We start from the raw sequence: 56,955 nt of genomic DNA, 5'->3' as shown, positions 1-56,955 counted from the left end.
GCAGCGGCAACAAGGGACGCGGCGCGCGCGCTTCGACGGCAAGAAAGGCGATGAAGGCCAGCAGTGCCACGGCCAGCGACGGCCAGGCCTGCATGCCGCCCTGCTCACCCAGGGCAATCAAGCCATACGTGAGCGCGCCCAGCCAGACGATGCTGAGCACCTGCCCGGCACGGTCCAGCGCCGCCTGGTCACGGTAGCGGCGTTCCGCGATGCCCCAGGCGCCCAGCAGCATGGCCAGCACTCCCAGCGGCAGGTTGATCAGGAAGATGCTTTGCCAGCCCGTGACCTCCAGCAGCATGCCGCCCAGCAGCGGCCCCAGGATCAGCGCCAGCGCGCTGAAGGCCGACCAGCCGCCGATCACGTGCGCCCGTTCGCGCGGGTCGGGAAACGCATGGCTGAGTATTGGCATGGCGCCTGGAATCAGCAAGGCTCCCGCCACGCCCTGCACGGCACGCCCGGCCAGCAGCAGCGGCAGGCTGGCGGCCAGCGCGCACAGCAGCGAACCGGCCGTAAACAGGGCCACGCCCAGCAGCCAGATGCGCTTGTGCCCATGCCGGTCGCCCAGCGGACCGGCCGAAAGCATGCAGGCCGACAGGCACAGCGCATACGCGTTGATCACCCACTGCAAACCCGCCATATCCGTCGCCAGCGCCGTTTGCAGGGTGGGCAAAGCCACGTTGACGATGCTGATGTCGAGCGAGGCGAGAAAAGTGCCCAGGTAGGCGGCGGCCACCAGGGCCGCGCGGCGATAGCGCTGCATGGCGTGTCTCCAATTCATGAGTTCGCCTTCATCATAACTATCGACTGACCGTCAGTCAATTAAAACTATAGCCTTGCATGGCGGGTGCTTGGGCGACGCCCGCGCTTCACTTATACTGGGTGCATGACCACGACACGACACGCCAACCTCGCCCTGCCCGATGCCGCCGCCGCGCCGGCCCCCGTTCGCCCGCGCACCAAGCCTGCCGAAGTGCGCCTCGATGAATTGATGGCCGCCGCCGAGCGCCTGTTTCTCGACAAGGGTGTGGAAGCGACCACCGTCAGCGACATCACCACCCTGGCCGGCGTGGCGAAAGGCACGTTCTATCACTATTTTCCGTCCAAGCACGAGATGCTGGCGGCGCTGGCCGGACGCTATACGCAGCACTTCCTGGCCAGTCTGGAAACGGCCGTCGACCTGTGCATGCCCGGCGACTGGGAAGGCCGGCTGCGCGCGTGGGTGCAGGCGAATGTGGCCACTTACCTGCGCACCTGGCAATTGCACGACATCGTCTACACGAGCCACCGGCGCAGCATCGGCATCGATTCTGCGGACAATCCCGACAAGAATGCCATCCTGGCCCAGCTGGGCGCCATCCTGGCGGGCGGCGCGGCGGCCGGCACCTGGCCTTTGCCGCAGCCGCGCCTGGCGGCGCTGATGATTTACTCGGCCGTGCATGGCGTGACGGACGACGCCATCGCCGCGCAGTTACAGGACAGCAGCGCCTTCGCCGCCGACGTGGCCGACGCCTGCCTGCGCATGCTGGGCCGCTGACGGCGCCCAGCGATGTGAACCACTCCTGCGCGGCATCAAGCCACGGCGCCTGGCGTCATCCATACTGTATCGATTGGAGACACAGGCAATGAACCGGATTCTTTCCCGCATCCCCGCCCTGCTGCTGGCCCTGGCCTGCCTTGCAGCCTTCCTGCCGCCGGCACTGGCCCGCGATGCTGCCGTCGCGCCCGCCCTCAGTGCGCGCCAGCAGGCGCTGATGGCGACCGTCACCGGCAGCGCCGCCCATCCGCGCATCCTGCAGGTGCGCCTCGATGAACTGCATCCGACCCAGCCGGCCATCGGCTACGACCAGGTGTACTACAAGCTGGGACGCTATGCGGCCGAAGAAAAACATATCGCCGACATCGCCAAACCGAAGAAATTCGCCGACCTGTGCGAAGCCAATGGCCAGGGCGACGTCTTGCCCGGCACGGCCAATGTGGCCGGCGCCACGCTGGCCACGCCACCGCCCGGCTACCGCTGCAAGGCGGCCGTGGGCAGCCGTCCCGACGACATGAAGACTGTCGTCATCGGCCCGCGCGGCACCTTGTACCTGACCGATGGCCACCACACGTTTTCCAATTTCTGGGATGCCGATGGCGGGCGCAACCACCAACTCAAGGTGTGGGTCAAGGTCAGCGATAATTTCAGCGCGCTGGGCGAAACGGCCTTCTGGGCCCGCATGCGCGCGGAAAACAAGGTATGGCTGAAAAACGGCCGGAACCAGGCCATCACGCCGCAGCAGTTGCCGTCCGCCATCGGCCTCGCATCCCTGGGCGACGATCCCTACCGCTCGCTCGTGTACTTTACGCGCGAGATCGGCTACAAGCCGCCCGGCCAGGCCACGGAATTTCTCGAATTCTACTGGGCCGACTGGCTGCGCCGCAAACCGGCGCTGGACCTGGCGCGTGTCGACTTGCTTGATCCCGCCGCGTATGCCAGCACCATCCTGCTGGCGGCGCAGGCGATGGTGGCGCTGCAACCGGCGGAGCCCGTCAGCGGCGGCAAGCGCGCGGCGGACCTTGGCGCGCTGCGCGAAATCGACCATGCAGCGTTCGACGAACTGACCGAAGACAAGGGCAAGCTGGGCTACGCCATCGACTACCGCAAGTCGCTGCTGCGTCAGTAACATCCAGGCGTGTCATCATCCTGACATCTGCGCCCGCTAGCATGTCGGCACTTTTCAGGCCGACATCACGGGACACCATGTACAAGCACAGCATCCGCCGCAGCACCATATCGATTGCCATCGCCCTCGCACTGGGCGCCAGCCTGGCCGCCTGTGGCGGCACAGACTATCGCGGCACCACGGCGCCCGTCGTCCCGGTGGACCCCGTCACCCCGGCACGCATCCTGAACGTGGTAGCGGCCACCGGCAAGGCCGTGGCGAATGCTTCCGTCTCCGTGCTCGACGCCGGCAAGAATGTCGTCGGCAGCGGCACCACGGACGCGACAGGCAAAGTGGCCATCACCCTGGCTGCCGCGGCGAAGGCGCCCTTCCTCGTCTCCGTCACGCCGGCAGGCGGCACCACCCTGTACGCGCTGTCGCTGAAGGAAAGCGCCGTCAACCTGACGCCGCTCACCTCCGTCATCGCCATGCAGCTGCTGGGCAGCATCCCCTCGAGCGCGTCTCCCGCCAGCCTGGCCGCCATCGATGCGGCCAGGCTGCAAACGGCGCAGACGCAGCTGGGCACGGCCCTGGCGGCGCCCCTGCAAACCCTGGGCATGGCGGCCAACTACGACTTCGTCAATGGCGCCCTGACGCCGAACAGCAAGGACCCGGCCGACGTCCTGCTCGACAACCTGCAGGTAAAACAGAGCGGCACGGATATCGACATCGTCAATGCCAGCGGCAGCATCGTCGCGCAAATCATCGATGGCGGCGCGCCGCTCGCCACCGGCAAGAGTGTGCTGGAAACGCCGCCCGTGCTCAGCGCGCGCCAGCAAGTGCTGGCCGCCACGGTTGCCGGCACCGATGCGGCGCCCGTCTTCCTGCAAGTGTCGCTCGACGAACTGCATCCCACGCAGCCAGCCGTCGGCTACGACCAGATCTACTACAAGCTGGGCCGCTACGGCGCGGAAGACCTGGTCATGGCCAAGACCAACAAGCCGAAGAAATTCGCCGAACTGTGCGAAGCCAACGGCCAGGACGACGTGGTGAGCAAGACGGCCAACGTGGCCGGCGCCACCCTGAGCAATCCACCGGCCACGTTCCAGTGCAAGTCCGCCGTGGGCACCAAGCCGGGCGACATGAAGACCGTCGTCATCGGCCCGAACGGCACGCTGTACCTGACGGACGGCCACCACACGTTCAGCGCCTTCCGGGATGCCGACAATGGCCAGAACCTGCAGTTGAAAGTGTGGGTCAAGGTGACGGACAATTTCAGCAAGCTCAGTGAATACGATTTCTGGGCGCAGATGAAGAAGGTCAACAAGGTCTGGCTGAAGGATGGCGGCAACAAGGCCATCGCCACCAGCCAGCTGCCCGCGTCCATCGGTTTGAAGTCGCTGGGCAACGACCCGTACCGCTCGCTCGTCTACTTCACGCGCGACGCCGGCTACGTGGTGCCATCGACGGCCACGGAATTCCTCGAATTCTACTGGGCCGACTGGCTGCGCACGCAGCCCGGCATCGACCTGACCAAGACCGACACGCGCGACGTTGCCAGCTACATGGCCACCATCAAGAGCGCATCGACGGCGATGGCGGGCCTGAAGGCGAACGATATCGTCAGCCGCGGCGTGACGGCGCAAACCCTGGGCTGGACGGGCGTCTTCAGCCAGGCCGCGCTGGACGACCTGGTCACGCCGACGGGCAAGCTGAGCTATGCCGTCGCGTATAAAAAATCGCTGGCCAAGTAAGCGCGGCGCAAACGACAACGGCCCGCCTGTCAGCTGACAGGCGGGCCGTTTTTATGGACAACGTCGCTTACGCGATGCGTTCACCATTCTCCGGATCGAACAGGGCCGCTTTCGACAGGTTGAACGACAGCTGCATCGTCTGTCCTGGCAGCACGGCTTCGCGCGGATGCGTGCGGCAAGTCACGGCGGCGCCGTTCAGGCGCGTCGTCAGCAGGGTATCCGGGCCGGTCGGCTCAACCAGGTCGATCAGGCAACCCAGTTCCTGGCCCACGTCGCCGTGCGCGCTGCTCATGTCCGTGATCTGCTCCGGGCGCACGCCCAGGATCACGTCGCGGCCCGCATAGCTGCGCAGCTTGTCGGTGGCGAACGGCAGGGCCAGGCGCATGCTCTTGCCTGCGTTCTCGATGGCGACAAACACCTCATTGCCTTCGACGACGGGCTTGACGGTGATGAAGTTCATCGATGGCGAGCCGATAAAGCCGGCCACGAACAGATTCGCCGGATTGTCGTAGATTTCCTGCGGCGTGCCCAGTTGCTGCACCACTCCATCCTTCATGACGGCGATCAAATCGCCCATGGTCATCGCTTCGATCTGGTCATGCGTGACGTAGACGATGGTGGCCTTCAGGCGCTGGTGCAGCAGCTTGATCTCGGCGCGCATTTCCACGCGCAGCTTGGCGTCCAGGTTCGACAGCGGTTCGTCGAACAGGAACAGCGACGGCTTGCGCGAAATGGCGCGGCCCATGGCGACCCGTTGGCGCTGGCCACCGGACAGCTGCGCCGGGCGGCGGTCCAGCAAATGCGTGATCTGCAGGGTTTCGGCGACGCGGGCGACGATTTCTTCCTGCTCCGCCTTCGGCACTTTTTTCACGTTCAAGCCGAACGCGATGTTTTCGCGCACCGTCATCGACGGGTACAGCGCATACGACTGGAACACCATGGCGATGTCGCGGTCCTTCGGCGGCAGGTCGTTGACCACCTTGCCGTCGATGAGGATTTCGCCGGAAGTGACGCTTTCCAGGCCGGCCACCATGTTGAGCAAGGTCGACTTGCCGGAGCCGGAGCCGCCGACGAGGATCAGGAACTGGCCATCCTTGATCTCGATGTCGATGCCCTTGAGGACTTCGACGCCATTCGTGTACACCTTGCGGATGCTGCGTATCGATAAACTGGACATATTCTTTCCTTAACCTTTGACTGCGCCTGCGGTCAGACCGCGCACAAAATAACGGCCTGCGACCAGATAGACCAGCAGGGTCGGCAGCGCGGCAATCACCGCGGCCGCCATGTTGACGTTGTATTCCTTCACGCCCGTGGACGTGTTGACCAGGTTGTTCAAGCCCACCGTGATCGGCTGCGAATCGCCGCTGGCGAAGACGATACCGAACAGGAAGTCGTTCCAGATCTGCGTGAATTGCCAGATGATGCAGACGACGAAAATCGGACCCGAAATCGGCAGCACGATCTTGCGGAAGATCAAGAAGAAGCCGGCGCCGTCGATGCGGGCCGCCTTGATCAATTCTTCCGGCACGCCGATATAGTAGTTACGGAAGAACAGGGTCGTGAACGCCGTGCCATACACCACGTGCACGAAGACCAGGCCGGTAGTCGTATTGGCCAGGCCGAATTCGCCCAGCAGGCGCGCCATCGGCAGGATCACCACCTGGAACGGAATGAAGCAGCCCACCAGCAAGGCGGCAAACAGGATTTCCGAACCGCGGAAGCGCCAGTGCGCGAACACGTAGCCGTTGAAGGCGCCCAGGAAGGTCGAGATCAGCACGGCGGGAATCACCATCTTGATCGAGTTCCAGAAGAACGGCTGCATGCCGTCGCAGGTGACGCCCGTGCAGGCCGAGGACCAGGCCTTGGACCAGGAATCGAACTGCCACACGTGCGGCAGTGCCAGCAGGTTGCCGCTGCGGATCTCGTCGAGCGACTTGAACGACGTCGACAGGGTCACGTACAGGGGCACGATGTAGTACACCGCAAACAGGATCAGCAGCAGATATACAACCACCCGTCCGAGGGTGAGGCGATTATTGCGTGTAGGTGTCATCTCATCGCCTTTGCGCTGCGCGTTTCCAGGTACATCAGCGGCACGAGCACGGCCACGATGGTGGCCAGCATCATCATTGCCGATGCCGAGCCCAGGCCCAGCTGGCCGCGGGTGAAGGAAAACTGGTACATGAAGATGGCCGGCACGGACGACGAATTGCCAGGTCCGCCAGCCGTCAGTGCGATGACCAGGTCGAAGCTCTTGATGGCGATATGCGCGAGGATCAGCAGCACGCTGAAGAACACGGGACGCATGGCGGGAATCACGATGCGCCAGTAGATCGTCGGCAGGGATGCGCCATCGACTTGCGCCGCCTTGATGATTTCATCATCGATGCCGCGCAGGCCCGCCAGGAACAGCGCCATGACGAAGCCCGACGATTGCCACACGCCGGCGATCACCACCGTGTAGATGGCCATGTCGGAATTGACCAGCCAGTCGAAGGTAAACGAGGTCCAGCCCCAGTCGTGCATGACTTTTTCCAGGCCCAGGCTGGGATTGAGCATCCATTTCCACGCCGTGCCGGTGACGATGAAGGACAGCGCCATCGGATACAGGTAGATGGCGCGCAGCGCGCCTTCGGCGCGGATTTTCTGGTCCAGCAGGATGGCCAGGAACAGGCCGATGGCGATGCTGCAACCGATGAACAGGACACCGAAGATGCCGAGGTTCTTGAGCGAGGTCCACCAGCGCTCGTTGTCGAACAGCTCGACGTATTGCACCAGGCCGGCGAACTCGTAGTTCGGCATCAGCCGCGATTCGGTCAGCGACAGCCAACCGGTCAAAAAGATAAAACCATAGACGAATACCAAGCTGGCGATGAGCGTGGGGCCCAGCACCATCTGCGGTATCCATCGGTCGAATTGCTTGCGTATGGACATAGGACAGCCGTAGAAGTAGAACTGCGTGTGGCGCCGGCCTGGACGAACGCCAGGGCGGGCGCCTGCGATGCATGCGATGCAGCGGGCGCCGGCGGGAGTGCCGGCGCCGTCGTGATTACTTCACTTTTGCCGCTTTGGCCAGGGCTGCAACCGCGTCTTTCGAACTCATGTTGGTGTTCATGAACTTGGCGATGACGTCGGTCACGGCGCCTTGCGTGGCCGATGGCAGCGCCATGCCGTGGGCGAACGATGGCACCAGCCCGCCGTTCTTGTTGGTGGCGTCCATGTCTTCCATCGATTTCAGGGCGCAAGCGTCAAACTTGTCCTTGGAAACGCCGGAACGCACGGGGATGGAACCCTTGTTCAGGTTGAAGATCGACTGGAATTTCGGATTCATGATGGCGTTGGCCAGGGCGATCTGCCCTTTCTTCGCATTCGCATCCTTTTGCGTGAACATGGCAAACGAATCGATGTTGAAGGTGTAGGCCTTGTCCGTGCCAGGAGCGGCCACGCACAGGTAATCCTTGCCCGGCACCTTGCCTGCAGCCGTGAACTCGCCCTTGGCCCAGTCGCCCATGAACTGGAAGCCGGCCTTGTTGTTGATGACCATGGCGGTCGCCAGGTTCCAGTCGCGGCCTGCCGCATCCTTGTCGATGTAGGTCTTCACCTTGCCCAGGGTGTCGAACACCTTGAGCATGGTCGGGCCGGTCAATTCCTTCTGGTCCAGCTTGAGGATGGCCTTCTTGTAGAATTCCGTGCCGCCCACGCCCAGCGCGACGGATTCAAACACGGTAGCGTCCTGCCATGGCTGGCCGCCGTGGGCGATCGCGATGCCGCCCGATTTCTTGATTTTCTCGGCCGCGTCGAAGAACGCATCCCAGGTGGTCGGGGTGGTGGCCACGCCGGCTTTTTTCAGCACTTCCGGGTTGACCCACATCCAGTTGACGCGGTGGACGTTGACAGGGGCGGCAACGTAGTGGCCCTTGTATTTCATGATGTCGGCGACGACTTTCGGCAGCACGGCATCCCATTTGCCTGGAATGGCGGCATCATCGATATTGGCCAGCACGCCTTCCGCGCCCCACTCCTGGATCGACGGGCCCTTGATCTGGGCGGCCGTTGGCGGGTTGCCGGAAATGACGCGGGTTTTCAGCGCGGTCGCGGCGTTTTCGCCAGCGCCACCGGCCACGGCGAAGTCTTTCCAGCCGAAGCCGCTTTCCTTCACGATTTGCTGCAACTGGCCCACGGATTTCGCTTCGCCGCCGGAGGTCCAGTAGTGCAACACTTCCACGTCGGTCGCAAAGGCGCTGCCGGCAAATGCCAGGGTGGTCAACGCGGCCAGTTGGGTAATCTTGAATTTCAGTTTCATCTCCACATTCCTTTTTTGATCAAGCTTTTAGGGGGCTTCGGCATACGGGGGCCGAAAAAGGTGAAATCTGCGCCTGTACCGGCGCTCTTGTGCTCAGACCCGCTTGCAAACGGGCATCATCTTCAGTGAAAAGACGGCGCCGTGATCCATGAAACGACTACATTGCATTTATATCACGGGACGGCGCCAAAAACGCATCCGCGAAGGATGCGCCAGGTTGATCTGCATTACAAACATCAACACTGAACAAAACCGTCGCGAGCGGCAGTGATTTGTGGCTAAGAAGCGCAACCGTGCTAGAGCACGGTGAGCATCGCAGGCCGCAAAGCGCGCCGCGCAGCAGGTTTGGTTCGGTGTTTAGAACCAGGTTTCTACCTGGAAACCATAGGACGTGCCGCTGGTATTGTTGTTGTAGATCGGGCCACCGTTGTTCGACGCATTGACCGAGGCGGTGGCCGCATCGTTCCATTTGCCGTAGGTCACGAAAGCGCGCAGTTCAGGACGCGACCACAGGCCAGGACCAGCCGAGATCGTCGGCGCGATGGTCAGCTTGGTCAGGCGCTTGGCCGGCAGGCCGCCCGCTTGCGTCACGCGGTCCGTGCCCAGTTCGCCCACCAGCTTGAAGTTGTCGGTGAATGCGTACACAGGGCGCACGCCAACCGAGGTCCAGGTCGAGGAACCGTTGGCGTTCGACTCGTCTTTTTGCCACAGGGCAACGAATTCCATGCCGAAGTTGGCCATCGGCTGGATCGCCATGTCATTGAAGATACGCGTGCGTTTCACGTCCGAACCGAAACTGGTGTCGCCCGAAGCGCCGAACTGCGCGCCCTTGCCCGTGCCGGGACCGACGCCGTACTGCACGCCGAAGGTATTGCCACCGCCAAACACTTTACCTTGGCGGTGGAAGGCCGACAGCTGCCAGCCATTGTGTTTCTTGCCGTACAAGTCGTTGTCCTTGCCTTCACCGATGATGTAGGTCGCGGCCAGGTCCAGCGTGCCGTTTTCATTGACGGGAATCTCGCCGTAGATGAAGTTCTGGCGCACGGCCGAACGGGTGCCGAGCAAGGCGCCCGGCTTGCCGCTGATCGTGCCGAGGCTGTCATCGAACTTGTTGAAATCGTTGTCCTTGAAGAAGGCATACGAGAATTTACCGGGACCAGCAGGAATGCGGTCCAGGCCGGCACCCGTGCCGTTCATATTGATGTATTGCAAGTCCAACATGTGGATGTCAGGACGGTAGTAGAAGCGTTTACCGATCCAGGCCGTGCCGCCGTTCAGGAAGTCGAGTCCCTGCGCTTCGACGTAGGCCTTGACGATGCCCAGCTTGTTGTCGCCGAAATCCGAGTTTGGCGCATAAGCGTTGACCCAGATGGTGGCCAGGTAGTTCACGCCGCCGGACTTGGCGATGGACTTGGTGTAGCCGAATTCCGTGTAGGCGTCGCACTCATTGCCCAGACGGTATTTCATGGTATTGCCACCCAGGCCGAAGCAGCCTTGCGAACCGCCGTCGCCCGACGTATTGCTGCCGGCGCCAGCGCGCAGGTAGCCGTGGAAGCCTTCGGAGTCGGATGGGTACATCGGGTCGGCGGCAGCGGAACCGCTGGCGATGGCTAAGACGATGGCAGCTGGCAGCGTTTTCAACACGGCCTTCAACATGGTGCGATGCAGCATGGTAAGTCTCCTCAGTAATTTATTTTTTATCTAGTCATTCGTGGCCGAATGTACTGGCCAGAATTCTTTCCAGCAGGGACATAGTAACTATACTACGAACAAATATCAACATATTATGTTGTAATCCTACGACTACTCTGCGACACTTTATTTGCGTACCGACAGGCGCGTTGACTGCCCTGTTTTTTCCGCTAGCGCCGCCCGTTTCCGGCACGGCGGACAAGCATTTACGCAGGCGTCCCGCATTTTTCGGCACGCGGCACGTATACGAATTAAAATCCTTGGTTTTTGCCATAACGACAGTGCGCCGCCAAGACAGCGCACGCAGACGAGACTAGGCACCGCCATGAAAATAGATGAAAAAATGGAAGTAGCAGGCAGCGATCCGGCGGAGCGTTTCAGTGAAGGGCCGCGCTTGCTGGCCGACATTGGCGGCACCAACGCCCGCTTCGTGCTCGAAACGCGCCAGGGCCACCTGGAAGCGGTCGCCGTACTGCCCTGCGACGACTACGCTTCGCTGCTCGACGCCATCACCGCCTATATGGATAGCAGCGAGGCGCGCGCCGCCGGTTCGGCGCGCGTGCGCCATGCGGCCATCGCCATCGCCAATCCCATCGACGACGACAATATCCGCATGATGAACCATCACTGGTTCTTCTCGATCGAGGCCATGCGCGCTACGCTGGGCCTCGACACCCTGCTGGTGGTGAATGACTTCACGGCGCTGGCCATGGCCCTGCCCTATCTGCGGCCCGACCAGCGCCTGCAGATCGGCGGCGGCATGGCGCGTGCCGACAGCGTCATCGGCCTGCTCGGTTCGGGCACGGGCCTGGGCGTGTCGGGCATGATCCCCGCCGAAGACCGCTGGATCGCGCTGGGCAGCGAAGGGGGCCACGTCAGCTTCGCGCCCTGCGACCAGCGCGAGATGGACGTGCTGTCCTTCGCCTGGCGCGAACTGTCGCACGTCTCGGCCGAACGCCTCGCTTCCGGGCGCGGCCTGGAACTGATCTACCGCGCCCTGTCCGAGCGCGCCGGCAAGCCCGATGCGCTGCCGCTGCTGGCCGCCGAAATCACCAGCCGCGCCCTGAACAATGAATGCGACGTGTGCCTCGAAGCGGTGGACTGCTTCTGCGCCATCCTCGGCTCCATCGCCGGCAATGTGGCCATGACCCTGGGCGCGCTGGGCGGCATCTATATAGGCGGGGGCATCGTGCCGCGCCTGGGGCCCCTGTTTGAACAGTCGCAGTTCCGCGCCCGCTTCGAGCAAAAGGGCCGCCTGAACGAATACCTCGCGCAGATTCCCACCTTTCTGATCACGGCCGAACTGCCGACTTTCCTCGGCATCGCCGCCATCCTCGCGCAAAAGCTCAAGCGCGCCCACTCCGGCGCGCCCGTGCTCGAATCCGTGCGCCAGGCGCGCGGCAGGATGAGCCCCTCGGAATGCAAGGTGGCCGACTGGGTGTTGAAGGAGCCGAACGCCATGCTGACCCTGCCGATTGCCGAAATCGCCCAGCGCGTCGGCGTGAGCCAGCCGACCGTGATGCGCTTTTGCCGCTCGATCGGCGTGCAGGGCCTGGCCGACTTCAAATTGAAGCTGGCGTCCGGCCTGACGGGCGGCGCCATCACGGTGGCCCACTGCCACGTGGAGATATCGGATTCCGACGCCGAACTGGCGCGCAAGGTGCTGGGCAATAACGCCTCGGCCGCGCTGGCCCTGCGCGACATGCTCGACGTCAAAGCGCTGACGGCCGCCATCGAACTGCTGCGCGGCGCGCAGCGCGTGGAATTGCTGGCCGTGGGCAGCGCCCGCGTGGTGGCCGACGACATGCAGCACAAATTGCTCAACCTGGGCATCGTCAGCAGCTTCTTTGCCGACCCGCAGGCGCAGGAAATGAGCGCCGCCATGCTGAAACCAGGCGACGTGGCGCTGGTCATTTCCCGTTCCGGCGCCCTGCCCGACCTGCTGCGCACCGTCAAGGTGGCGCAGGGCTGCGGCGCGCGCGTGCTGGCGATTACGGCCAGCGGTTCGCCGCTGGCCAAGCTGGCCGACGTGCTGCTGACCTTGAACCACCCGGAAGGCAACCTCAATTTCGTGCCCATGATCGTGCGCCTGCTGCAGCTGATGATGCTCGATATTTTGTCCGTCGGACTGGCGCGGCGCGACACGGCGCAGCGCACCAGCGCCGCCGAACTGGAAGAGGGGCAATTGCACGGCATGCGCATCAGCGGCAAGCTGAAATTCGGTGGCCACCTCGAATAAGGCGGCGCACGCCGCCCCCACCTCCTCCGACGCCGCCAGCGGTGCCACCGTGCACGACGTGGCGCGCGTGGCCGGCGTGTCGGCCATGACGGTGTCGCGCGTGATCAACGGGCGCGCCAGCGTCAGCGCGGCCACGCGCGACAAGGTCGAGGCGGCGATCGCCAGCCTGCACTACCAGCCCAACCTTGCGGCCAGGGCGGCGCGCACGGGCACCCTGCGCATCGGCCTGTTGTACAGCAATCCGAGCGCGGCCTTCCTCAGCGAATTTTTAGTTGGCGCCATGGATCAATGCCGCCAGGGCGGCGGCCAGCTGCTGCTGGAACGCTGCGAAGACCTGGACAGCCAGCGCGCCGGCATCGATTGCCTGGTGGCGGCCGGCGTGGACGGCATCCTCGTGCCGCCGCCCCTGTGCGATTCGCCGGAAGTGCTGGCGCAGCTGAACCGGATGGGCATCCCCGCCATCGCCGTGGCCACGGCGCGCCCCTCGCCCGGCGTTTCGGCCGTACGCATCGACGATTACGAGGGCGCGCTAGCCATGACGCGCCATTTGCTCGCGCTGGGCCACCGCGACATCGGCTTCATCGAGGGCGATCCGGCGCACACGCCCGCCCTGCTGCGCCGCCAGGCTTTCGAGGACGCCATGCGGGAAGCGGGTTTGCGGGTAGCGCCGCACAGAGTGGTGCAAGGTTACTTTACGTATCGTTCGGGTCTCGACGCGGCGCGCCAGCTGCTGGCGCAAGCACCGCACCCCAGCGCCATCTTCGCCAGCAACGACGACATGGCCGCCGCCACCCTGGCCGTGGCGCACGGCATGGGCTTGCAGGTACCGGCGCAATTGAGCGTGTGCGGCTTCGACGACACGCCCGTCGCCACCACGGTCTGGCCCGAGCTGAGCACCATCCACCAGCCCATCGCCGACATGGCCCGCGCCGCCGTCAATCTCGTCATCGACGAAATCCGCCAGCGCCGCGCCGGAGAGACGGTGCCCGCCACGCATCATTTGATGGCGTTTACCTTGATGGCGCGGGCGTCGACGGGGGAATGTGCTCCGGTCGGGCACATTCCGGTCGCAAAGTGACTGCCCCCACCAACCCGTCGAGCGCCCCTTAGCGCACCACCGTGCGCTGCACCAGCGACTCCACCAGTTCCACCGAAGGGGGAGCGCCGCCGGCCGCCAGGCAGGCGCCCGCGCCCGCCGCGACGGCAAAGCGCAAATGCTGGCCGCCATCGGCCTCGGGCCGGTACATCAGGCTGTACAGCAAGCCGCCGATGCTGGCGTCACCCGCCCCCACCGAATCGACCACCTCGATGACGGGCGGCGCCGCCTGCCATGTCTGCTCGCCCCGGTACAGCGCCGCGCCTTGCGCGCCGCGCGTATACAAATACGTGGCTTGCGGATTCCAGCTGCGCAGCATGGCAAACGCGCCATCGATGTCATCATGGCGGAACAGGCCCGCCAGGTCTTCGTCCGACACCTTGATCACGTCGGCCAGCTGCGTCATGCGGCGCAAGGTGGCGTCGTAGCGTTCATCCATCATGATGCGGAAATTCGGGTCGTAGCTGATCTTCACGCCAGCCGCCTTCAATTCCTGAGCCAGCGCCACCAGCTTGCCCGCCAGCGGTTCGCGCGCCAGGCTGATGCCGCCGAAATGCACCCACTGCGCCCCCTGCATCCAGCCGGCCGGCAGGAGCGACGCGTCGAAATGCAGGTCGGCGCTGTCGTCGCCGATGAAGTAATAGGTAGGCGGATGCAGTTCATGCACGATGGCCAGCAGCGGCGACTTCGCATGGCGCTGCAGGAAGCGCATGTCCAGGCCCGCCGCCCCGGTCGCCTGCGCCAGAGCGTCGCCGAAGACGTCCAGGCTGACGCCGCCCGCAAAGGCGCTGGGCACGCCCAGGCGCGCCATCACGCGCGCCACGTTCCAGGTCGAACCGCCCACCTGGCTGTTCCAGGAGTCGGCGCCCGTGCGCAGCATGTCCGTCAGCGCTTCGCCGGCCGACACAAAGCGTGGGAAATTGGCGGCGCTCATACTGCACCGCCGATCACGTTCAGCACTTCATAGCAAGCGCCCATGGTGTGGTAATCGGTCTTGCCGGCCGGGCTTTTCTCGTTGCTGATTTTTTGATTTTCAGGCGTCAGGATGCGGTACCAGGCGCCGTGTTCATGGTCGACGAAGTGCGTCCAGCTGTAGTCCCAGATCTTGTCGTAGCTATGCCAGTAAGCCTCGTCGCCCGTGCGCACGGCCAGCACGGCGGCCGCCGCGAAGCTTTCCGCCTGCACCCAGAAGTATTTGTCGCCGTCGCAGATCTCGTCCTGCGGGCCGAAACCGTAGTGGATGCCGCCATGTTCGCCATCCCAGGCCTTGGCCAGCGCCGTGTCGTACAGGGCGCGCGCACGCGGCAGCAGCCAGTCCGATGGGCCGGCCATGAACCGGCTGTGGCGCTCCATGATCAACAGCAGCTTGGCCCATTCCGTGAAATGGCCGGGCTGGTAGCCCCACGGACGGAAGATATTGCTCTTGTCGTGCAGGTTATAGTCCCAGTCGATCGACCAGTCGGGCTTGTAGTGCTCCCAGATCATGCTGTTCGCCAGACCCGCCTGACGGACCGTGATGTTGTGCGCCAGGGTTTCGGCGCGGTGCAGATATCTCGCTTCGCCCGTCGCCTCGAACGCGGCCAGCATGGCTTCGCAAGCGTGCATATTGGCGTTCTGACCCCGGTAGCCGTCCAGAGTGGACCAGTCGGCACTGGCCACGTCCGCATACAGGCCGTGTCCGGGCAGCCAGAAGCGCTGCTCCATCAATTCGAAGGTCTCGTCCAGATACGCGCGCGCTTCCGTCACGCCAGCTTGCAAGGCATGCGCATAGGCCAGCAGCACGAAAGCCAGGCCGTAGCAGTGATTGGCGCCGTCTTCCACCGTCTTGACGCCGTCTTTCCAGGACAGTTGCCAGGCGTAGCCGCCCGTGGCCGGGTCGCGGTGCACGTCGCGCAGGAAGGCCACGCCGTGGCGCAGGGCCGCCTGGTAAGCGTCATCGCCGAAGTGGCGGTACGCCATGGCGTAATTGAAGATGAAGCGCGTGCTGCTGACCAGGTGACGCGTACTGGCGTCGTACACCGTGCCGTCATCGAGGAAGAAGTGATAAAAGCCGCCGCTCGGGTCAAACGCGCGCGGGTGATAAAAGTGCATCGTGTGCTGGATATGCTTTTCGAGCATGTCCCTGGAGCGGAAATCGGGATTCATGGGTCTCTCATGATATTGTTATCGATAACAATGATGATAGCATGCCGTCCCCGCGCCGTCATGCCCGCTCAGGGAGTCTTGGCCAGCCTGAGTTTTTCGCGCCACAGGGCCGCCTGCGCGGGGTCGGCCGCCTGTTCCAGCTCGCCCCTATCGTACACCTTGACCAGCCGTTCGATGGCTTCCAGGTCGCCCTGCTTCGCCGCCAGCAGGTACAGCGCGAAGGGCTTGGGCGCCGGCCCTTGCCGGGTCGGGCCGCCCCGGCCCTGCTCCAGCAGCCGCGCGAAACCCGTCTGGCCGGGCGGACTTTTGGCGATGGCGGCCATTTCATACCAGCCCAGGGCCGCCTCGTCGCTCTGCGGCGCGCCCTGCCCCACTTCATACGAGTACGCCACATTGTTCAAACCGGAGGGATCGAGCGCCTTGGCCGCCCGCATGTACCAGGTGAATGCCTGCTTGCGCTGCGCCTCGTCCTGCGCCGTCATCATCAGGCGGTAGCCGATTTCATTGTAGGCGGGGATGAAGCCGTTTTCCGCATAGAACTTCAGCCAGTGCAGCGCGTGCGCCTGTTCTTCCGGGTTGCTGCGGATATTTTCATAGTGCATGGCCAGCGTGAAGTTGGCCAGTTCCACGCCTTGCGCGGCACCCTTGCGCGACCAGTATTCGCCCAGCTTGCGGTCGACGGCCATGCCCTGCCCCAGCGTGTAGGCCACGCCCAGGAAAGCCTGCGCCGGGCCATAGCCGCCTGCGGCCGATTTCCGCATCCACGCCAGGCCGGCGTCGACGTCGCGCGGCGTGCCTTCGCCGCCGTGCAGCATCTGCGCCAGCTCCAGCTGGGCAGCCGCATCTCCCCCTTCCGCGGCCAGGCGCGCCTTCCCGAAGGCGGCGACCTTGTCCGGCGACAGGTCGGCAGGACGGTCGACCACGGCCCGCACCCTTGCGCGCATGTCATCGAGGCCGGACATATCGAATTCGACCAGCGCCGGATGCTGGCGCGGTGCGTTGGTGGACGCTGGCTGCGCCAGCACGCTCTGCGCCAGGGCCAAGCTCAATACCAACAGGATGGTCTTCATTTGTTTTCCTTCTCTGCCAGCTTGCCGCGCCATTCGGCCGCGTCTTCGGCATTCGCCTGTTCTCCCAGTTCGCCTTTGACGTACACCTCGATCATGCGCCGCATGGCGGGCACGTCGCCGCTCCATCCGGCCCGCTCGTACCAGACCAGGGCCCACTTGTCCGACTGCGCCACGCCCAAGCCCAGTTCATGTGCGCGGGCCAGGTTGCGCATGCCAGCCGGCTCCTTTTCACGCGCCGATCTGTAATACCAGTGGAAAGCCTCGCCGCGATCTTGTTCATCGACGGCTGCGCGCATCAGGTGCTCGCCCAGCGCATTGTAGGCGGGCACAAAGTGCTGCTCGTTCGCCGCCGCCTTCAGCCAGGTGATGGCCAGCGCCTGCTCTTCAGCACTGCTGTCGCCATCGATGTATTCCATCGCCAGGATGGTTTGCGCCTCTGCATCGCCCTGCGCCACGCCCCGGCGCAGCCAGTATTCGCCCTGCACGCGGTCGATGGGCACCTTGCCGCCCAAGGTGTAGGCCACCCCCATGGCCGCCTGCGCCGGCGCATAGCCGCCTTCGGCCGACTTGCGTATCCAGGCCATCGACTGTGACGTATCTTGCGGCGTGCCGACGCCCAGCTGCAGCATGCGCGCCAGGTCCAGCTGCGCCTCCACGTCGCCCGCTTCGGCCGCGCGCCGTGCCTGCTCAAATTCGGCGATGCTTTCCGGGCTATGGCTAGCCGCATCCGCCCTGACCTTGATGGCGAGCAGCTGCAGGTCGAGCAAGGTAGGAGGGGTCTGGGCCAGGAGCGGCAACGGCAGCAGGAAAGGAATCAGCAAGAGGAGTTTCTTGGGCATGCGAAGGTGTCGGGAAGAAGAAAACACGCATGGTAGCCGATGCCATGCCAGACAGGCGCGCACTGCACAAGAAGTTTGACAGGGCAAGCCGGCAGGCTTACATTGCACGAGCCCACCACTTACACAGGAATGCCATGAACCGCCTCGCCACAACCGCCTTGACCCTGCTGCTCGCCGCAGCCTCCGTGGGCGCCAGCGCCGCCGACACCCAGCTGGCCGGCTGCGCCGCCAAGCGCGAAAGCATCCGCAGCGAATTGCACCAGGCGCAGGAACAGGGCCTGTCCGACAAGGTCGCGGGCCTGACGCGCGCGCTCGACGAAGTCAACGCCCACTGCCGCGACAGTACCCTGATCGAGCGCCACAACAAGAAAATCGTCAAGGCGCAAGCGAAGGTGAACCAGACGGAGCGTTCGCTGCGCCTGGCCCAGGAAGCGAACAAGGAGCCGAAGAAGATCGCCAAGCTGGAAGGCAAGCTGGAAAAAGCCAGGGCCGAGTTGGCGGCCCTGCAGGCGCAACAGCCTTAAGCCTTCTCGCCCAGCAGTTGATAAATGCTGGAAAAATCCAGCGCGCCCGCCCCTGCCTTGCTGTGCAAACTATATAGGTTGCGCGACAAGGCGCCCAGCGGCACGCTCGCTCCGCTGGCCAGCGCGCTTTCCACGGCCAGCCCCAGGTCTTTCAGCATCAAATCGACGCCGAAGCCGCCCGTGTAGCCGCGCGACGCGGGCACGTTCTCGGCCACGCCCGGACATGGGTTGTACACCTCCAGGGTCCAGTTGCGGCCCGAGCTTTTCGCCATCACGTCCGACACCACCTTCGGGTCCAGACCATTGGCCACGCCCAGGCGTATCGCTTCGCTGGTGCCGATCATGAGTATCCCCAGCAGCATGTTGTTACAGATCTTGACCGTCTGGCCGCAACCTGAGCCGCCCGCGTGAAAAATCGCCTTGCCCATGACGTCCAGGTAAGGCCGCGCCGCCGCCAGCGCGGCTTCTTCACCGCCCACCATGAAGGTCAGGGTGCCGTTGGTGGCGCCCGCCGTGCCGCCCGACACGGGCGCGTCCAGCATCGGCATGCCCTTGTCCTGCGCCGCGCGGCCCACCTGGCGCGCCGCTTCGGTGGAAATCGTCGAACAGTCGATCAGCAGGGTGCCGGGCCGCGCCTGCGCCAAAATACCCGCGTCCCCAAGGTAGGCTCCCAGCACGTGGCGGCTGGCCGGCAGCATCGTGATGACGATGTCGGCCTGGCCGATCGCCGCCGCCTGGTCATCGGAGACCAGGCCGCCGCCGTCGGCGAATTGCCGCACGCTGGCCGGCAGCAAGTCGAAACCCGTCACCGCATGGCCGGCCCGCACGAGGTTCTGCGCCATGGGCAAGCCCATGTTGCCCAGGCCGATGAAAACGATATTGGTGCTCATCGCCGCCTCCTTACTTCATCGAAATGGTGGTATTGACGCCGCTGCCGCCGTCGTCCGGGGCGAACCAGCGCGCCGTGACGGTCTTGGTCTGCGTCCAGAAGTACAAGGCTTGCTTGCCGTTCGGCCCCAGATCGCCCAGCTTCGACGCGCGCGACCCCGTGAAGCTGAAGTAGGCGACGGGCACGGGAATGGCCACGTTGATGCCCACCTGCCCTACGTCGATTTCGTTCTGGAACTTGCGCCCCGCCCAGCCGGACGAAGTGAAGATCGAGGTGCCGTTGCCGTTCGGGTTGGCGTTGATGAAGGCGATGGCCTGGTCCAGGGTGTCCGTCTCCACCACGCACATGGCGGGGCCGAAGATTTCCTGCGTGTAGACGGAATTCGACGCTGCCACCTTCGAGAAAATCGTCGGTCCCATGAAATTGCCGCCTTCGTAGCCGGCCACCTTGTGGCCGCGGCCGTCGAGCAGCAGCTGCGCGCCTTCGTCCACGCCCGCCTGGATCAGCTTTTCCGCCCGCTGCATGGCTGCTTTCGACACCATCGGCCCCAGGTCGGCATCGCGGTCGCTGCCCGGCCCCACTTTCAGGGCCTGCGAGCGGGCGACGATTTCCGGCAGCCAGGAGCGCGCCTCGCCCACCAGCACGACGACGGAATTGGCCATGCAGCGCTGGCCGGCCGCGCCGAAGGCGGCGCCGATCAGGTTATTGATCGCCTGTTCCTTGTTGGCGTCGGCCAGCACGACACAATGGTTTTTCGCGCCCATCATCGATTGCGCGCGCTTGCCCGATTCGCTGGCGCGGCGGTACACATGCGTGCCCACGTGGGTGGAACCGATGAAGGAGACGGCCTTGATGTCGGGATGGTCGCACATCATGTTGACGACGTCGGCGCCGCCATGCACGACGTTCAGCACGCCGGCCGGCAAGCCCGCCTGGTACATCAGTTCGACCAGATACATGGTCGAGGACGGGTCCTGCTCGGACGGTTTCAAGACAAACGTATTGCCGCAGGCGATGGCAATCGGGAACATGAAACACGGCAGCATGACGGGGAAGTTGAAGGCCGTGATGCCGGCGCCCACGCCCAGCGGCTGGTAGATATTGTAGACATCGACACCCGTGGCCGCGTTTTCCGCGATTTCGCCCAGCTGCAGGGTGGCGATCGAGCACGCGTGTTCCACCACTTCCAGGCCGCGCATGACCTCCCCTTCCGCGTCGGGCAAGGTCTTGCCATGCTCGCGCGTGATCAGTTCGGCCAGGGCGACTATGTTTTCGCGGATCAGGTGCTGGTACTTGAGCATGATGCGCATGCGCGCCGCCAGCGGGGTATTGCGCCAGGTTTTAAAGGCTTCCTTAGCCGTGGCGACGGCCAGATTGACTTCGTCGGGCGTGGAAAACGGCACCTTGGCGACGATTTCCTGCGTCGCCGGGTTGACGACGTCGCGCCATTCGCTGCTGGTCGAGGCGTGGTGCTTGCCGCCGATGTGCAGGGGGATGGCGGGGACCGGGGTGACTGCGTGAGTGAGGGCTTGGTTCATTTGAGGCTCCATTAATTCGATACGCGAAAGTCGCGTCACAGCAGCGGAAATCTGGGGTCAGACCCGGCGGGTCTGACCCCGGCACTCTGCTGATCCGCCGAAAATTATTTCTTGACCAGGTTGCACGCTGCCGCATCCATCGGCTTGAAGGCCTGGTCGGCGGGGATGGTCGACAGCACTTTCAGGTAATCCCACGCGCCTTTGGATTCGGCCGGGGTTTTGACCTGCACCAGGTACATGTCGTGGATCACGCGGCCGTCGGGGCGGATGGAAGCGTTGTTCATGACGGCATCCTTGATGGGCAGCTCGCGCATCTTCTGGGCGACGACCTTCGAATCGTCGCTTTTCGCCGCCGCCACCGATTTCAGGTAGTGGTAGACGCTGGAATACACGCCCGCCTGCACCATGGTCGGCTTGGCGCCCTTGTTGAGCGCTTCAAAGCGTTTCGCAAACGCGCGGCTGCGGTCATCGTAATCCCAGTAAAAGCCGTCCGCGTAGACGAGGCCCTGGGCCGTTTCCAGCCCCAGTGCATGCACGTCGGAGAGGAACACCAGCAAGGCGGCCAGGCGCTGGTCCTTGCCGCTGCCGATGCGGAATTCGCGCGCCTGCTTGATGGCCGATACCGTGTCGGCGCCGCCGTTGGCCAGGCCGATCACCTGCGCTTTTGACCCTTGCGCCTGCACCAGGAAGGACGAGAAATCCGATGCGTTCAGCGGATGGCGCACGGCGCCCAGCACCGTGCCGCCGTTACGCTTGACGACTTCGCTGGCATCCTTTTCCAGCGAATGGCCGAAGGCATAGTCGACGGTGACGAAGTACCACGATTTCTGCCCCAGTTTTGTCAGCGCCGCTGCCGTGCCGGCCGCCTGCGAATACGTGTCGAACATCCAGTGGAAGCCGTTCGGCGAGCAGTCTTCATTGGTCAGGCGTCCCGTGGCCGGGCCGCTGAACATGGCGATGCCGCCCTTTTCTTTCATGAGCTTTTGCACGGACAGGGCCACCGAGGAATTGGTCAGATCGGCGATGGCGTCGACCTTGTCGCGGTCTATCCATTCGCGCGCCTTGGAGGCGGCGATGTCGGCCTTGTTCAAATGGTCGGCCGACAGGATTTCAATCTTCATACCCTTGCATTCCGCTTTCAGGCAATCCTCGACGGCCATCTGGCTGGCGACGACGGAGCCGCGCCCGCCCATGGCCGAATACGGCCCGGACATGTCGGTCAGGATGCCCACCTTGACGACGCCATCGGAAATTTGCGCGTGCGCGCCGGTGAAAGACAGGGAAAGCGCCAGCGCGCCCATGGCCAGAACGGTTTTTTTCATGCGTGTCTCCTGAGGGGTGAGGGTTTTTCTTATATGTATATCTGCATTCTGCATGTGTAAAAATATGCACTCAAGTGAAATTAATGCATAATTCCTTTGCATAAATGCACAAGGAGAACAAAGTGCTCGATTGGGACAATGTACGGGTCTTCCTGGAACTAACGCGCAGCGCCGGCCTCGTCGATGCGGCGAAAAAGCTGGGCATCGACCATTCCACCGTGTCGCGGCGCATGCGCAAGTTCGAGGAGCAAGTGGGCACGCAGCTGTTCGACCGCAACTACGTGGGTTACCAGCTGACGCCCGAAGGCCACCGCCTGATGGAATACGCGGAAGCCATGGAAAGCACGGTGTTTGCCGCCACCGAGGAACTGGGCGAACACAATCGCCTGCTGTCGGGCCAGGTGCGCCTGGGCGCTACCGAGGGCTTCGGCGCCATCGTGCTGGCGCCCCACCTGGCGCAGTTTTGCAGCCGCTACCCGCACATCAGCGTGGACCTGATCGCCGTGCCCCGTTTCGTCAGCCTGTCCAAGCGCGAAGCGGACGTGGCCATTTCCATCGAGCGCCCCCTGTCCGGGCCGTATGTCGTGACCAAGCTGTCCGACTACCGCCTGAAACTGTACGCCACGCCAGCCTACCTGGCGCGCCACGCGCCGATCACCAGCGTGGCGCAGCTGGCGCAGCACCCGATCATCGGCTACGTGGACGACCTGGTCTTCAGCGCGGAGCTGCGCTACATGGACAACGTGGCGCCCGATTCCCTGCGCGCGTTTCGCAGCACCAGCGTCATTGCCCAGTACCACGCGGCGCGCGCGGGCCAGGCGCTGGCGATCCTGCCCTGCTTCGTGGCGCAGCAGTCGAATGAACTGGTGCCCGTGCTCGATGGCGAGATCGACCTGCTGCGCGCCTTCTGGATGATCTCGCCGAGCGAGCGGCGCAACATCGCCCGGGTCAGTGCCCTGTGGAACTACCTGCGCACAGCCATCGACCTCAATCACGCCTACCTGATGGGCGAAACGGCCACGCCCAGCTGGCCAAGCTGACTGCGCGCTACACTGTCGCCACAGACTAATTAAAGGAGGATGCCATGCTGATGGATGCAAACCAGGCCGTTTTGGTTATTGTCGACCTGCAAGGCCGCTTGATGCCGGCCATCCACGATGCCGGCCTCGTGCTGGCGCAAAACCTGCGCCTGGCGAAGATCGCCCGCCTGCTCGACGTGCCCGTGCTGGGCACGGAACAGAACCGCCAGGGGCTGGGGCCGAACGTGGAAGAGATCGCCGCCCTGTGCGAACGGACCTTGCACAAGACGCATTTCGGCGCCTGTTCTGATGGCTTGCAGGACATGCTACCCGCCGGGCGCGGACAGATCGTCGTCACCGGTTGCGAAGCGCATGTGTGCATGCTGCAGACGGCCATCGGCCTGCTGGAAGGCGGCTATGAGGTCATCATCGCCATCGACGCCGTCGGTTCGCGCCAGGCCGCCAGCCGCGACGCGGCACTGGCCCGCCTGGACAAGCTGGGCGCCCACCTGGTGACTGTCGAGATGCTGGCCTTCGAATGGTTGCGCGACTGCAAGCATCCGCGTTTCCGCGAAGTGCTGGCGCTGATTAAATAATACGCGAGGTTTAAGCCAGATCAAGCCCTTCGGCGGCCCATTTGCTAGCTTGGTAACAGCGCCGCCATTGCGAGCGGCGTGCCGTCCATCTCAGCAAGGGAACCATCATGGCCTATATCCTGCGAGGCAAGCTGTGCGGCTTGATCTGCGCCGAGTGTCCTGAAGCCTTATCCCACGTCATCGTGCGCCTGTACCGGCCGCGCGCGTCGCAAAACGTCACGGCGCTGGCCGTGGCCAGCGCCAAGGAAACCTTCGCCATCCTCACCGATGAAGAAGTGCAGGCGAAGGCCCCCTTCCTGCTGGCCGAAACGCGCACGGATGACGATGGCAACTACAGTTTTACCCTGGCGGGCGATTACCAGGGCGAGGCTGTCGAAGTCGATATCCTGTGCCCTACCGTGCCGCATCTGAAGCCGGGGCCGAAAGACCCCGTGCCGCTGCAGTTTTCCATCACCACGCTCCAGCCGCGCTGGCGCCAGGCCGACAATGATTTCCTCGCCGTCTGGGACTATTGCCTGCCGCAACGCTTCTGGTGCCTGGTGCGCGCCCGCTTCGGCGCCTGGACCATCTGCGGCCGGCTGCGCACCTGCGATGCGCCGCATGCGCCGATCTCCGGCGCCACCGTGCGGGCGTTCGACGCCGACTGGCTGCAGGACGACGCGCTGGGCCAGGCGATCACCGATGCCGGTGGACGCTTCCGCATCGATTACCTGACGTCCGACTTCACCTTGACGCCCTTCTCGCCCTTCATCAATGTGGAGTTCGCCAGCGGCCCCGACGTGTATTTCACGGCGCAGCTGGGCAGCGTGACCATCCTGGCGGAAACGCAGGCCAACGGCCGCCAGCCGGGCCGGGAAAACGTGGGCCACTGTTTCTGCGTGGAATTGTGCTCGAAAGAAGTCTTGCCGCCCGACGTGGAAGGCGTGCCGCACTGGCAGCAGGTGGAAATCTTCGACATCCACCCGTTTCCCTCGCTGGCGGGCTTTTCCCCGCAAGGCTATGCGGGCGGCGCGGGCGCCTCGTATGTCTTCGCCGGCGGCGTCACCCTGAAGGGCAATTGTCCGCTGCGCAACAGCGCCATCCCCGCCAACCCGCTCGAATACCGCTTCCTGATCGGCGAATGGTCCTGGCCCGGCGGCACGGACGACCCCACGGCGCTGCCCACGGTGGCGCCGGCCAGCCTGGCGCCGTTGACGCAAGTGCTGGGCACGCATGTCGGTTATGTGTTTTATACGAATGGACTGGGCCTCGCCGATTCGGCGCCCGTCATCGTCGATGCGGGCGATCTGCAAGCGGGCGGCTGGATACGGGTGGACGGCAAGCCCGTCACGGTGGACATGCGCGACGGCACGACGGCCATCGTCAACGTAGCGCCCAACATCTTCCTGCGCACGTTTGATTTGCTGACGGTGAACACGCCGGCCATCACCAGCCTGCATCCGGCCAAGCTGCCGGGCGGCTTGCCCATCCTCGATGCAGGCCGCAGCCTGACGGCGGCCGAAAGCGAACCGATACGCCGCTACCGCCTGGGCTTCGAGGTGCGCGACGGCATCAGCCTGGCGCAGGTGGCGACGGACGGACTCGACTCCATCGTCTTCGACAACTCGCCCGTCATCGTGGCGCTGGACCTGGAAGAGCTGCGCAGCAATGCCTGCAACCCCATCGCGGGCGGCCTCGTGCATATCCTGTACACGATCGACCATCCGCATTTGCGCTTCTTCAATATCACGATATCCAACAACAACGGCATCCAGCATCCGCCGCCACCGCTGCCGGCCGCCAGCTTTACCCCACCGCCGCCACCGAGCAACTATCTGTTCCGCGGCGGAGCGGGCGGACCGCATTTATCGGGCAACAATGGCGGCTTCCCCGTCAACGTGGCGCTCGATCCTCCGTGCGCCTACCGCGTGGCGATTTCGTGGCAGACGCGGCATTACCTGGCGTCCAGCCACAGCATCGACAGGCTGTACTGCAAGTAGGCGTTGGCAAGCAAGCGTCATTCAGAAATAACGTACCCACGCCTGCCGCGACGTGCGCTTGTAATGGGCGAACGCGCGGCAGGGAAAGTACAGCACGGGCATCAGGGCCAGCGCGATCAGCCACACTTGCCAGATGTGCTCGACGCCATACCGGGCACCGTGGTTGGCGCCCAGCACGGCTGTCAAGGCGAGACCGATGGCCAGCAGCAGGTATAAATGCAGCAGATAGTAAAACATGGGCGCGCCGCCAAAGGTGGCGCACGCCCGCGTGAACCAGTTGTCGACGCTTTCCAGCCAGGCCAGGCCCAGCAAGCCCAGGCCCAGGGTGAACAGCAGGAAATCCAGCGACGGCGGATACTTGGTGAAGTTCAGCACGCTCATGGCCGTGCGCAAGGCCGTGTCGCCCGCCACCCACGGCAAGGTTTCGCCGTAGATATTCAAACCGCGCAGCAGGCCCAAGAGCAGCAAGCTGCCGGCACCCAGCGCCAGCAACAGGCGGCGCCGTCCTTCGACAGACCGGCCGCGCGCATACAGAGGTCCGGCCGCATAGCCGAGCACGATCACGCCTATCCATGGCAGCAGCGGATAGCTGACCTTGATCTTCATGGCGCCGTCCGCCACCAGGTAACCCCGTTGCAGCAGCACCGTCAGCGCGTAATAGGCAAAGCTGCCCTCTTCCGCGCGCAAGCCGGTCAACAGATGCTGGCCCGCGATGATCGCCACGCCCAGCAGCGCCAGCACCTTCAATGGCAGCCGGTGCAGCACGGCCAGCGCCATCATGGCCAGGCCGATGACCCAGATCACCTGCAAATACAGCACGGCCGGCGGAAACGCCCCGCTCCAGGCGAAGTTGACGAACACCAGTTCCAGCAGCACCAGCAGCAAGCCCCGCTTGAACAAAAAACCGCTGGCGCTGCGGGGCCCGGCCGCCGGATGCGCGTACAGCCAGGCGGACAGACCCGTCAGAAAGACGAACATGGGCGCGCACACGTGGGCCGCCAGGCGCGTGAAGAACAGGGCCGGATCGACGCTGGCCGCCTCCATCGGGTCGCTCACCTGGTGGTGCAGGAAGACCGTTTCGCGCACATGGTCGAACAGCATGATCAGCATGACGAGGCCGCGCATGACGTCGATGACGGCGATGCGGACGCGCAGGGTAGCAGAAGAAGTCGATGTCATGGTGATAGCTTAAAAACGGTAATGCGCATTCAGGGTCAGCGTGCGCTCGGCCCCCGGCGCCACCCACAGCTGACTATAGGAACTCGCATAGTAGCTGCGGTTGAAGAGGTTTTCCACGTTCAAGGCCAGGCGCAGTTTGGCGTTGGGCGAATACGAGGCCAGCAATTTGGCCGTCGTGTAGGCCGGCAAGGTAAAACTGCTGCTGACGGCGACGTCGCCCAGGCGCTCGCCCACGTACTGCACGCCGCCGCCCACGCTGGCCGTGCCCGTACCCAGCGCGAACTGCTGCGTGGCGAGGACATTGGCGCTGTGGCGCGGCACGTTGGCGAAGCGGCTGCCCGTCACGATCGTATTGTCGCCGCGCGTGACGCTGGCGTCCGTATAAGCATAGGCGCCCGAAACGCGCAAGCCGCGCGCCACTTCGCCGGACACGTCGAGCTCAAGGCCACGGCTGCCCACCTCGCCCGCCGCGATGGCGAAGTCCGTGTTGGCGGGATTTGTCGTCAGCACATTGCGCTTGCGGATGTCGTACACGGCCACGGTGCCTGTCAGCTTGCCCGTTTCCAGCTTCGCACCCAGCTCATACGAGCGGCTGCGCTCGGCCGGGAAAGCCTGGTTGGCGATGCTGATGCCGCTGTTGGGCCGGAAGCCCTTCGCCGCGCTCGCATACAAGGACCACATTTTCGACGGCTGGTAGACGAGTCCCGCGCGGGGGCTGGTGGCCGACAGCGACTGGCGGTTGCTGACATTCAGGCGCCTGTTCGTCACGTCCTGCGTGTAGCTATCGTGGCGCACGCCGACCAGCGCCTTCCACTGCGCACCCAGGTCGACCTGATCCTGCGCATACAGGCCGCGCGCCCGTTGCCCTTCCTGCGTATCGATGGACAGGGCCAGCGGATCGGCCTTGCCGCCATACGCGGGATGGAAGATATCGATGGCATAGGCATTTGCTGCCGAGGGATTGCGCCGCAGCTGCACCCGGTGGTCGTCGAAATGATAGGCGTCGACACCGGCCAGCACTTCGTGCGCCAGGCCCCCCGTCCTGAACTTGCCCAGCAACTCGACGCGGGCCGACGCGTCGGTGGCCGAAAAATCGCGGTGGCGGCGCTGGCGGTTCAGGGTGCGGCCATCGGCCAGCAGCTTGTTCGCCTCGGTCGAATAGCCGGTCAGTTCGCTGTCGCGGTAAGAAACGCCCGCCTGCACCGTCCAGTCGTCGGACAGCGCGTGGTGGAGGAACAGCTGCTGCCCCAGCGACTTGACCGTCATGGGACCGTCGCCCGGTTCGCCCAGGAAGCGCGAGACGGGGACAAGTCCCAGCTGGCCATGCACGGCCACCACGCCCCGGTCGAACGGCGCGCGCTGCCGCACGGCTTCGATTTCATACGACACGGTCGTGTGTTCGCCCAGCAGCCAGAGGAACGAAGGCGAAAACAGGCTGCGTTCGACCTTCAAGGTATCGCGGAAGCTGTGCCCCTCTTCATGCGCCGCATTGAGGCGGTAGGCGATAGTGCCGCTCAACGGCCCCGTCAAGTCGGCGGCGGCGCGGCGCGTCTGGAAACTGCCAAGTGAAAAATCCACGCCATATTCGGGCGTGAATTTCGGCTTTTTCGTCGTGATGTTCACCGTGCCGCCCGGCTCGCCCCGGCCGTACAGGGCCGAAGCGGGGCCTTTCAGCACCTCCACCGCCTGCGTATTACCGCCGTCGCGCATGCCGTTGTAGCCGCGGCTGGAACTGAAACCGTTGACCATGTAGTCGGAACCGAAATTCGGGTCGCCCGTGAAGCCGCGCATGGCATAGCTGTCCCACAGGCCGCCCAGCGGGCTTTGCTTCGCAATGCCGCTGGCCAGGTCCAGCGCGCCAGCCAGGGTCGTCACGCCCGCGTCGCGCAGCAAGTCGCCGGTCAGCACGCGCACGCTTTGCGGCAAGTCCATCAGCAAGGCATCCGTCTTGGTGGCGCCCGTGGCCGACAGGCTGCGGTAGTGCTGGCGCTCCGCGCTGACGGTGACGACATCCAGCGCAGCGGGCTTGTCGGCGGCAGGGTCAGCCGCCAGCACCAGGGGAGAGGCGGCGGCAAGCAAAAGCGCCACGGGGCGGCGGTAAAACACGGACATGGGATTCCTGACAATGGGCAATTCAATGCAATAGGCTTGCATTATAATTGATAATCAATTCTCATTAAAGATTTCATGGAAAATCTGCGCCAAGAACTCCACGGACACCTGCACCTTGGCCGTGGGCGTGACGACCGTTCACATCGGCGTAACGGTGTCTGGCAGCGCGCGGCAAGCTGGTGGTGGATGTGGCCGGCTGAACGCCGGCTTGTTACTGGCAGGTGGAAGCGTTAATATGCAAGGATATACTTGCATATCAAGATGAGGCCGGGCATGCGTGAAAAACTGGAAAAACTGCTGGCGCAGGGGCGCGACAACGCCCTGCTGCGCTTTGGCCTGGGAGATGCTTACCTGAAAGAGCATGACGCACAGCAAGCGGCCCTGCACCTGGCGCAAGCCACCGTGCAGCAACCGGGCTATTCCGCCGCCTGGAAGCTGCTGGGCAAGGCCTTGCACCAGCTGGGCCGGCTGGATGACGCGCAAGCCGCCTGGACCACCGGTATGACGGTGGCCCAACAGCAAGGCGACTTGCAAGCCGTCAAGGAAATGACGGTGTTCCTGAAACGCCTGCAAAAACAGCAGCAGGCGGCACAGTAAAAACGGCTTAGTGCGCGTGCGCCGCGCCCTTCGCGTCAAGAGGCAGCGCCTCGCCCCGCTCCTTCGCCAGGCGCTTGGCCAGCAAGCCGCCCGCTTCGGCCGCATAGGCGTGGCAGGCGCTGGCGTCGATCAGGGGATTGTCCGTGCCGCTACGCCTGGAGGCCTTGCCCAGCACGTCCGTCGTGCCCGGATGCACGGGGATGATGATGTCGCATGGCAAGGCCGCCACCTTGGCGATGCTCGCTTCGAACGAGGCTGAGATGTCAGGCGTGCCACCCTTGCCCGCGCCCTTGCCCGTATAGCGGAAATCGCCGCTCGCATACGGGTTCAGGCTGTCCGCATACACGACGTCCAGGCAGCGGTCGCCTTCGCACGAGGTCCACGTCCACGTCGTGCCGCCCGGCGTGTGGCCTGGCGTCATGTGGGCCGTCAAGGTCAACGGTCCGACCTTGACGGTATCGCCCTCGCCCACCAGGCTGACCTTGCGCACCTTGGCGACGTGCACGACGGGATTGGCCTGGTACTGCGGATCGTCCTTGCCATTCGTGCCGCTTTGCAGGCCAAGGGCGCCCGAGGCGCTGGCCATCACGGTGGCGCCGCTGGCCCTTTGCAACGCGGCAATGCCGCCCGCATGGTCCCAATGGGCATGCGAATTGAGGATGACTTTCACGTCCTCGATGCGAAAACCCAGCGCCTGGATATTCGCGATGATCAGGGACGCCGATTGCGGCAGCGCGCCGTCGAGCAGGATATGGCCCTGCGGACTCGTCACCAGCACGGCGGACAGGCCGGCCGTGCCCACATACCAGGTATTGCCAAAGACATTGAACGGCTTGACGGGCGCGTTCCATTCCTTGCAACTATCACAATTAACAGGTTTATCCTGCACCGGTGCGGGCGTCTTCGCCTGCACTGCGCCAGCCGCCATGGTCGCAACCGTAGCCAGCATCAACTTCGCCAATAGTGTCATCTTCATCTCCAGAGTGTCAAAAAGAAGGGCGCCCGCACTGGCGCGCCCGGGGGGGGTATCAATGCATGCGGCCGGTCCTGTCGGCCAGGGTGTCGCGGATGTGTCCGGCGTCGAGCGAGCGCCGCTGCGCGCCGGCGGCGTCCAGCAGCACCACGGTGACGTGCTTGCCGCCGCTGCGCATGCGCATCGTCAGGCAGCTGCCCGCCGCGTTGCTGCTGCCCGTCTTGGACAGCAAAATGTCCCAGCCCTTGCCGCCCACCAGCGGATTCGTGTTGTGCAAGGTGCGCGTCCTGCCATTGACGGCCACGCTGGCCTGCGGGTGGCTGGTGATGCGCGCGATGTCCGGATAGCGCGCGGCCGCCGCGACGATCTTCGCCACTTCGCTGGCCGTGGACGTATTCGCGGGCGAACTGCCGACCGGGTCCGTCAAGGTGGTGCGGCGCAAACCCAGCTGGCGTATCTTCGCTTGCAAGGCGAGGTGAAACGCCGCGCTGCCGCCCGGATAGGTGCGCGCCAGCGCGGCGGCGGCGCGGTTTTCGGATGGCAGCAGCGCCAGTTGCAACAGCGCGCCGCGCGACACGGCCACGCCCTCGGCCAGCAGGCTGTGGCGCTGCATGGAAGCGTCGCCATCGGCGCGCACGATGCGCAGCTGTTCCTCCGGGTCGAGGCCCGCATCGAGCACCACCATGGCCGTCATCAGCTTGGTGATCGAGGCGATGGGCACGACGGTGTCCGCATCCTTCGCCATCAGCACCTTGCCGCTGGCGTCATCGAACACCAGCATGTGTTTCGCGCTGACGGGCAAGGCCAGCATGCCGGAGGCGGCCTCGGCCAGGATCGCCCCGTTGACGGCGGGCTTGCCCTGCACCTGCAGCAGCAGGGTGGCGCAAGCCAGCAGCAAGGCGGGCACGGCCAGTTTCCAGCCCGCCGTGTCCGGGCCGGGCGCCATCAGGCGTTCTATGCGCGTCAGCAAGGCCCCGCCCCGTGCCGACATCAGCAGGCCGGAATGTTGCGGCGCGGCAGCGTGCAGGGACAGCGCATGCAGCGCCGTGGCCAGCTGCTGCGGGTCTTGCAGCGCTTGCGCCGCCAGGGCGTCGGCCACCTGCTCCCGTTCGGCTCGCATGCGCGCCGATAGCCACCAGACGACGGGGTGAAAAAACAGCAATGCCTCGGCCACGCTTTGCAACAGGTTGACCAGGTAATCCCAGCGCCGCACGTGGGCCAGTTCATGCGCCAGCAGCGCTTCCAGCAAGGCGACGGGCATGCCGCTCAGCAAGGCGGCCGGCAGCAGGATGACGGGGCGCCAGAAGCCAACGGTGACGGGGCTGGCCAGGCCCGCGTGCAGCTTCAGCGGAATCGGGCCACTGCGGCGCAAGCCCATGCGCTGCGCCAGCGCATCGAGGCGGCCCTGCCAGATGGCCGGCGCAGCCACCGCCTGGCGGCGCAGCTTGCCGACCCAGGCCAAGCCCAGGCACAGGCGCAAGCTCATCAGGCCAACGCCCGCGCTCCAGGCCAGCACTAGGGCCGGCATCCAGGCTTGCAGCGCCGCGCGCCAGGCGGGCGGCGCATCCACCGGCAGCCGGGCCGGCGAGACGCCCGACAGCAGAGACAGCAGGTGCACAAAGGGAATACACAGGCACAGCAGCAACGCCAGCGCGCAGACGGCATAGCGCCAGCGCGCGCTGGCGTGGCGCAGCAGCCAAAGCAATACGGCAGATACGGCGCCGACGATCAAGCCCTGCCAAACGAAATACAGCAAGACCCAGCCCAGCGCGGGGACAAGGTTGCCCACATCGATGCCGAGGTGCATGTCCACGTTCATGGCGCCTTGCCATCCTTGCTGCTCAGAATTTTTTCAATTTCCAGGCGTTCCGCGTCGCTCACGTGCTCGCGCAGCGCCGTCAGCACGAGCGCCTTGCCGGAACCGGAAAACACCTTGCCGATCAAGTCCTTGAGCAAGCTGGTCTGCAGCTTTTCCTGCGCTTCGACGGCGGCATACAGCTGCGGCCGCTGGCTTTCGTCGCGGCTCAGCAAGCCCTTGCCATGCATCAATTGCAACTGGCGCAGCACGGTGGCGTAACTGGCGTCGGCGCGCTCCGCGGCCAGGGCGTCGTACACGGCGCGGGCGTCGGACGGACCGCGCTGCCACAGGATGCGCAGCAGGTCCAGTTCGGCGGCCGTGGGATGGGGAGTGGAGGTATTTTTTAGCATGACGCTAGAATACCCAGTCTAGAACGCCTTGTCTAGAACTTTTTTTCTAGATTGCCGGCAAGCCTAGAATTCGCGCAAGCGGTCGAACAAGTCCAGCAAGGCCGCCTCGTCGACGAGCCCAGCCCCCTGCCCGCCCGCTTGCTGCAATTGCTGCCGCAGCTGGGCCAGCAATTCCGCCAGCACCGTGTAGATTTCCTCGCGCTCGACCGTCTCGATGATGCTGGCGCGCCGCTCGATCTTGTTGAATGCCTCCACATAGGCGGCGACCATCGCTTCCAGCGCGGCGGCAGCGGCCGTCGCCTCCATGGCCGCATCGAGGCTGCGCGTCACGGCCAGCATGTTCTTGTAGGCCAGCGCCGCCTTTTTCGCATACGCAGGGGGAATTTGCTCGCGGCCATCCCAGTCGCGGAACGGGTTGAGCAGGTTTTCAGCCAGCCATTCCGGCTTGCGCGCCTTGGTGACCGACAAGTCCAGCCCCTGCGCCGCCGCTTTCTTGTAGCCGGCCTTGATGGCCTTGGCGACATCGGCTGGCAAGCTGGTCAGCCACAAGGCCGACAGCTGCGGCAATTGCGCGGCCGATGGGAACTCCTCCGCCGTGAAGCCGAACAGGTCATAGGCGGTGAACGTCCGCAGCCGGGCCAGCTGCGCAAGGCTGGCCATCTGCGACGCCATCCCCGGTTTACCCCAGATGCGCAAGGAGGTCAGATGGGGAAAACGCCGCGCCACTTGCGCCAGATCAACTTCCCTCATGCCGATCAGCGACAGGCCGCCCAGCTGGCCGAGGCCGTGGAACGGCGGCAGAGCGTGCTTGCACTGCAGTGTCAGGTGGCGGCCATCGGCGCCATCTTCGATGCGCAGCGCCGGCGATGGCGCGCTGCCCAGCGCGAGAAGGTTCAAGCCTTCGTTCAAGACGAGGCTGGCGACGCCATCGGGCTGCAGGATCAGGCGTTCCAGGCCGCTGCCGCTGAAATCGAGCGCATGCACCGTCGATGATTGCCAGTCCAGCTCATTGATGAAGGGATTGCCCTGGATAAACTCCATCAAGGCTTGCGTGCCATTGCCCGTCTCGATCGACATCAGGCAAGGCAGTTGCTCCAGCTCGGACACGTCGCCCAGCGCCTGCAAGACGCTGTCATTGATTTTCGTCGCGTCTTGCCGGAAGACCTGGCCGCCCAAGGTCACTTCACGCTTGTCCGACGCGGCCTTGAACTGCTGGCGCCGCGCCGGATCGATGCGCTCCCAGTTGCGCTGGCGCAGCACGCTGTCGCCCACGTACCAGGCGCTGCGGTAGCTGTTCACTTCCACATCCACCAGCGGCGCGACATTGCCAACGAGCGTATAGCCAGGCGGCACGTTCGCCGTGGCATAGCAGTGATCGTGGCGATTGTTCCAAAAGAAATAATCGCACAGCAGCGGCCGCATGGCTTGCACGGCCGCCGCATCGGGCAAGGCGTCGCCGGTCCAGTCCAGCTCCAGCACGGCAGCTACCGGCCTGGACGAGGATGCATCCTTGATGCGGGTGACCTGGCAAGCCACATACTGCTGCAGCTCGGGCGAAAACACACTGTAAACATCTCCAACATTCGCTAGCACGCAACTTCCTTTTCAAAACACCTGACGGTCGAATGTTGAAAGATAGCAAAAATGACAGCGCGATGTCGTCCTGTTCAGTCCGCGTGCAGCTTGTGGTGCATGCGGCGCAGTCCCAGCCACACGGCGGCCGCCACGAACGGCACCAGGGCGCCGACGAGGATTTCCGGATTCACGGGCAAGCCCAGCACCTTGGCCGCCTTGCCCGTGTAGCTGAACAGGCCGATCACGTAATACGAAATGGCGGCCACGGACAAGCCTTCCACCGCCTGTTGCAGGCGCAGCTGCTGCGCCGCGCGGGCGTTCATCGATTGCAGGATTTGCCGGTTCTGCAATTCCTGCACGATGCCCACGCGCGTGCGCAGCAAGTCATTCGTGTTGGCGATGCGCTGCGCCATCGCTTCCTGGCGGCTGGCCATCGCTGCGCACGTATTCATGGCGGGTGTCAAACGGCGGTCCATGAATTCCTCGACCGTGGGGATGCCTTCGATGCGCACTTCGCGCAACTCGTCGATGCGCGCCTTGACGAGGCCCATGTAGGCTTTCGAGGCGGAAAAACGGTAGCTATTGTCGAGCGACAGCTTTTCAATGCGGGCGGCCAGGCGCGTGATGCGGTCGAGCAAGGTTTGTTCGGCCACGCCCTCGTCGGCCTTGACCAGGCCAGGGGCGTCGTCCGTGTCCACCATGGCGGCCGCCAGGGTCGCCAGTTCATTCTCGATGGCATTCAAGGAAGGCGCCGCCTGCATGGCGTAAGGCAAGCCCAACAAGGCCATCATGCGGTAGGTTTCGATTTCCAGCACGCGCTGCACCAATCGGCCCGACTGCTGCGAACGCATGCCCGCATCGCGGATGACGAAGCGGCTGAAGCCATCGGACTGGATGGTGAAATCCGTCCACAATTCGCCGCCCTGCAATACCTTGCTGCCGGCCAAGGTATTGCCTTCGAACACGCGCGACAAACCCTGCATGAAGATCTCGGCCGGCTCGGTCGCTTGCTCCAGCACCACGTGCGCCGCCACCATCAGCTTGCCCTTCAAGCCCGCCAGCCATTGCTGCGGCAATTGCGCCAGCGGCATGCGCTCGAACGCCTGCTCCAGGGGCAAGGCGCTACCGGGATGCTCGGCGAAGGTGAAGGTGGCAAATTCCGTGTGGCATTCCCATTTCAGGCGGAAGCGGCCGAAGTCGTAATAAAAATACTTGGCTTCGGTGCTTGGCGGCGTGACGCCGAAATGCGTGCACAGGGCCGCCAGGGTGGCGTGCTGGGCCGCCATATTCGACGCACCGGGCGCCGCGCTGTCATCTTTATATACGGCCAGATGGGTGATCAGCTCGGGGGCGTCGAGCTGCAAGAATGGCCGCGAGTGGATTTCCGCAGCCAGCGGCACGCGCAAGGCGTGGTTCAAACTGGAGTTAATCAAGTGCATGATAGCCAAAGGTAAAGTTGCAAAACTGCTTAGACCCGCGCGGGTCTGATTGTCACAGTGTAACAAAGCAGAAAGCATGCCATCCTTTTCCAAGGCCTCTCATGCTGTTTTAACAACTCCCAGCGCGCCCTGCGCCGCGTCCTGGCGCGTGCCCAGCCACCAGAAAAACGCGGCCAGTGCCACGGCCGAAGCCTGTCCCAGCGCCAATTTCAATGCGCTGTCGAACAGCAGCGGTGCGACAAAACCGGACACCAGCGCAAACACCAGCATTTGCACGAAGTTTTGCAACGAGGCGGCCAGGCCCCGCATCTGCGGGAAGATGTCGAGCGTCGACATGGTCATGCCCGGCAAGGCCAGCGACATGCCGAACGCGTACAGCATCACGGGCACGACGGCGAACGGGATGCTGGCCGCGAACCAGTGGTTATATGCAATATTGAGCGCGCCCGTGGCCGCCATGGCCAGCAAGCCCCAGCGCACCAGCACGGTGCTTTTCACCGCATGGGCGAGCTTGCCCGACAGCGCCGAGCCGCCCACCAGGCCCGCCACCATGGGGATGAACATCCAGCCGAACGCCGTTTCCGGCAAGCGCAGCAGTTCCAGGATGAAATGCGGCGCGGACGCGATGTACAGGGCAAAGCCGCCAAAGGCGAAGGCCACGGCCAGCGAACGCAGCAAGAATGCCCGGTGGCGCAAGGCCAGCCAGTAATTGCGCGCGATGTTGCCTGGGTGGAAGAGTTGGCGTTGCTCGACGGCTAAACTTTCCGGCAAGCCTTTCAGGCAGGCAAGCGCCAGCAGCACGGTGACGGAAAACGTGAAGACGAACGTCGATTGCCAGCCATACGCCACGTGCAGCCAGCCGCCGATGATGGGGGCGATGGCGGGCGCGATGCCAAACACCATCATGATATTGGCCAACATCTTTTGCGCGGCCGCGCCCGACAAACTGTCGCGCACGATGGCTTGTCCGATCACCCTGCCCGCCCCCGCCGAGGCGCCCTGCATGCCGCGGAAGAACAGCAGCCAGCCAAAACTGGGCGCGAAGGCGGCGCCGATGGAGCCGACGGCAAAGATCAGCAGCGAAGCGAGGATCACGGGACGGCGGCCGAAGGAGTCGGACAAAGTGCCATAGAACAAGGTCATGAAGGCATACGCGGCCAAGTAGACGCTCAGGGTCTGCTGCACCAGCACGCTGCTGACGTCGAAATGCGTGCCGATCGCGGGAAACGACGGCAGGAAGGTATCCGTGGCGAACGGGCCCAGCATGGCCAGCCCCGCCAGCAACAGGGTCAGGTTGCGCGCCTTCATGCGAGCGCCTGCGCGGCATGCTGACGGCGCAAGCCATCGAGGGCGGCCAGCGAAAACGCGGCGACATGCTGCGCGATGCTGGCGGTGCCTGCCTCGTCATAGGTGATTTCCGGCGCCACCAGTTCATGCACGATGCGCGAACGGGCGTAGAACACGGCCTGGCCGATCACGCTGAACACGCATTTCTGCACCACGTCCGCCGGCATGGCCTGCCCCACCACGCCACGGATCAAGCCCGTAAACAGCGCATGGTGCGCGCGCACATCGCGGTCTGCCAGCATGTGGATGGCGGCCGTCGGCTCGATCAGTTCGCGCGCCACCAGGCGGCTGAACAGCGAAGCCGGTCCCGGACGCAGCATGTCGAATACCATCGATTGTATCGCCAGGCGCAACTGTTCCACGGGCGCCACGGCCGCCGCAGTGCCGGCGTCCGGCGCGGCAGCGGCCGAGGCACGCGCCAGCGCGCGCGCATGGTCGAAGGCGGCCAGGTACAGCTCTTCCTTGCCATGAAAGTAATAATTGACCATCGCCACGTTCACGTGGGCCGCTTCGCAAATCCGGCGCACGGACGCGAGCCGGTAGCCTTCCTCGGCAAACAGCTGGACCGCCGCTTGCAGGATGCGCGCGCGGGCCGGTTCCGTTTCCTGCTCGCTTCTCTTTTCTTCCGTCATGCCATTCCCATCGTTTAAACAGCTGTTTAATATTGGATGGCATTATATCAAACAGCCGTTTAACTTTCAGGCGGACGTAAAAAAGCCCGGCGAGCCGGGCTTTTCAAGGGTGTATCGGCAGCTTAATGCTTCATGGCCGGCATCGGGGCCGAGGCGGCGCCCAGCGGACGTGCCACGGCATTGACTTCGATGGTTTCGCGGCGCTTGTCCTCGCCTTCGACGACGAGGGTCAGCGGAATCTTGTCGCCCGCCTTCACCTGTCCTTTGAGTTCCAGCAGCATGACGTGGTAGCCGCCCGGCTTCAATTCGACGGCTTTGCCGGCTGGCAAGGCGATTTCCTTGACCTGGCGCATGCGCATCATATTGTCCGTCATGCTCATTTCGTGGATTTCCGCCACGCCCGCCACGGGCGAGCGCACTTCCAGCAGGCGCATGGCTTTCGGCGCCGTGATCTGCATGAAGGCGCCCGTGGCTTTTTGCTGCGGCACGGTGGCGCGCACCCACGGGTCGGTGATTTGCACGGCAGTCTGGGCAACGGCGGAGAAGGACAGCACGGTCAGGGCCGCGGCCAGCAGGGTTTTGACATGGGTCATGATTATTCCTTTCGTGATAGTTACAAGGTGTATTTCGATTTCATCAAGGTCTTGATGTCCTGCACGCACTCGTCGCCCGTCAACTGGTGCTTCAAGCCCAGGCGCATGCGCCCCTCGTTATCGAGCACATAGCTGATGGCCGTGTGGTCCATCGTGTACGAGCTGCCGCTGGGCACGCGGCGGTAGAAGACCTTGTAATTGAAGGCCGTCTGCGCCGTCGCCTGCGGGTCCGTGCGCAAGCCGAGGAAGCTGGGGTCGAAGGCGCGCATGTATTCGCCCAGCAACTCGGGCGTATCGCGCTCGGGGTCGATGCTGATGAAGATCACTTGCAGCTTGTCGGCATCGGCGCCCAGCTTCTGGCGGATTTCCAGCGCGCGCGACAGGGCCGTCGGGCAAACGTCCGGACATTGCGTAAAGCCAAAGAAAACCATTACATACTTGCCCTTGAAGTCGGCCAGGGTGTAGACCTTGCCGTCGGGGCCGCTCAATTTGAAGTCGGGCTTGTAATCGCCTCCCGTCAAGTCGAGGCCGTTGTAATGGGGTTTGGGCGCTTGTTCGCAAGCGGCAAGCGTGAGCAATCCCGCCGTGCCGGCGAGAAGGAAAAGACGACGTTTCATGGCATTCTGGCCCGATGGGCGTAGTGGATACAGTTAAGACGTGGAAAGCGTGACGGCTGCGTTCAGGCAGCCGCAGGGGGGCCGCGCGGGCTGGCGGCCAGCCACGCGAACGGGGCCCGCGGCGCCTGGTAAAACAGGGGCGGATACAGGTCGTGGCCCGTGATGACGGGCAGCGTCGATGACGACGGCGGCGGCAAGCCCACGCTGCCCGCATGGCTCATGCAGAACGGGCAATGTTCGATGTGGTGCAGCACGGAATCGGTGGTGGACTTGGCGGCCGGCGCCAGGTCCGCTTGCGTGTAGACGGCGCCGCTGGCCGAGCAGATCTCGACGGCGGCATTGTTCGCGTTGGCGTGCAGCGAGGCAAACGCATACGACAGGGATGGCGACAGCGCATTGAGCAGTATCGCCAGGCAGGCGAACCACATATGCCACTGTTTGCGCTTCAATAATGATCCCATGGCCCCGATTATAACGGAGTCTGGCTATCCGGGCGCCTGGCCGCGCAGGAACAGGCTGGGACGCACGCCCGCCACGTCCACGCAGGCGTCGCAAAACGCGGGGATCGAGGCAAAGCCGGAACCGGCCGCCACTTGCGCCAGGTCGCGTTCGCCGTCTTCGTCGTCGGCATCCGCTTGCGCCGCCGTGTGCAGCGCGTGCGCCAGGCGCTGTTCGCGCACCAGACTGAGCAGTGCCTCGCCCTCGGCAAACAGGCGCGCCCTGGCCTTGTGCGGCGTCACTTGCCACAGGGCCGCCAGGCGGGCCGCCGTCCACTTGCCTTGCGGCGTATCAAAGATGTGCTGCGCCAGCGCCTGGCTCCAGCGCTTGCCGCCGCCGTGGCCGCCCTCCGCCTCGTCGCCTTCCAGCGCCAGGGTGAACACGGCCGGCTTGCCCCGCCCCGGCATCACGTCGCAGGCGAAGCGCAAGAAGGCGGGCACGACGAAACTGTCGCCGCTGGCCAGTTTCTTGGTGGCGATTTCATTGTGCAAAGTCACAAAACCCTGGCGCACGGTAACGCGCAGCCGGAGCGGAAAGCGCAAGCCCAGCAAGTGCAAGGGATGGTCGGAAACGAGGGCCATGCGTCAGGTCAAGGTGGTGAACGAGCCGCCAGCATGCCACACATCGCGCGCCGGGTCTGTCATCACAGCGACGCCACGCCGTAGCGGCGCAAGCCGTCGAGGTCGACGACGCGGATGGATTGGTAGGCGATGCTGATCAGGTTCAGTTCGGCCAGATGGCCCAGCGCCTGGTTCACGCGCTGGCGGGAAATGCCCGTCAACAAGCCGATTTCTTCCTGCGACAGCTCAAGCACGCTGGACGTGCGCGGATATAACATGGGGTGGAACAGTTGCGCGATGGCTTGCGCCACTTGCGCGTCGACGGCCAGCAGGCGCTGGTTCTGGATGGTGGCGATGAATTGGCCCATGCGCTCGTTCAGTTGGCGGATGACGAAGGCATTGAAGGACAGGCTCTCGGCCAGCAGCAGGTGAAACAGGTCCACCGGCACGAGGAGGATGCTCGATGCGCGCACGGCCACCACGTCGTAGCGGCGCAGTTCGCGCTTGAGCACGCTGCCCTCGCCGCACCAGCCGCCGGCCGGCACGCCGGAAAACGTGGCGCCGCGCCCATCGGCGTTGTAGACGGCCAGCTTGATCAAGCCCGTGTGCACGCCGATCCAGTGCGCCGACGGTTCGCCGCGCCGCGTGATGAAGGCGCCCGCCTCGTAATGCCGCAGCACGCTGTCGGCGCGCAACAGGGTCTGATGCCGCGCGTCGAGGGCCGTGAACCAGTCATGGCTGTCGAGTTCTGGCACGGCAAGGCCTACACTATCGTTGCTATCCATTCCACCCTTCAGTTGTCACTAAGATGACAGTGATTTTCCAGCACCGGTGCTATGCTAACCGGTATCAATCCCGAAACAGGGAGCTATAGAATTTTATTTACCAGGAGACAAGCATGACACCTGATTTCAATACCGGCCTCGGCAAAAACAGCGCCAACTACGCCGCCCTCACCCCGCTCGACTATATCGCCAGGGCAGCGGCAGTATATGGCAATCGCCTGGCAATTGCACATGGCGCCGTGCGCCAGACGTGGCGTGAAACGTATGCGCGCACGCGCCGCCTGGCATCCGGTCTCATCAAACTGGGCGTGGGCACGGGCGACACGGTCGCCGTGATGTTGCCGAACACGCCCGCCATGGTGGAAGCGAGCTTCGGCGTCCCGATGGCCGGCGCCGTCCTCAACGCCCTGAACATCCGCCTCGACCTGGCCTCGCTGACCTTCATGCTGCGCCATGGCCAGGCGAAAGTCTTGCTGGCCGACACGGAATTCGCCGAGCTGGCGCGCCAGATGGCGGCGCAGATTCCCGGCTTGCGCGTGATCCAGGTCAACGACGTGCTGGGACCGGAAGTGGACGCCTTTTCCGACCTCGACTACGAAAGCTTGCTGGCCAGCGGCGACCCCGACTACGACTGGCAGCCGCCCGCCGACGAGTGGGACGCCATCGCCCTGAACTACACGTCCGGCACCACGGGCGACCCGAAAGGCGTCGTCTACCACCACCGGGGCGCGGCCCTGAACGCCCTGTCGAACATATTAGAGTGGGACATGCCCAAGCATGCCGTGTATTTATGGACATTACCGATGTTCCACTGCAACGGCTGGTGCTTCCCGTGGACGGTGGCCGCCCGCGCCGGCGTCAACGTATGCCTGCGCAAGTTCGAGCCGAAGCTCGTGTTCGACCTGATGCGCGAATTGCGCATTACCCACTATTGCGCCGCGCCCATCGTGCACGCGGCGCTGGCCAACGCGCCCGCCAACTGGCGCGATGGCATCGATTGGACCGTGCGCGGCATGGTGGCCGGCGCGCCGCCGCCGGCGGCCATGGTGGCGAAGATCGAAGCCATGGGTTTCGACTTGATCCACTCGTATGGCTTGACGGAAGTGTACGGTCCGGCCGCCATCTGCGCCGAGCAGGACGAGTGGGCGGCCCTGTCGCAGGAAGAACGCGCCGTACTCAAATCGCGCCAGGGCGTGCGCTACCACTTGCAAAGCGCCGTGGCCGTGATCGACCCGGAAACCATGCAGCACGTGGCGACCGACGGCGAACAGATCGGCGAGATCATGTTCCGCGGCAACATCTGCATGAAGGGTTATTTAAAGAATGAAAAGGCGACGCAGGAAGCGTTTGCGGGCGGCTGGTTCCACACGGGCGATCTGGGTGTCATGTATCCGGACGGCTACATCAAGCTGAAGGACCGCAGCAAGGACATCATCATTTCCGGCGGAGAAAACATTTCCAGCGTGGAAGTGGAAGACGCGCTGTACCACCACCCGCAAGTGCTGGCCGCCGCCGTCATCGCCCAGCCGGACGAAAAATGGGGCGAGACGCCGTGCGCGTTTGTCGAGCTGCGCGAAGGCGGCACGGTGACGGAAGCGGAATTGATCGCTTTCTGCAAGAACAACCTGGCCGGTTTCAAGGTGCCGAAAGCCATTTATTTCGGTCCCCTGCCCCGCACGTCGACGGGCAAGATCCAGAAGTTCGAATTGCGCAAGCGCATGCAGTCGGACAAGGCCATCGACGTCTAGGCTTAGCCGCCCTTGCCTGTCAGCCACGCCGGCTGCGCCACCACCAGGCGCGAGAAACTGGCGATGCTGGCCACGGCGGCGAAGCCTGCCGCCAGGCACAACGCATACGTCGTGCCCCGGCTGGCGGAAACCGTGAAGCAATACGCGACCAGCGCCGCGCCCGTCGCTTGCCCGATCAGGCGCGACGTGGCCACCACGCCGCTGGCGCCGCCGGCCCGCTCGGGCGGCGCGCTGCCCATGATGGCTTTCAGATTGGGCGCCTGGAAGAAACCGAAACCGATGCCGCACAGGGCCATGCGCCAGCCGATGTCGAACACGCTGGGGTGGGCAGGTATCCACACCAGGGTCAGCAAGCCGCCGGCCAGCGCCGCCAGGCCGATGCCGCCCAGCACGCCCGGCGAATAGCGGTCGCTGAGGCGCCCGGCGACGGGCGCCATGACGGCCACCAGCACGGCCCACGGCGTCATCAAAAAGCCCGTCTCGACGGGCGAACGGCCCAAGGTGACTTCAAAATAAAACGGCAGCGAGACGAAGGCCAGCCCCTGCGCGGCAAACGTGCAGATGGCCGTCAGCGACGACAGCAAGAACAGGGGACGGCGGAACAGGTCGATCGGCAGCATCGGCGCCGCGTGCCCCGCCTGGCGCCGCAGCAGCAAGACAAAGAACACCACCACGGCCACCAGTTCCGGCAGCAAGGTCGACAGCGCCGCGTGGTGGGCCGCGTCGCCAAACAATAAAATCAGCAGGCCGAAGGCGCCCACGTTGTACAGCGCCGTGCGCGCATCGAGGGTATGCCCGGACAACTTGGTGGCCGGCAGCATGCGGCTGGCGAGGAAGAAGCCGGCCACGCCCAGGGGTACATTGATGGCGAACAACCATGGCCACGACGCCGTCGCCAGGATCAAGGAGGCGGCCGTGGGCCCGATGGCGAACGCGACGGCCACCACCAGCGCGTTGTTGCCGAACGCGCGGCCCAGCAAGTGTTTAGGGTACAGGGCGCGCAGCAGCGCCGTATTGACGCTCATCATGGCGCTGGCGCCGACACCCTGGAACAGGCGCGCCACCACCAGCGACGGCAAGGACCAGGCCAGCGCGCACGCGAGCGAGGCCAACGTAAACAGGAACATGCCGGAGATAAACACGCGCCGGTAGCCGGCGATTTCGCCCAGCGCGGAAAACGGCAGCAGGGTCGCCACCATGGCCAGCTGATACACGTTGATGATCCAGACGGAAGCGGCCGGCGTCGTGTGCAGCTCGCCGGCGATGGCCGGCAAGGCCGTGTTGGCGATCGCCGTATCGAGCGAAGCCATGCCCACGCCGATGGCCAGCGCCAGCATGGCCCATACACGGGCGCCGGGCGGCAAGCCGTCCTCGCCCACCATCACGGCTTGCGTTTGCTGCCGCATAGACTGCTGCATACACTACCTGTTCATCTTGCTGATCCGGCCAATACACTAACATGTATGTAAGAAATCTGCAGGACAGGCCAGCTTACTTCTGGCAATCGATGACCTTGAAATCTTTCGAATAGCAGATGCGCAACTCGCCCGAATGCTTTTCATAGCCGAGCCAGCGGCCCTTCAATTGCGGATTATGCTGCTTCATCCACTGGAACAACTCATTCTTGGGCATGCTGGAGTCCGGCAACTTCAAGGCCTGGAACAGTTCGCGTTCCTTCTCGAAATACTGCTTAGCCGTATCGAAATCGCAGGCGCCATGCTTTTCCCATTCGCCCTGCAGCAAGGCTTCGCCCGGCTGCATGCACATGTAGGGCAGGATCTCGGACGGCGCCAGCTTCGGCAAATTGCCCTTGCAGTAACGCGGATGCAACTCCGTCTTGCGCGGCGGCGTCACGGAAATGTCGTCGCAGCTGGCCGGGTTGTTCGACTGCGCCCACAGGCCATGCACGATCCAGCCGAAGTGGTTGCTATCGGCGCACTGGAAGGCGGCCTTCTTCGACACGGCGCCACGGCGGCGCTGGCTGTCGCAAAAGCCTGGCGACCACGACAGCGCCAGCATGAAGTAATCGGTGGGCACGTTGGTGCTTTGCTTGTAGCACGTGTTTTTCTCGTCCGACGGCTTGACGTCGTAATCGTAGTAGCTGACGTTGCGGGGAATGGCGCAGCTGGCGTCGGCCGCGTGGACGGCGCCGGCAGACAGGCTGATGAACACGGCGGCCAGCGCGGGCAAGACAGAGCGGATTTTCATCGAGTTTCCTTCAAGATATAAAAACGCCGGCAACTGAGTGCCGGCGCGGTATCAATCAAACAAGTTGATCAGCAAACCTTGTGCATCCAGCCATGCGTGTCCGGTGCCGTGCCATGCTGCAAGCCCAGCAGCGCTTCGCGCAGGGCCAACGTAACGGCGCCGTTTTCATTGTTGTTGATGGTCATTTCAAAGCCATTGGCCTTGGCCACGCCCACCGGGGTGATGACGGCGGCCGTGCCGCAGGCGAACACTTCGGTCATGCGGCCCGAGGCGATATCGTCGCGCCATTGCTGGACGGACAATTTACGCTCTTCCGTCGCATAGCCGAGGTCTTTCGCCATTTCCAGCAGGCTGCGGCGGGTGATGCCTGGCAGCAAGGTGCCCGTCAATTCCGGCGTCACGACGGTGACTTTCTCGCCATCCTGGTAGACAAAGAACAAGTTCATGCCGCCCATTTCTTCGATGAACTCGCGGTGCACGGCGTCCAGCCAGACGACCTGGTCGCAGCCCTTCTCTTGCGCTTGCGACTGGGCCATCAGGCTGGCCGCGTAGTTGCCCGCGCACTTGGCTTCACCCGTGCCGCCCGGCGCGGCGCGCACGAAGTCTTCGCTGATCCACACGGTGACGGGTTTCACGCCTTTCGGGAAATAGGCGCCGGCCGGCGAGGCGAACAGTACGAACAGGTATTCTTCCGATGGACGCACGCCCAGGTAAGGGTCGGTGGCGATCATCAGCGGACGCATGTACAGGCTCTCGCCCGTGTTCTTCGGCACCCAGTTGCGGTCTTGCGCGATCAGCGCGTCGCCCGCTTCCAGGAACAGCTCGACAGGGATGGCCGGCATGGCCAGGCGCGCGGCGCTGCGGTTGAAGCGTTCCGCGTTTTGTTCCGGACGGAAAGTCTTGATGCTGCCATCGGGCTGCGCGAACGCCTTATAGCCTTCGAAGATGGCCTGGCCGTAGTGCAGCGACGACGCGGACGGGTCCAGCATCAGCGGGCCGTAAGCCTTCAGTTCGCCCTGCTGCCATTTGCCGTCGCGATAAGGAATCACCACCATGTGGTCGGTAAAGATGCGGCCGAAGGCGGGATTGACCATGCGCGCGGCGCGTTCGGCGTCGGACAGGGGGTGGGCGGATGGGGTGACGACGAGATTCGGTGTGGAAGTGGTCATGGCAGCAGAAGACGAGTCAGGGAGAATAAAGAGATTCCCTATTGTAGCGCCTAATGCGCGCGGCGAGGCGGCGGATGGCCTTGCAGCAATGTTGCGCCGCATCAAAAGGCGGCGCCGTCAGGCGGCCCGCAAGGGCTTGCCCCGCCCCGCTTGCGCTTCCCCGGCGCACTGGCTGCAGCGCATCTGCACGGAAATCACGTTGGCGCCGATGTCCATGCCATGCGCCAGCGCCGCCTGGCGCAGCTGCTCCACCAGCGGCGCATCCTGCACCAGCACGCTGCGTTCGCAGACGCGGCACACGAGGTAGCAACTGTCCGTTTCCACCTGGTCGGGCTTGATCAGGTAGCGCGCCTTGTTGCCGCTGGCGCTAGCCTCGCGCTCGCGCAGCAGCAAGCCGGCCAGTTCCATTTCCTTGAGCACGCGGTAAATCGTGCCCAGGCTGACGGCAATGCCGATGTGCAGCAGTTGCTGATAAATGCTTTCCGCATTCATCGCTTGCCGCTGCGTGCCGGCCAGCACTTGCAAGATGCAGATGCGCGCGCTGGTCGGGCGCAGGCGCACGGCGCGCAAGCGCTCGAACACGCGGCCATCGCCCTGGTATTGAATGTCTTGCATGGGATTCTCCGCTTGTGCGTTCTGCTCTACTGACATTGCCAAGCGAGAAGCGCAAAAGGGAACCGGGAAATGAAAAAAAGCGCCGTTCCCGACTACTGGAACGGCGCCTTGCGCTACCTCAAACCGGCAAACATCAGAACTTCATGTTGGCCGTCAGGGTTGCCGAGCGGCCCGGTGCCACGCCAGCGTAATGCGGCGAGGAAACCTTGTCGAAGTACAGCTTGTTCGTCAGGTTCTGGATATTCAGCTGCAGGGTCACGTTGCGGTTGACCACATAGCTGGCCATGGCGTCGAAGCGCGTGTAGGCCGGGGCAAACTTGTTGTTGGCCACGTTCGCGTAGACCTTGTCGACGTAGTTCACGCCGCCGCCCACCGTGATGGCGGGCGTGACCAGGTAGGAGGTCCACAGCGAGGCGCTGTTTTTCGGCGTCGTGGGGAACTGGTTGCCGTTGTATGGCGACGGTGCATACACGGGTACCGCCGTCGTGCCCGTATTGACGTAGCCATTGTTTTCCACGATGGCGTTCAGGTGCGTATAGCCGCCGAAGACCGACCATTCCTTGGTGATATTGCCGCTCACGCCCAGCTCGATACCCTTGACTTGCTTGTCGCCCACGTTTTGCGTGGTGCCGTCCGGTGCCGTCACGCGCGCATTGCTCATGTCGCTTTGGAAATAGGCGCCGCTCACGGACAGGCGGCCACCCGGCAGCACTTCCCATTTCGTGCCCAGCTCGAAGCTCTTGCTCTCCTGCGGCTTCAGGTTCTGGATGGCGACCGTCAAGCCGTCGATGCCGTCGCCGCCGTCATTGCCCGGTGGCGTGGACGAGGTGCCGTAGGAAACATACACGCTGCTGTTGGTCGATGGCTTGTACACCAGACCGGCCTGGTAGCTGGCGAAGGTGGCGTGCACCTTGGCGCTGGTGGCGGCGGTGGTCTTGCCGTCGAGCGTGTATTGCGGCGTGTTCAGCGAACTCTTGTAGTCATCCCAGCGGATGCCCACGTTGAGCAGCCATTGCGGCGTGAACTCGATGGTGTCGAAGCCGTACACGGAACGCGTGTTGGTGACGATGTTCGTGCGTGCCGGCGACACCGTGCGCGTGTAGACCCATGGGTCGTTGGCGTTCGGGTTGAGCAACGGTGCGCAGTTGTACAGGGTGGCCGCGCCATAGGTCGGGCAGTTGGAACCGACTTTTTCCAGCGGGTTGTTCGTCCCCGGGCTGAACATATAGGAGCTGCGATCCGTTTCTTCGCGGCCGATTTCCAGGCCCACCGTGTAGGTGTGCTTCACGCCGCCGGCCAGGAATTCGCCGCCCAGACTGGTCGCATTGGCCAGCGCGTCCGTATCGGTCGTGCGCGTGTTGGCGCGGCGCCAGACGGTGCCGTACAGCATGGTGTTGCCCTTGGAATCGTCGGGCTGGGTCCACACGTAGTCATTGCTGGTCTTGCCGTAACGGGTCACGTTGCGCAAAATCAACTTGTTGCCGAAGTCGTGGCGCACGTCGATGGTGCCGATATCGCTTTGCGTGTCGCGGAAATCGCGGTTGACCAGGCCATAGAAGGTCTCGCGCGGCACGTTGACGGGGGTGCCGTTGCCGTTTTTCGATACATTCGCGCCCGACGAGAACGGGTTGTTGAACGGCAAGCCGGTGTCCGGCAATTCGCTCGACTGCATGTGGTAGTAGCTGAGGGTCGCCTGCGTGGCCGATTTCAGGCCGAAGGTGATCGATGGCGCGATGCCCCAGCGGTCGCCATTGATGTAGTCGCGGCCGGCCACGTGGGCGTCATGCGCCATCACGTTCAGGCGCACGGCCACGTCGTCGCTGATGACGCGGTTCACGTCGGCCGTGGCGCGGCGGTACTTGGCGCTGCCCAGGCCCACGGTGGCGTTGGTGAAATTGTCGACTTTCGGCGTCTTGCTGATCAGGTTGACGCCGCCGCCCGCGGACGAACGTCCACCGTAGGCCGAGTTCGGGCCCTTGACGACTTCGATTTGTTCCAGCGCAAAGATTTCACGCGATTGCGAACCCGTGTCGCGGATGCCGTCGATATACGTATCCGTTTGCGCGTTGTAGCCGCGGATGAACAGGTTGTCGCCCACAGGGTTGCCGCCTTCGCCGGCGCCGATGGTGATGCCCGGCACGGTGCGCAGCGCATCCGTCAGCGAGACGGCGCCCGTTTGCGAAATGATTTCGGCAGGAATCACGGTGACGGATTTCGGCGTGTCCAGCAGCGGTGCCGTCAGCTTGTCGTTGGCCGATTTGACGGGCGCCTGGATCAGGCGGTCAGCCGTGCCCACGACCTTGACTTCCTGCAACTGCTGCGGCTTGTCCACCGTTTGCGCGTGCAGCGCCAGCGGCATGGCCAGGGTGGCAAACGCGGCCAGGGCCGTGCCATGCATGCGTGGCGCGGAAGTGGTGTGGTGCTTGCGGCTGCGGATGAGGGCTGCCGGCTTGGCGGCGCCCGCTTGGTCTTTCAATGTCATCGCTATCTTTCACTCTATCGGATGGATTAAATTATGGCTGGCTACTGCGCCGTGGCGCCTGGCTGGCTCGTTGATTGCTTGGGTACGACAAAACTAGAACCGCCACAGCGCCGTCATACGCAACGCCCGGGGCGAGCCAGGCGCGATGTTGTCGTTGCTGTGGGCGGAGGCAAAATATTTTCTGTTGAACAGGTTTTCCACATTCAGCTGCAGCTGAAAATTTCCTTGCAGCTTGAAGTAGACGGCGCCGTCGACGCGGGCAAATCCCGGCAGCGCCACCGTATTCGACACGGACGCATACACGGCGCTGCGGGCAATGATGCCCAGCGCCGCGCCCCAGGCCGGCGAAAAATCGTAGCGGTTCCACAGCGACAGGCTGTGCCGGGGCACATGGGCCACCGTGGCCCCCTCGAATGCCGTGGCCGATTGCGTGGCCGTCAGCACGGCCCGCTGCCAGGCATAGCCGCCCGCGATGCTCCACCCGGGTCGGACCTTGCCCTTGACTTCCAGTTCCAGCCCCTCGCTGCGCTGGCCATCGACCAGCATGGCCCGCGTGGCGTCATTCGGGTCGGTGACGGCGACCTTGCTGCGCGTCAAACGGTACAAGGCCGCGCTGGCCGACAGGTCCGCGGTGGCTTCCCATTTCACGCCCGCTTCCACATTGCGAAAACGTTCAGGTTCAAACACGGCGTTGCTGGGCGTCAATGACGCCAGCTGTTCGCCCGCGCGCGGCAAGAACGATTGGCTGACGCTGGCATACAGCGACAGCGCCGGCACGGGCTGATAGATCAGGGCCGCGCGCGGCGACCACGGCGCATCCGTGCGGGCGATGCGCGCGCCATTGCGGCGGTTGACGAAATCGACGGCGAAGCGCTCGTAGCGCAGGCCGGCAATCGCCTGCCATTGCGGGCTGAAGCGGACCTGGTCCTGCAGGTACAGGGCGGCCGTGTCGGCCACGCCGTGGTTGTCGGCATCCGTGGCGCTGGGACGGAAGGTCACGGGCAAGTCCGTCACGGGGTGCGAAGTGGGCAGGCTGATGTGCGTGACGCCCTCGCCCAGGGTCGTGAAATAGCCGGTGTTGCGCAGATTGTCCGTCGTCTGGCGACCCAGTTCCCCGCCCGCCGTCAGGCGGTGCCGCACGGCGCCGCTGCTGACCGTCCACTCCACGTCCGTCTGGTTGAACAGGTTGCGCCGCAAGGTGGCGCTGTTGTACGCCAGCACCGTCACGCTGGCCCCATCCGCGCTGACGGGGCCGGGAAAGGCATTCTGGTACAGCTTGTCGTAATCGGCCAGGCGCGTGCGGTTGCGCAAGACCGCACCGCCGGCGAACGCATGCTCGATGGTCACGCCCAGCGCGTCGATGTAAGCCCACGACGGGCTGCTGCCGGCGATGCCGAAAAACGTGGACGGGTCCGTGTCGAACGGCCGGCCCCGGTACGACGGCACGCCCCGGTCCGTCACGCGGTCGTCGCGAAAATGTTCATAGCTGGCTTGCACGGTGGTGCGCGGCGACAAACGCCAGGCCACGACGGGGTTGACGGCGCTGCGGCGCACCTTCACGCCCTGGCGAAACGAGCCGCTGTTTTCCGCCATGGCGTTGACGCGCACGGCCACGTCGCCTTTCACGACCTGTTGCAGATCGATGGCGGCGCGCCCGTTGCGCCAGGCGCCCAGGCTCAGCGTTGCTTCGCCGTCATCGACCCACTGCGGCTGCTTGGTGGCCCGGTTGATCACGCCACCGCCACCGCCATGGCCGAAGACGAGGGCGTTCGGCCCCTTGATGGCCTCGACCGCTTCGATATTGTAGAAATCGCGGTAGTACTGCACGTCGTCGCGCATGCCGTCCAGATAGAAATCCGAGGTCGAGCTGTTGCCGCGCAGCACGGCCGTATCGCGGTTGCCCTCGCCTGCGGCCGTGCCCACGCCCGGCATGTAGCGCATGGCGTCGGCCAGGGTGCGCATGTCCTGGTCGCGTATCAATTCACGGCTCACCACGCTGACGGCCTGCGGCGTGTCATGCAGGGCCGTGTCGTTGCGGCTGGCGGCGGAAGAACTGGTACGGCGGTAGCCATCGTCGCCGCTGCCCTGCACGGTGACGGGCGCCAGCACTTGCAAGCCGGCGCCCTCCCCGTCCAGGTCGGCGCTCAGGGGCGTGGGCGCCAGGCGCACGATGTAACTTCCGTCCGGCAACTGCACGGCCACGAGGCCCGTGCCTGCCAGCAATTGCTGCAAGCCCTGGCCCGTGGCCACGGTGGCGTTCAAGCCGGCGCTGCGTTTGCCCTGCGTCAAGCCGCCTTCGGCCGACAGCAAGATTCCCGCCTGGCCCGCGAACTGGCGCAGGGCCTGGCCCAGGGGCGCGGCGGCGATGCGGAAGCTGTGCACGGTCTCTTCCGCCGCCGCTGCCATCGCATGCATGACAGGCACGGCCAGCAACGCCGCGGCCAGGGACAGCGGCAGCAGACGGCGGGCAAACGGCAGGGAGACAGGGTACGGCGGCACGGCATTCCTTATTGATGTTGAGCAGCTTACTTCTACCTTGCCAAACAACTTTTCAAAAAGGGAACCACTTTTTGAGAAATATTCTCATTTACTATTTTGACTGCGGCAGCTGGGCTTCCACCGTCACCCACCAGTCATGCAGGCGATGTATTCTCACGGGCAAGGTCGCTTCCAGCGCCGCCAGGATGCGGTCCGTATCGGCCAGCGGGTAGCTGCCCACCAGGCGCAGGTGGGCCACTTCGGGCGCGCAGCCCAGGTGGCCGCGCCGGTAGCGCGACAGTTGCGCGAGGAAATCATCGAGCCGCATCTGTTCCGGCTGCAGGCGGTACTCGATCCAGGCGGCCCCGTTCGGGTCGGCGGCGTATGGCTCGCCGATGAGACCGTCGCCGAAGCGCACTTGCCGGCCGGCCGGCACGATGCGCGGCACGCCGCCATCGCGGGGCGCCACCTCGACGCTGCCCTCGTAGACGGCCAGCAAGGTGGCATCGCCCTGCGGCTGCACGCTGAAACGCGTGCCCAGCGCGCGCAGGCGGCCGTGCACGGTGTCGACCACGAGCGGGCGCGCCGGCTGGCGGCTGTCGCGCGCGGAGGAAAGATAGATTTCGCCGCCATGCAGGGCGATGCGGCGCAGATGGTCGCTGTAATCGATGTCGAGGGACGTTGCCGTGTTCAGCCACAGTTGCGAACCGTCGGCCAGCGCCAGCTGGCGGATGGTGCCGACCGGCGTTTTTTCGCCCGCATGCAGGCTGGCAACCCAGCTGCGCGTATCGCGCCGCAGCAGCGCGGCGCCACCCGTGCCGGCCGTCAGGCACAGCGCCAGCAAGCCCTTGACCAGGCTGCGGCGCGCGGCGTCGCTCTGGCGCGGGCCTGCGGCGTCGAGCGCCTGGCGCGCCGGTTCCGCCGGCACCTGGCGAAATTCGGCGCTGACGGCTTCCACCCTGCGCCAGGCGGCGCGGTGGGCGGGCGAACTGGCATGCCAGCGCTCCCAGGCTTGCTGGTCGGCAGGGCCGGCATCGTCCCCGCGCAGCACGGCGAACCATTCGGCCGCTTCCTGCAGGATGGCGTAGTCGGCCGGCGGCATGGCGGCGCCTGGCTTAGGCGGCATCATCCATGCACAGCATGCATTGCAGCATGGCTTGCGCCATGTATTTTTTCACCATGCGTTCGGATACGTCCAGCTGGCCGGCGATCTGCGCATACGTCAGGCCGTCGAGCTGCGCCAGCAGGAAAGCCTGGCGCGCGCGCGGCGACAGGGTATCGAGCATGGCATCGATGCGGCACAGGGCTTCGACCACGAGGGCCCGCTCTTCCGGCGACGGCGCCGTCATTTCGGGATGGCTAGCCAGGGCCGCCAGGAACGTGCGTTCCAGGGTCAGGCGGCGCCAGTGGTTGACCAGCAAGCCATTGGCCACCGTGCTCAGGTAGGCGCGCGGCTCGCGCAGGCTGTCCGCCGATTGCGTCGCCAGCATGCGCACGAAGGTGTCCTGCGCCAGGTCGGCCGCACCGTCGCGGCAACCGAGCTTGCGCCACAGCCAGTTATACAGCCAGCCATGGTGGCTGGCGTACAGGTCGCTAAAGGTATCGAGGGAGGGAGAAATGGTGGACACGGGCAAACAAACAAAGGGGCTGCCATACTTGCCGGTCAAGTGGGTCAGCACTGCATCACGAATGAGAATGATTTTCATTTTCACACAATTTCACGACGATGTAAATTATCAAAAGCATCATCCCAGCCTGGCGCGGGCATTTTGCGCAACAGTGCCACCGCGCCATCATTTGCGAATGATTCTCGTTTGCGTTAAAATGTCAGCCTTCCTTCTTCCCCGCCATGCCTGACACCCCCGCATGGCGGCGCCATCGAAAGCCGCCATGACGACCTCCTCCCTTCCACAACCCCAGTTGCGCGCCAGCGCCGACGAGGCGCCGGAGACCCGCCAACAGCAACGCCAGCCTGCCGCCAACCCGCCACAACGGCGCTGGCACTGGAGCTGGAAACAGGTGTGGTTTCAATTGCACTGGTTTATCGGCATCACGGCCGGCACGGTGCTGGTGATCATCGGCCTGAGCGGCGCCACCCTGGCATTCAAGGATGAATTGCTCGATGTCATGAATCCCGGCGTGCGCCATGTCGCCGTGGAAACGCGCGCGCCGCTGACGCCTGGCCAGTTGAGCAACATTGCCGCTGCCGAACACGGCCAGCGCGTCGCTTCCATCACCATGTACGCCGAGGCGGGCGCGGCGCCACGCGTCTTCTTCGCGCCGAAGAATGGCCAGCGGCGCGGCGAGTCCATTTATGTCCACCCTTACACGGGCGCCACCCAGCCGGCGCTGGCGGGCGCGGGCTTTTTCGAGTGGACGGAATCGCTGCACCGCTGGCTGCTGCTGCCGCGCGATCCGGGCCGGCAAGTGGCGGGCGCGCTGGCTCTGTGCCTGCTGGGACTGGCCCTGTCCGGCCTGTATCTGCGCTGGCCCCGCCGTCCGCTGGACTGGCGCACCTGGCTGACCTTCGACCCAGCATTAAAAGGCCGCTCCTTCCTGTGGAACCTGCACGCCGTGGCCGGCACCTGGTGCCTGGTGGTCTACGTGGCGCTGACCCTGACGGGCATTTACTGGAGCTATGACGTGGTGCGCGACAATATCGACGCCTGGGCCGGCAAGCCGCCCCGCGTGGCGCAAACGCCGGGCAAGCAAGGCCAGTCCAGGGAAAAGAAAGAAGCGCCGGCCGTCGACCTCGGTCCGGCCTGGAGCAGCTTCCAGCAACACGCGGCCGGCTGGACCCTGGCCAGCGTGCGCCTGCCGACACGCGCCGGCGAAGCCGTGCAATTCACGTGGCTGGCCAGCGACGCGCCGCACGAGCGGGCGCGCAGCCGCATGAGCATTGCAGCGGCCGACGGCGTGGTAACGGAAAACGAACCGTACAGCCAGCAAGCGCTGGGCGCACGCCTCGTCAACATCATTTATCCGTTGCACATGGGCACGTATTTTGGTTTGCCGGGCCGCATCATCGTCACCCTGGCCAGCCTGGGCCTGCCCTTGTTCGCCATCACGGGCTGGATGCTGTACCTGGGCCGCCGCAAGGCGAAACGCGCCGTGCAGGCGCAGCGCGCCATGCTGGGCGCCGGCGCGCCGGGCCAGGCGAACACGGGCTTGCCCACCCTGGTGGCCTACGCCAGCCAGTCGGGCCAGGCCGAGCGCCTGGCCCTGGAAAGCGCGCGCGCCCTGCAACAGGTGGGCGTGGCCGTCGACGTGCAATCGCTGGACCAGTTCGATCCCGCGCAATTGCGCCAGTACGAACGGGCCCTGATCGTCGCCAGCACCTTTGGCGAAGGCGAGGCGCCGGATGCCACGCGCCGCTTCGCGCGCCTGCTGCAGCAAACCTCCGGCACGCCGCTGGCGGGCCTGGAATTCGGCATGCTGGCCCTGGGCGACCGCCATTACAGCGCCTTCTGCGGCTTCGGCCATGCGCTAGCACAACAATTGCAGGCGCTGGGCGCCACACCCCTGTTCCCCCTGATCGAAGTGGACAAGCACGACTCCGCCGCCCTCGCCGACTGGTCCACAGCGCTGGCCCGCTGCAGCGGCAGCGCCATCGACGCCATCGGCGTGCAGGAAGAAGCGTCGTATGCCGAGTGGCGCCTGGCGCGCCGCGTGCTGCTCAACCCGGGCAGCCAGGGCGGCGAACTGCATGAAATCACCTTGACGGGCCCGGCCGGCGCCAGCTGGGAAGCGGGCGCACTGGCGGAAATCATTCCCTGCAATGCGGACGGCAGCGATGGCGATGCCGGCAATGCCCATCACGCGCCGCGCAGCTACTCGATCGCCTCGCTGCCGTCCGATGGCGAACTGCAGTTGCTGGTGCGCCAGGAACGCCATGCGGGCGAGGAAAATCAGGGCCATGGCCTCGGCTCCGGCTGGCTGACGCGCTTCGCCCCGCTGAACGCCACCGTCCGCCTGCGCCTGCAAGCCAATCCGGCCTTCGCCCCTGCCCTGGTCGACGTGCCCTGCATTTATATCGGCAACGGTTCCGGCCTGGCCGGCCTGCGCTCGCACTTGCGCGCGCGCCAGCGGGCGGGACTGGCCCGCAACTGGCTGCTGTTCGGCGAGCGCCAGCAAGCTTTTGACAGCGTCTGCGGCACAGAGTTGCAAGGCTGGCTGGACGCTGGCCACCTGGCGCGCCTGGACCGCGTCTTTTCGCGCGATGGCGCCGATGCCGGCAAGCGTGAATACGTGCAAGACCGCCTGCGCGCCAACGCCGGAACGCTGCGCGACTGGCTGGCGCAGGGGGCCATCGTCTACGTGTGCGGCAGCCTGCAAGGCATGGCGGCAGGAATCGATGCTGTACTGCAAGAATTGCTGGGCCAGGAGGGTCTCGACGCCCTGCTGGCGGCCGGACGCTACCGCCGCGACGTGTATTGACCTGGCTCAAGCCATCGCCGGCGCCGCCCGGCTATGTGGGCCGGCGCACGGTCGGCGCCAGCCATCGGACTACAGTGGGGGCATGGCGGCAGGGCGACAAACCCGCGCCGCCCCACCCACTGTCTGCGAGGCTTCCCATGAAAAACCCCTGGATGAGCATGTACCTGAGCGCCGCCAACCGCATCGCCAACACGGCGCGCGGCCATGCGACGGCCGCCGTCAAGCGCGAAGCGGCGAAAAATACGCGGCAATTGACGCAAGTGTGGTTCGATTCCTTCCTGCCCCCGACAGGCAAGCCGCGGCGCAGCCGCAAGGCGAAATAAGCCCCTGGCAACGGGCGAACTGGTGCGGTGCATCACAGCAATAAATTGAAGTTTCAATCAGATGAACTAAACTGCAAGCATGGTAGTACATAAGGAAGTGACCGGCAGGCACCGCATCCCCGCGCCGCCGCCGGGACACCGGGAGACGACCATGTTGACGCTCAAAGTGCTGGCTTGCCTTGCCCTGTCGGCCTTGCTGCTCGTACCCCTCGTGCTGCGCGACGCGATGCAGACGTCCGCCGGGCAGCAGTTGCAGGTGCCGAATGTCGATGCGCAAGGCATGTGGGCCCACTGGCCCAAGCAATAGCAATACGCGCGGCTGAGAAAACACCGCTGACTGCGTTGCTTTGACTTGCCGTACTCGCGTACTGTCTGCGTCAAAGACGCCTTGCCAGCGGCGTTTTTCAGCGGCGCTCGGTAGTGGATTGCATCGTTAAAACCGCTTTGTTTTGCGGATGGGGATTTGTTCTCTCCTCCCATTTATTTTTACCTTGATTTGCTCCCCCTCTTCGCCGTACTTTTGATCCAGATCATGGATTTCCACCTTTGCTGCGCCCAAACTGGAACAGTCCGCTTCGCACCGTGACGGACTTAACCTGGAGCATCAGCATGGGTAAATCGGATTGGAAGGATGAGATGGCGCTGGGCGTTCCCGTCATCGACGAGGCGCATGAAGCGCTGTTTCAGGAACTGGCGCGGCTGCAGCAGTTGGGCGACCAGCATTTCAGCA

50 protein-coding genes (2 of these 50 cut by a window edge) are annotated in these 56,955 nt (G+C 64.4%); 15 read left to right on the top strand and 35 right to left on the bottom strand.

The window, feature by feature from the left end; all coding sequences use genetic code 11:
- Positions 1-760, bottom strand: the 5' portion of a protein-coding gene (locus VPH40_RS25350) for an MFS transporter (RefSeq protein WP_328574848.1). Its footprint begins 611 nt before the window's first position; 760 of the gene's 1,371 nt are visible here — the first part of the coding sequence; the start codon lies at positions 758-760; the stop codon falls past the left edge of the window.
- Between the two features lie 228 nt (positions 761-988).
- Here VPH40_RS25350 and VPH40_RS25345 point away from each other — a divergent pair, with 228 nt between their 5' ends.
- The 3 genes from VPH40_RS25345 to VPH40_RS25335 all read left to right on the top strand — a co-directional run bounded on the left by VPH40_RS25345 (position 989) and on the right by VPH40_RS25335 (position 4,396).
- On the top strand, positions 989-1,534 hold the full coding sequence (locus VPH40_RS25345) for a TetR/AcrR family transcriptional regulator (RefSeq protein ID WP_305057251.1): 546 nt from the start codon (positions 989-991) through the stop codon (positions 1,532-1,534).
- A gap of 88 nt (positions 1,535-1,622) precedes the next feature.
- A complete protein-coding gene (locus tag VPH40_RS25340) occupies positions 1,623-2,663 on the top strand; it encodes a ParB/Srx family N-terminal domain-containing protein (protein ID WP_328574840.1) in 1,041 nt (346 codons plus the stop codon).
- Between the two features lie 77 nt (positions 2,664-2,740).
- On the top strand, positions 2,741-4,396 hold the full coding sequence (locus VPH40_RS25335) for a ParB-like protein (protein ID WP_328574839.1): 1,656 nt from the start codon (positions 2,741-2,743) through the stop codon (positions 4,394-4,396).
- Positions 4,397-4,463: 67 nt separating this feature from the next.
- Here the strand turns inward: VPH40_RS25335 and VPH40_RS25330 are convergent, their stop codons facing one another.
- From VPH40_RS25330 to VPH40_RS25310, 5 genes are all read right to left on the bottom strand, one after another.
- Entirely contained in the window at positions 4,464-5,573 is a 1,110-nt protein-coding gene (locus tag VPH40_RS25330; protein ID WP_099664438.1) for an ABC transporter ATP-binding protein, read from the bottom strand.
- A 9-nt stretch (positions 5,574-5,582) separates the two neighbouring features.
- Positions 5,583-6,452 (bottom strand): carbohydrate ABC transporter permease, encoded by an 870-nt coding sequence (locus tag VPH40_RS25325; RefSeq protein WP_034777933.1) that lies wholly within the window; start codon positions 6,450-6,452, stop codon positions 5,583-5,585.
- Positions 6,449-7,333 (bottom strand): carbohydrate ABC transporter permease, encoded by an 885-nt coding sequence (locus tag VPH40_RS25320; protein WP_010397323.1) that lies wholly within the window; start codon positions 7,331-7,333, stop codon positions 6,449-6,451. Before VPH40_RS25320 ends, VPH40_RS25325 begins: the two co-directional genes overlap by 4 nt.
- A 115-nt stretch (positions 7,334-7,448) precedes the next feature.
- Entirely contained in the window at positions 7,449-8,702 is a 1,254-nt protein-coding gene (locus VPH40_RS25315) for an ABC transporter substrate-binding protein (RefSeq protein WP_086143001.1), read from the bottom strand.
- A 357-nt stretch (positions 8,703-9,059) separates the two neighbouring features.
- Positions 9,060-10,373 carry a maltoporin gene (locus tag VPH40_RS25310; RefSeq protein ID WP_099664440.1) on the bottom strand — a complete coding sequence of 438 codons (1,314 nt, stop codon included), beginning with the start codon at positions 10,371-10,373 and terminating at the stop codon, positions 9,060-9,062.
- A 346-nt stretch (positions 10,374-10,719) separates the two neighbouring features.
- On the opposite strand from VPH40_RS25310, the gene VPH40_RS25305 reads away from it, so the two are divergent.
- Entirely contained in the window at positions 10,720-12,633 is a 1,914-nt protein-coding gene (locus VPH40_RS25305) for a glucokinase (protein WP_099380657.1), read from the top strand.
- Complete coding sequence (locus VPH40_RS25300) at positions 12,617-13,711, top strand: LacI family DNA-binding transcriptional regulator (RefSeq protein WP_328574838.1); 1,095 nt, start codon at positions 12,617-12,619, stop codon at positions 13,709-13,711. Before VPH40_RS25305 ends, VPH40_RS25300 begins: the two co-directional genes overlap by 17 nt.
- Positions 13,712-13,739: 28 nt before the next feature.
- Here the strand turns inward: VPH40_RS25300 and VPH40_RS25295 are convergent, their stop codons facing one another.
- The 4 genes from VPH40_RS25295 to VPH40_RS25280 form a co-directional block, all read right to left on the bottom strand.
- The gene (locus VPH40_RS25295) at positions 13,740-14,663 is read right to left on the bottom strand and encodes a carbohydrate kinase family protein (RefSeq protein WP_328574837.1); all 924 of its coding nucleotides are present in this window, start codon (positions 14,661-14,663) and stop codon (positions 13,740-13,742) included.
- Positions 14,660-15,874 carry an AGE family epimerase/isomerase gene (locus VPH40_RS25290; RefSeq protein ID WP_305061562.1) on the bottom strand — a complete coding sequence of 405 codons (1,215 nt, stop codon included), beginning with the start codon at positions 15,872-15,874 and terminating at the stop codon, positions 14,660-14,662. The genes VPH40_RS25295 and VPH40_RS25290 overlap by 4 nt, the downstream gene beginning before the upstream one ends.
- A gap of 68 nt (positions 15,875-15,942) precedes the next feature.
- Positions 15,943-16,944, bottom strand: coding sequence for a tetratricopeptide repeat protein (locus tag VPH40_RS25285; protein WP_328574836.1), 1,002 nt, complete (start codon positions 16,942-16,944; stop codon positions 15,943-15,945).
- Positions 16,941-17,783 (bottom strand): tetratricopeptide repeat protein, encoded by an 843-nt coding sequence (locus VPH40_RS25280; RefSeq protein ID WP_328574835.1) that lies wholly within the window; start codon positions 17,781-17,783, stop codon positions 16,941-16,943. The genes VPH40_RS25285 and VPH40_RS25280 overlap by 4 nt, the downstream gene beginning before the upstream one ends.
- A 134-nt stretch (positions 17,784-17,917) precedes the next feature.
- On the opposite strand from VPH40_RS25280, the gene VPH40_RS25275 reads away from it, so the two are divergent.
- Positions 17,918-18,307 carry a DUF1090 family protein gene (locus VPH40_RS25275; RefSeq protein ID WP_180278561.1) on the top strand — a complete coding sequence of 130 codons (390 nt, stop codon included), beginning with the start codon at positions 17,918-17,920 and terminating at the stop codon, positions 18,305-18,307.
- On the opposite strand, the gene mmsB is transcribed toward VPH40_RS25275, so the two are convergent.
- The 3 genes from mmsB to VPH40_RS25260 all read right to left on the bottom strand — a co-directional run bounded on the left by mmsB (position 18,304) and on the right by VPH40_RS25260 (position 22,056).
- On the bottom strand, positions 18,304-19,197 hold the full coding sequence (mmsB, locus tag VPH40_RS25270; RefSeq protein ID WP_328574834.1) for a 3-hydroxyisobutyrate dehydrogenase: 894 nt from the start codon (positions 19,195-19,197) through the stop codon (positions 18,304-18,306). The two genes, VPH40_RS25275 and mmsB, sit on opposite strands and share 4 nt — an antisense overlap.
- A 10-nt stretch (positions 19,198-19,207) precedes the next feature.
- On the bottom strand, positions 19,208-20,734 hold the full coding sequence (locus VPH40_RS25265) for a CoA-acylating methylmalonate-semialdehyde dehydrogenase (protein ID WP_328574833.1): 1,527 nt from the start codon (positions 20,732-20,734) through the stop codon (positions 19,208-19,210).
- A gap of 104 nt (positions 20,735-20,838) precedes the next feature.
- Entirely contained in the window at positions 20,839-22,056 is a 1,218-nt protein-coding gene (locus VPH40_RS25260) for an ABC transporter substrate-binding protein (RefSeq protein WP_305053171.1), read from the bottom strand.
- Positions 22,057-22,178: 122 nt separating this feature from the next.
- On the opposite strand from VPH40_RS25260, the gene VPH40_RS25255 reads away from it, so the two are divergent.
- The 3 genes from VPH40_RS25255 to VPH40_RS25245 all read left to right on the top strand — a co-directional run bounded on the left by VPH40_RS25255 (position 22,179) and on the right by VPH40_RS25245 (position 25,650).
- On the top strand, positions 22,179-23,096 hold the full coding sequence (locus VPH40_RS25255; protein WP_305061559.1) for a LysR family transcriptional regulator: 918 nt from the start codon (positions 22,179-22,181) through the stop codon (positions 23,094-23,096).
- Positions 23,097-23,140: 44 nt separating this feature from the next.
- Positions 23,141-23,671 carry an isochorismatase family protein gene (locus VPH40_RS25250; protein WP_328574832.1) on the top strand — a complete coding sequence of 177 codons (531 nt, stop codon included), beginning with the start codon at positions 23,141-23,143 and terminating at the stop codon, positions 23,669-23,671.
- Between the two features lie 107 nt (positions 23,672-23,778).
- Positions 23,779-25,650, top strand: a complete 1,872-nt coding sequence (locus VPH40_RS25245; RefSeq protein ID WP_328574831.1) for a hypothetical protein — start codon at positions 23,779-23,781, stop codon at positions 25,648-25,650.
- A gap of 21 nt (positions 25,651-25,671) precedes the next feature.
- Here the strand turns inward: VPH40_RS25245 and VPH40_RS25240 are convergent, their stop codons facing one another.
- Both VPH40_RS25240 and VPH40_RS25235 read right to left on the bottom strand, forming a co-directional pair.
- The gene (locus VPH40_RS25240) at positions 25,672-26,829 is read right to left on the bottom strand and encodes a DUF1624 domain-containing protein (RefSeq protein WP_328574830.1); all 1,158 of its coding nucleotides are present in this window, start codon (positions 26,827-26,829) and stop codon (positions 25,672-25,674) included.
- Between the two features lie 9 nt (positions 26,830-26,838).
- Complete coding sequence (locus VPH40_RS25235; protein ID WP_328574829.1) at positions 26,839-28,941, bottom strand: TonB-dependent siderophore receptor; 2,103 nt, start codon at positions 28,939-28,941, stop codon at positions 26,839-26,841.
- A gap of 273 nt (positions 28,942-29,214) precedes the next feature.
- Between VPH40_RS25235 and VPH40_RS25230 the strand changes: the two genes are divergently transcribed.
- Complete coding sequence (locus VPH40_RS25230) at positions 29,215-29,538, top strand: tetratricopeptide repeat protein (protein WP_328574828.1); 324 nt, start codon at positions 29,215-29,217, stop codon at positions 29,536-29,538.
- 7 nt (positions 29,539-29,545) lie between these two features.
- Here the strand turns inward: VPH40_RS25230 and bla are convergent, their stop codons facing one another.
- From bla to VPH40_RS25170, 12 genes are all read right to left on the bottom strand, one after another.
- Entirely contained in the window at positions 29,546-30,487 is a 942-nt protein-coding gene (gene bla / locus VPH40_RS25225; protein WP_328574827.1) for a subclass B3 metallo-beta-lactamase, read from the bottom strand.
- 79 nt (positions 30,488-30,566) lie between these two features.
- Positions 30,567-32,330 carry a M56 family metallopeptidase gene (locus VPH40_RS25220; RefSeq protein WP_328574826.1) on the bottom strand — a complete coding sequence of 588 codons (1,764 nt, stop codon included), beginning with the start codon at positions 32,328-32,330 and terminating at the stop codon, positions 30,567-30,569.
- Positions 32,327-32,719, bottom strand: a complete 393-nt coding sequence (locus VPH40_RS25215; protein ID WP_099664459.1) for a BlaI/MecI/CopY family transcriptional regulator — start codon at positions 32,717-32,719, stop codon at positions 32,327-32,329. Before VPH40_RS25215 ends, VPH40_RS25220 begins: the two co-directional genes overlap by 4 nt.
- A 63-nt stretch (positions 32,720-32,782) precedes the next feature.
- Positions 32,783-34,282 (bottom strand): hypothetical protein, encoded by a 1,500-nt coding sequence (locus VPH40_RS25210; RefSeq protein WP_328574825.1) that lies wholly within the window; start codon positions 34,280-34,282, stop codon positions 32,783-32,785.
- Between the two features lie 104 nt (positions 34,283-34,386).
- Complete coding sequence (locus tag VPH40_RS25205; RefSeq protein WP_289915713.1) at positions 34,387-35,733, bottom strand: DUF3422 family protein; 1,347 nt, start codon at positions 35,731-35,733, stop codon at positions 34,387-34,389.
- 99 nt (positions 35,734-35,832) lie between these two features.
- Positions 35,833-37,041: a multidrug effflux MFS transporter gene (locus tag VPH40_RS25200; protein ID WP_328574824.1), complete on the bottom strand. Its 1,209-nt coding sequence runs from the start codon at positions 37,039-37,041 to the stop codon at positions 35,833-35,835.
- A complete protein-coding gene (locus VPH40_RS25195) occupies positions 37,038-37,712 on the bottom strand; it encodes a CerR family C-terminal domain-containing protein (protein ID WP_328574823.1) in 675 nt (224 codons plus the stop codon). The genes VPH40_RS25200 and VPH40_RS25195 overlap by 4 nt, the downstream gene beginning before the upstream one ends.
- Before the next feature lie 122 nt (positions 37,713-37,834).
- Complete coding sequence (locus tag VPH40_RS25190) at positions 37,835-38,305, bottom strand: copper chaperone PCu(A)C (RefSeq protein ID WP_289898925.1); 471 nt, start codon at positions 38,303-38,305, stop codon at positions 37,835-37,837.
- Between the two features lie 20 nt (positions 38,306-38,325).
- Positions 38,326-38,922, bottom strand: coding sequence for an SCO family protein (locus tag VPH40_RS25185; protein ID WP_251351250.1), 597 nt, complete (start codon positions 38,920-38,922; stop codon positions 38,326-38,328).
- 62 nt (positions 38,923-38,984) lie between these two features.
- Positions 38,985-39,383, bottom strand: coding sequence for a DUF2946 domain-containing protein (locus VPH40_RS25180; protein WP_257218653.1), 399 nt, complete (start codon positions 39,381-39,383; stop codon positions 38,985-38,987).
- Between the two features lie 24 nt (positions 39,384-39,407).
- Complete coding sequence (locus VPH40_RS25175; RefSeq protein ID WP_257218654.1) at positions 39,408-40,001, bottom strand: hypothetical protein; 594 nt, start codon at positions 39,999-40,001, stop codon at positions 39,408-39,410.
- Positions 40,002-40,063: 62 nt separating this feature from the next.
- Positions 40,064-40,765, bottom strand: a complete 702-nt coding sequence (locus VPH40_RS25170) for a Crp/Fnr family transcriptional regulator (protein ID WP_251351247.1) — start codon at positions 40,763-40,765, stop codon at positions 40,064-40,066.
- A gap of 113 nt (positions 40,766-40,878) precedes the next feature.
- On the opposite strand from VPH40_RS25170, the gene VPH40_RS25165 reads away from it, so the two are divergent.
- Positions 40,879-42,513, top strand: coding sequence for an acyl-CoA synthetase (locus VPH40_RS25165; protein ID WP_328574822.1), 1,635 nt, complete (start codon positions 40,879-40,881; stop codon positions 42,511-42,513).
- Positions 42,514-42,515: 2 nt separating this feature from the next.
- Here VPH40_RS25165 and VPH40_RS25160 read toward each other — a convergent pair whose 3' ends face one another.
- The 8 genes from VPH40_RS25160 to VPH40_RS25125 form a co-directional block, all read right to left on the bottom strand.
- Positions 42,516-43,931 carry an MFS transporter gene (locus VPH40_RS25160; protein ID WP_328574821.1) on the bottom strand — a complete coding sequence of 472 codons (1,416 nt, stop codon included), beginning with the start codon at positions 43,929-43,931 and terminating at the stop codon, positions 42,516-42,518.
- A 73-nt stretch (positions 43,932-44,004) separates the two neighbouring features.
- Positions 44,005-44,721, bottom strand: a complete 717-nt coding sequence (locus tag VPH40_RS25155; RefSeq protein WP_328574820.1) for a ribonuclease T2 family protein — start codon at positions 44,719-44,721, stop codon at positions 44,005-44,007.
- A 68-nt stretch (positions 44,722-44,789) separates the two neighbouring features.
- Entirely contained in the window at positions 44,790-45,890 is a 1,101-nt protein-coding gene (locus tag VPH40_RS25150; protein WP_289905467.1) for a branched-chain amino acid aminotransferase, read from the bottom strand.
- A gap of 117 nt (positions 45,891-46,007) precedes the next feature.
- A complete protein-coding gene (locus VPH40_RS25145; protein WP_180278566.1) occupies positions 46,008-46,505 on the bottom strand; it encodes a Fur family transcriptional regulator in 498 nt (165 codons plus the stop codon).
- A 133-nt stretch (positions 46,506-46,638) separates the two neighbouring features.
- Entirely contained in the window at positions 46,639-48,987 is a 2,349-nt protein-coding gene (locus VPH40_RS25140) for a TonB-dependent receptor (protein ID WP_328574819.1), read from the bottom strand.
- A gap of 93 nt (positions 48,988-49,080) precedes the next feature.
- Complete coding sequence (locus tag VPH40_RS25135) at positions 49,081-51,486, bottom strand: TonB-dependent siderophore receptor (protein ID WP_328574818.1); 2,406 nt, start codon at positions 51,484-51,486, stop codon at positions 49,081-49,083.
- 91 nt (positions 51,487-51,577) lie between these two features.
- Positions 51,578-52,591, bottom strand: a complete 1,014-nt coding sequence (locus VPH40_RS25130; protein WP_328574817.1) for a FecR domain-containing protein — start codon at positions 52,589-52,591, stop codon at positions 51,578-51,580.
- A complete protein-coding gene (locus tag VPH40_RS25125) occupies positions 52,581-53,093 on the bottom strand; it encodes a sigma-70 family RNA polymerase sigma factor (RefSeq protein WP_369812298.1) in 513 nt (170 codons plus the stop codon). Before VPH40_RS25125 ends, VPH40_RS25130 begins: the two co-directional genes overlap by 11 nt.
- Before the next feature lie 262 nt (positions 53,094-53,355).
- On the opposite strand from VPH40_RS25125, the gene VPH40_RS25120 reads away from it, so the two are divergent.
- From VPH40_RS25120 to VPH40_RS25105, 4 genes are all read left to right on the top strand, one after another.
- Positions 53,356-55,902, top strand: coding sequence for a sulfite reductase flavoprotein subunit alpha (locus VPH40_RS25120; protein WP_328574816.1), 2,547 nt, complete (start codon positions 53,356-53,358; stop codon positions 55,900-55,902).
- A 137-nt stretch (positions 55,903-56,039) separates the two neighbouring features.
- The gene (locus VPH40_RS25115; RefSeq protein ID WP_099402374.1) at positions 56,040-56,225 is read left to right on the top strand and encodes a hypothetical protein; all 186 of its coding nucleotides are present in this window, start codon (positions 56,040-56,042) and stop codon (positions 56,223-56,225) included.
- 151 nt (positions 56,226-56,376) lie between these two features.
- Positions 56,377-56,532 carry a hypothetical protein gene (locus tag VPH40_RS25110; protein ID WP_180278567.1) on the top strand — a complete coding sequence of 52 codons (156 nt, stop codon included), beginning with the start codon at positions 56,377-56,379 and terminating at the stop codon, positions 56,530-56,532.
- Between the two features lie 302 nt (positions 56,533-56,834).
- On the top strand, positions 56,835-56,955 hold the beginning of the coding sequence (locus VPH40_RS25105) for a bacteriohemerythrin (protein WP_099664476.1). It continues 278 nt past the right edge of the window; only the first 121 of its 399 coding nucleotides appear in the window; the start codon lies at positions 56,835-56,837; its stop codon lies beyond the right edge, outside the window.

The organism is Janthinobacterium sp. P210005 (assembly GCF_036231865.1).
Taxonomy (GTDB): Bacteria; Pseudomonadota; Gammaproteobacteria; order Burkholderiales; family Burkholderiaceae_D; genus Janthinobacterium; species Janthinobacterium kumbetense.
This window is presented reverse-complemented; position numbering and strand designations above follow the sequence as displayed.

Excerpts from the sequence above, each read along its gene's own strand:
- VPH40_RS25250 (WP_328574832.1), top strand. The coding sequence starts at position 23,141 with ATGCTGATGGATGCAAACCAGGCCGTTTTGGTTATTGTCGACCTGCAA.
- VPH40_RS25285 (WP_328574836.1), bottom strand. The coding sequence starts at position 16,944 with ATGAAGACCATCCTGTTGGTATTGAGCTTGGCCCTGGCGCAGAGCGTG.
- VPH40_RS25185 (WP_251351250.1), bottom strand. The coding sequence starts at position 38,922 with ATGAAACGTCGTCTTTTCCTTCTCGCCGGCACGGCGGGATTGCTCACG.
- VPH40_RS25320 (WP_010397323.1), bottom strand. The coding sequence starts at position 7,333 with ATGTCCATACGCAAGCAATTCGACCGATGGATACCGCAGATGGTGCTG.
- bla (WP_328574827.1), bottom strand. The coding sequence starts at position 30,487 with ATGCTGGCTACGGTTGCGACCATGGCGGCTGGCGCAGTGCAGGCGAAG.
- VPH40_RS25235 (WP_328574829.1), bottom strand. The coding sequence starts at position 28,941 with ATGTCCGTGTTTTACCGCCGCCCCGTGGCGCTTTTGCTTGCCGCCGCC.
- mmsB (WP_328574834.1), bottom strand. The coding sequence starts at position 19,197 with ATGAGCACCAATATCGTTTTCATCGGCCTGGGCAACATGGGCTTGCCC.
- VPH40_RS25290 (WP_305061562.1), bottom strand. The coding sequence starts at position 15,874 with ATGAATCCCGATTTCCGCTCCAGGGACATGCTCGAAAAGCATATCCAG.
- VPH40_RS25260 (WP_305053171.1), bottom strand. The coding sequence starts at position 22,056 with ATGAAAAAAACCGTTCTGGCCATGGGCGCGCTGGCGCTTTCCCTGTCT.
- VPH40_RS25110 (WP_180278567.1), top strand. The coding sequence starts at position 56,377 with ATGTTGACGCTCAAAGTGCTGGCTTGCCTTGCCCTGTCGGCCTTGCTG.
- VPH40_RS25190 (WP_289898925.1), bottom strand. The coding sequence starts at position 38,305 with ATGACCCATGTCAAAACCCTGCTGGCCGCGGCCCTGACCGTGCTGTCC.
- VPH40_RS25335 (WP_328574839.1), top strand. The coding sequence starts at position 2,741 with ATGTACAAGCACAGCATCCGCCGCAGCACCATATCGATTGCCATCGCC.
- VPH40_RS25340 (WP_328574840.1), top strand. The coding sequence starts at position 1,623 with ATGAACCGGATTCTTTCCCGCATCCCCGCCCTGCTGCTGGCCCTGGCC.
- VPH40_RS25265 (WP_328574833.1), bottom strand. The coding sequence starts at position 20,734 with ATGAACCAAGCCCTCACTCACGCAGTCACCCCGGTCCCCGCCATCCCC.
- VPH40_RS25305 (WP_099380657.1), top strand. The coding sequence starts at position 10,720 with ATGAAAATAGATGAAAAAATGGAAGTAGCAGGCAGCGATCCGGCGGAG.
- VPH40_RS25315 (WP_086143001.1), bottom strand. The coding sequence starts at position 8,702 with ATGAAACTGAAATTCAAGATTACCCAACTGGCCGCGTTGACCACCCTG.
- VPH40_RS25205 (WP_289915713.1), bottom strand. The coding sequence starts at position 35,733 with ATGCACTTGATTAACTCCAGTTTGAACCACGCCTTGCGCGTGCCGCTG.
- VPH40_RS25220 (WP_328574826.1), bottom strand. The coding sequence starts at position 32,330 with ATGAACGTGGACATGCACCTCGGCATCGATGTGGGCAACCTTGTCCCC.
- VPH40_RS25140 (WP_328574819.1), bottom strand. The coding sequence starts at position 48,987 with ATGACATTGAAAGACCAAGCGGGCGCCGCCAAGCCGGCAGCCCTCATC.
- VPH40_RS25240 (WP_328574830.1), bottom strand. The coding sequence starts at position 26,829 with ATGACATCGACTTCTTCTGCTACCCTGCGCGTCCGCATCGCCGTCATC.
- VPH40_RS25130 (WP_328574817.1), bottom strand. The coding sequence starts at position 52,591 with ATGCCGCCTAAGCCAGGCGCCGCCATGCCGCCGGCCGACTACGCCATC.
- VPH40_RS25175 (WP_257218654.1), bottom strand. The coding sequence starts at position 40,001 with ATGGCCCTCGTTTCCGACCATCCCTTGCACTTGCTGGGCTTGCGCTTT.
- VPH40_RS25310 (WP_099664440.1), bottom strand. The coding sequence starts at position 10,373 with ATGCTGCATCGCACCATGTTGAAGGCCGTGTTGAAAACGCTGCCAGCT.
- VPH40_RS25230 (WP_328574828.1), top strand. The coding sequence starts at position 29,215 with ATGCGTGAAAAACTGGAAAAACTGCTGGCGCAGGGGCGCGACAACGCC.
- VPH40_RS25215 (WP_099664459.1), bottom strand. The coding sequence starts at position 32,719 with ATGCTAAAAAATACCTCCACTCCCCATCCCACGGCCGCCGAACTGGAC.
- VPH40_RS25120 (WP_328574816.1), top strand. The coding sequence starts at position 53,356 with ATGACGACCTCCTCCCTTCCACAACCCCAGTTGCGCGCCAGCGCCGAC.
- VPH40_RS25170 (WP_251351247.1), bottom strand. The coding sequence starts at position 40,765 with ATGGATAGCAACGATAGTGTAGGCCTTGCCGTGCCAGAACTCGACAGC.
- VPH40_RS25195 (WP_328574823.1), bottom strand. The coding sequence starts at position 37,712 with ATGACGGAAGAAAAGAGAAGCGAGCAGGAAACGGAACCGGCCCGCGCG.
- VPH40_RS25275 (WP_180278561.1), top strand. The coding sequence starts at position 17,918 with ATGAACCGCCTCGCCACAACCGCCTTGACCCTGCTGCTCGCCGCAGCC.
- VPH40_RS25200 (WP_328574824.1), bottom strand. The coding sequence starts at position 37,041 with ATGAAGGCGCGCAACCTGACCCTGTTGCTGGCGGGGCTGGCCATGCTG.
- VPH40_RS25330 (WP_099664438.1), bottom strand. The coding sequence starts at position 5,573 with ATGTCCAGTTTATCGATACGCAGCATCCGCAAGGTGTACACGAATGGC.
- VPH40_RS25165 (WP_328574822.1), top strand. The coding sequence starts at position 40,879 with ATGACACCTGATTTCAATACCGGCCTCGGCAAAAACAGCGCCAACTAC.
- VPH40_RS25180 (WP_257218653.1), bottom strand. The coding sequence starts at position 39,383 with ATGGGATCATTATTGAAGCGCAAACAGTGGCATATGTGGTTCGCCTGC.
- VPH40_RS25150 (WP_289905467.1), bottom strand. The coding sequence starts at position 45,890 with ATGACCACTTCCACACCGAATCTCGTCGTCACCCCATCCGCCCACCCC.
- VPH40_RS25115 (WP_099402374.1), top strand. The coding sequence starts at position 56,040 with ATGAAAAACCCCTGGATGAGCATGTACCTGAGCGCCGCCAACCGCATC.
- VPH40_RS25345 (WP_305057251.1), top strand. The coding sequence starts at position 989 with ATGGCCGCCGCCGAGCGCCTGTTTCTCGACAAGGGTGTGGAAGCGACC.
- VPH40_RS25325 (WP_034777933.1), bottom strand. The coding sequence starts at position 6,452 with ATGACACCTACACGCAATAATCGCCTCACCCTCGGACGGGTGGTTGTA.
- VPH40_RS25245 (WP_328574831.1), top strand. The coding sequence starts at position 23,779 with ATGGCCTATATCCTGCGAGGCAAGCTGTGCGGCTTGATCTGCGCCGAG.
- VPH40_RS25145 (WP_180278566.1), bottom strand. The coding sequence starts at position 46,505 with ATGCAAGACATTCAATACCAGGGCGATGGCCGCGTGTTCGAGCGCTTG.
- VPH40_RS25280 (WP_328574835.1), bottom strand. The coding sequence starts at position 17,783 with ATGCCCAAGAAACTCCTCTTGCTGATTCCTTTCCTGCTGCCGTTGCCG.
- VPH40_RS25160 (WP_328574821.1), bottom strand. The coding sequence starts at position 43,931 with ATGCAGCAGTCTATGCGGCAGCAAACGCAAGCCGTGATGGTGGGCGAG.
- VPH40_RS25155 (WP_328574820.1), bottom strand. The coding sequence starts at position 44,721 with ATGAAAATCCGCTCTGTCTTGCCCGCGCTGGCCGCCGTGTTCATCAGC.
- VPH40_RS25295 (WP_328574837.1), bottom strand. The coding sequence starts at position 14,663 with ATGAGCGCCGCCAATTTCCCACGCTTTGTGTCGGCCGGCGAAGCGCTG.